At 62.7% G+C, this 55,787-nt stretch carries 57 protein-coding genes (2 of these 57 cut by a window edge); 19 read left to right on the top strand and 38 right to left on the bottom strand.

The features are described from left to right. The 3 genes from E0L29_RS00480 to E0L29_RS00490 all read right to left on the bottom strand — a co-directional run. A protein-coding gene (locus E0L29_RS00480) for an HTH domain-containing protein (protein ID WP_131353451.1) crosses the window boundary here: on the bottom strand, positions 1-265 show its 5' end (the start). 704 nt of this gene lie to the left of the window's left edge; 265 of the gene's 969 nt are visible here — the first part of the coding sequence; it begins with the start codon at positions 263-265; its stop codon lies beyond the left edge, outside the window. A gap of 101 nt (positions 266-366) precedes the next feature. Then, positions 367-690 carry a hypothetical protein gene (locus tag E0L29_RS00485; RefSeq protein WP_131353453.1) on the bottom strand — a complete coding sequence of 108 codons (324 nt, stop codon included), beginning with the start codon at positions 688-690 and terminating at the stop codon, positions 367-369. A 3-nt stretch (positions 691-693) separates the two neighbouring features. Further along, on the bottom strand, positions 694-978 hold the full coding sequence (locus tag E0L29_RS00490; protein ID WP_131353455.1) for a hypothetical protein: 285 nt from the start codon (positions 976-978) through the stop codon (positions 694-696). Between the two features lie 615 nt (positions 979-1,593). On the opposite strand from E0L29_RS00490, the gene E0L29_RS00495 reads away from it, so the two are divergent. Next, positions 1,594-2,208, top strand: a complete 615-nt coding sequence (locus E0L29_RS00495; protein ID WP_131353457.1) for an integron integrase — start codon at positions 1,594-1,596, stop codon at positions 2,206-2,208. Positions 2,209-2,297: 89 nt separating this feature from the next. On the opposite strand, the gene E0L29_RS00500 is transcribed toward E0L29_RS00495, so the two are convergent. Next, positions 2,298-2,609, bottom strand: coding sequence for a (2Fe-2S) ferredoxin domain-containing protein (locus E0L29_RS00500; RefSeq protein WP_131353459.1), 312 nt, complete (start codon positions 2,607-2,609; stop codon positions 2,298-2,300). A 134-nt stretch (positions 2,610-2,743) separates the two neighbouring features. On the opposite strand from E0L29_RS00500, the gene E0L29_RS00505 reads away from it, so the two are divergent. The 6 genes from E0L29_RS00505 to E0L29_RS00530 all read left to right on the top strand — a co-directional run bounded on the left by E0L29_RS00505 (position 2,744) and on the right by E0L29_RS00530 (position 8,762). After that, complete coding sequence (locus tag E0L29_RS00505) at positions 2,744-3,247, top strand: hypothetical protein (protein ID WP_131353461.1); 504 nt, start codon at positions 2,744-2,746, stop codon at positions 3,245-3,247. 98 nt (positions 3,248-3,345) lie between these two features. Further along, entirely contained in the window at positions 3,346-3,687 is a 342-nt protein-coding gene (locus E0L29_RS00510; protein WP_131353463.1) for a phage holin family protein, read from the top strand. Between the two features lie 41 nt (positions 3,688-3,728). Then, positions 3,729-5,087: a sodium:solute symporter family protein gene (locus E0L29_RS00515; RefSeq protein WP_131353465.1), complete on the top strand. Its 1,359-nt coding sequence runs from the start codon at positions 3,729-3,731 to the stop codon at positions 5,085-5,087. 121 nt (positions 5,088-5,208) lie between these two features. Further along, positions 5,209-6,165 (top strand): zinc-binding alcohol dehydrogenase, encoded by a 957-nt coding sequence (locus E0L29_RS00520; protein WP_131353467.1) that lies wholly within the window; start codon positions 5,209-5,211, stop codon positions 6,163-6,165. 20 nt (positions 6,166-6,185) lie between these two features. Continuing rightward, a complete protein-coding gene (locus E0L29_RS00525) occupies positions 6,186-7,727 on the top strand; it encodes an ABC transporter ATP-binding protein (protein WP_242664224.1) in 1,542 nt (513 codons plus the stop codon). Between the two features lie 9 nt (positions 7,728-7,736). After that, positions 7,737-8,762 (top strand): ABC transporter permease, encoded by a 1,026-nt coding sequence (locus E0L29_RS00530; protein ID WP_131353469.1) that lies wholly within the window; start codon positions 7,737-7,739, stop codon positions 8,760-8,762. Between the two features lie 22 nt (positions 8,763-8,784). Here E0L29_RS00530 and E0L29_RS00535 read toward each other — a convergent pair whose 3' ends face one another. Beyond that, on the bottom strand, positions 8,785-10,653 hold the full coding sequence (locus E0L29_RS00535) for a chloride channel protein (RefSeq protein ID WP_131353471.1): 1,869 nt from the start codon (positions 10,651-10,653) through the stop codon (positions 8,785-8,787). Positions 10,654-10,874: 221 nt separating this feature from the next. Here E0L29_RS00535 and E0L29_RS00540 point away from each other — a divergent pair, with 221 nt between their 5' ends. Both E0L29_RS00540 and E0L29_RS11465 read left to right on the top strand, forming a co-directional pair. Then, positions 10,875-11,201 (top strand): DUF2934 domain-containing protein, encoded by a 327-nt coding sequence (locus tag E0L29_RS00540; protein WP_131353473.1) that lies wholly within the window; start codon positions 10,875-10,877, stop codon positions 11,199-11,201. A gap of 103 nt (positions 11,202-11,304) precedes the next feature. After that, positions 11,305-11,478, top strand: coding sequence for a hypothetical protein (locus E0L29_RS11465; protein WP_165498786.1), 174 nt, complete (start codon positions 11,305-11,307; stop codon positions 11,476-11,478). A gap of 10 nt (positions 11,479-11,488) precedes the next feature. On the opposite strand, the gene E0L29_RS00545 is transcribed toward E0L29_RS11465, so the two are convergent. Both E0L29_RS00545 and E0L29_RS00550 read right to left on the bottom strand, forming a co-directional pair. After that, positions 11,489-12,223, bottom strand: a complete 735-nt coding sequence (locus E0L29_RS00545) for a PASTA domain-containing protein (RefSeq protein WP_131353476.1) — start codon at positions 12,221-12,223, stop codon at positions 11,489-11,491. Positions 12,224-12,279: 56 nt separating this feature from the next. After that, complete coding sequence (locus E0L29_RS00550) at positions 12,280-13,254, bottom strand: polyprenyl synthetase family protein (RefSeq protein WP_131353478.1); 975 nt, start codon at positions 13,252-13,254, stop codon at positions 12,280-12,282. Between the two features lie 199 nt (positions 13,255-13,453). Between E0L29_RS00550 and tatC the strand changes: the two genes are divergently transcribed. Both tatC and E0L29_RS00560 read left to right on the top strand, forming a co-directional pair. Next, on the top strand, positions 13,454-14,425 hold the full coding sequence (gene tatC, locus E0L29_RS00555; protein ID WP_242664225.1) for a twin-arginine translocase subunit TatC: 972 nt from the start codon (positions 13,454-13,456) through the stop codon (positions 14,423-14,425). Next, the gene (locus E0L29_RS00560) at positions 14,422-15,447 is read left to right on the top strand and encodes an alpha/beta hydrolase-fold protein (RefSeq protein WP_131353480.1); all 1,026 of its coding nucleotides are present in this window, start codon (positions 14,422-14,424) and stop codon (positions 15,445-15,447) included. Before tatC ends, E0L29_RS00560 begins: the two co-directional genes overlap by 4 nt. Here E0L29_RS00560 and coaE read toward each other — a convergent pair. Further along, a complete protein-coding gene (coaE, locus tag E0L29_RS00565) occupies positions 15,415-16,077 on the bottom strand; it encodes a dephospho-CoA kinase (RefSeq protein WP_131353482.1) in 663 nt (220 codons plus the stop codon). The genes E0L29_RS00560 and coaE overlap by 33 nt on opposite strands. Continuing rightward, entirely contained in the window at positions 16,074-16,427 is a 354-nt protein-coding gene (locus E0L29_RS00570; RefSeq protein WP_131353484.1) for a hypothetical protein, read from the bottom strand. Before E0L29_RS00570 ends, coaE begins: the two co-directional genes overlap by 4 nt. Positions 16,428-16,647: 220 nt before the next feature. On the opposite strand from E0L29_RS00570, the gene E0L29_RS00575 reads away from it, so the two are divergent. After that, the gene (locus tag E0L29_RS00575) at positions 16,648-17,250 is read left to right on the top strand and encodes a superoxide dismutase (RefSeq protein WP_131353486.1); all 603 of its coding nucleotides are present in this window, start codon (positions 16,648-16,650) and stop codon (positions 17,248-17,250) included. A gap of 66 nt (positions 17,251-17,316) precedes the next feature. On the opposite strand, the gene E0L29_RS00580 is transcribed toward E0L29_RS00575, so the two are convergent. Beyond that, positions 17,317-18,183, bottom strand: a complete 867-nt coding sequence (locus E0L29_RS00580; protein ID WP_131353488.1) for a DUF4292 domain-containing protein — start codon at positions 18,181-18,183, stop codon at positions 17,317-17,319. A gap of 159 nt (positions 18,184-18,342) precedes the next feature. Between E0L29_RS00580 and E0L29_RS00585 the strand changes: the two genes are divergently transcribed. Beyond that, positions 18,343-19,524, top strand: coding sequence for a class I SAM-dependent rRNA methyltransferase (locus tag E0L29_RS00585; protein WP_131353490.1), 1,182 nt, complete (start codon positions 18,343-18,345; stop codon positions 19,522-19,524). On the opposite strand, the gene E0L29_RS00590 is transcribed toward E0L29_RS00585, so the two are convergent. After that, on the bottom strand, positions 19,521-20,111 hold the full coding sequence (locus E0L29_RS00590) for a 5'-nucleotidase (RefSeq protein ID WP_131353492.1): 591 nt from the start codon (positions 20,109-20,111) through the stop codon (positions 19,521-19,523). The two genes, E0L29_RS00585 and E0L29_RS00590, sit on opposite strands and share 4 nt — an antisense overlap. Before the next feature lie 2 nt (positions 20,112-20,113). Further along, positions 20,114-20,971, bottom strand: coding sequence for a thioredoxin (gene trxA / locus E0L29_RS00595; RefSeq protein WP_347564551.1), 858 nt, complete (start codon positions 20,969-20,971; stop codon positions 20,114-20,116). Positions 20,972-21,086: 115 nt separating this feature from the next. On the opposite strand from trxA (E0L29_RS00595), the gene E0L29_RS00600 reads away from it, so the two are divergent. Next, the gene (locus tag E0L29_RS00600) at positions 21,087-23,336 is read left to right on the top strand and encodes a heavy metal translocating P-type ATPase (RefSeq protein ID WP_165498787.1); all 2,250 of its coding nucleotides are present in this window, start codon (positions 21,087-21,089) and stop codon (positions 23,334-23,336) included. Positions 23,337-23,356: 20 nt separating this feature from the next. Here E0L29_RS00600 and E0L29_RS00605 read toward each other — a convergent pair whose 3' ends face one another. The 19 genes from E0L29_RS00605 to E0L29_RS00695 form a co-directional block, all read right to left on the bottom strand. Continuing rightward, entirely contained in the window at positions 23,357-23,989 is a 633-nt protein-coding gene (locus E0L29_RS00605; protein ID WP_131353493.1) for an HAD family hydrolase, read from the bottom strand. Between the two features lie 12 nt (positions 23,990-24,001). Continuing rightward, on the bottom strand, positions 24,002-25,714 hold the full coding sequence (locus tag E0L29_RS00610) for an ATP-binding protein (protein ID WP_131353495.1): 1,713 nt from the start codon (positions 25,712-25,714) through the stop codon (positions 24,002-24,004). Between the two features lie 301 nt (positions 25,715-26,015). Beyond that, a complete protein-coding gene (locus E0L29_RS00615; RefSeq protein ID WP_131353497.1) occupies positions 26,016-28,721 on the bottom strand; it encodes a cation-translocating P-type ATPase in 2,706 nt (901 codons plus the stop codon). Positions 28,722-28,864: 143 nt separating this feature from the next. After that, the gene (locus E0L29_RS00620) at positions 28,865-32,518 is read right to left on the bottom strand and encodes a DUF3683 domain-containing protein (protein ID WP_131353499.1); all 3,654 of its coding nucleotides are present in this window, start codon (positions 32,516-32,518) and stop codon (positions 28,865-28,867) included. 60 nt (positions 32,519-32,578) lie between these two features. After that, positions 32,579-33,487: a glycosyltransferase family A protein gene (locus tag E0L29_RS00625; RefSeq protein ID WP_131353501.1), complete on the bottom strand. Its 909-nt coding sequence runs from the start codon at positions 33,485-33,487 to the stop codon at positions 32,579-32,581. Between the two features lie 78 nt (positions 33,488-33,565). Further along, on the bottom strand, positions 33,566-34,834 hold the full coding sequence (locus tag E0L29_RS00630; protein WP_131353504.1) for a pentapeptide repeat-containing protein: 1,269 nt from the start codon (positions 34,832-34,834) through the stop codon (positions 33,566-33,568). Next, positions 34,831-36,132, bottom strand: a complete 1,302-nt coding sequence (locus E0L29_RS00635) for a hypothetical protein (RefSeq protein ID WP_131354649.1) — start codon at positions 36,130-36,132, stop codon at positions 34,831-34,833. The genes E0L29_RS00630 and E0L29_RS00635 overlap by 4 nt, the downstream gene beginning before the upstream one ends. Next, a complete protein-coding gene (locus E0L29_RS00640) occupies positions 36,110-36,586 on the bottom strand; it encodes a DoxX-like family protein (RefSeq protein WP_131353506.1) in 477 nt (158 codons plus the stop codon). Before E0L29_RS00640 ends, E0L29_RS00635 begins: the two co-directional genes overlap by 23 nt. A 155-nt stretch (positions 36,587-36,741) precedes the next feature. After that, positions 36,742-37,473 (bottom strand): PhoU domain-containing protein, encoded by a 732-nt coding sequence (locus tag E0L29_RS00645; RefSeq protein ID WP_131353508.1) that lies wholly within the window; start codon positions 37,471-37,473, stop codon positions 36,742-36,744. Positions 37,474-37,628: 155 nt separating this feature from the next. Then, on the bottom strand, positions 37,629-38,315 hold the full coding sequence (phoU, locus tag E0L29_RS00650) for a phosphate signaling complex protein PhoU (RefSeq protein ID WP_131353510.1): 687 nt from the start codon (positions 38,313-38,315) through the stop codon (positions 37,629-37,631). 18 nt (positions 38,316-38,333) lie between these two features. Next, positions 38,334-39,194 (bottom strand): phosphate ABC transporter ATP-binding protein PstB, encoded by an 861-nt coding sequence (gene pstB, locus E0L29_RS00655; protein ID WP_131353512.1) that lies wholly within the window; start codon positions 39,192-39,194, stop codon positions 38,334-38,336. Between the two features lie 6 nt (positions 39,195-39,200). Then, a complete protein-coding gene (pstA, locus tag E0L29_RS00660) occupies positions 39,201-40,547 on the bottom strand; it encodes a phosphate ABC transporter permease PstA (RefSeq protein ID WP_131353514.1) in 1,347 nt (448 codons plus the stop codon). A gap of 31 nt (positions 40,548-40,578) precedes the next feature. Continuing rightward, positions 40,579-41,742, bottom strand: a complete 1,164-nt coding sequence (locus E0L29_RS00665; RefSeq protein ID WP_131353516.1) for a PstC family ABC transporter permease — start codon at positions 41,740-41,742, stop codon at positions 40,579-40,581. A 217-nt stretch (positions 41,743-41,959) separates the two neighbouring features. Continuing rightward, positions 41,960-42,769, bottom strand: a complete 810-nt coding sequence (locus tag E0L29_RS00670; RefSeq protein WP_131354652.1) for a phosphate ABC transporter substrate-binding protein — start codon at positions 42,767-42,769, stop codon at positions 41,960-41,962. A gap of 157 nt (positions 42,770-42,926) precedes the next feature. Further along, positions 42,927-43,742: a phosphate ABC transporter substrate-binding protein gene (locus E0L29_RS00675; protein WP_131353518.1), complete on the bottom strand. Its 816-nt coding sequence runs from the start codon at positions 43,740-43,742 to the stop codon at positions 42,927-42,929. A gap of 195 nt (positions 43,743-43,937) precedes the next feature. Continuing rightward, positions 43,938-45,122: a putative porin gene (locus E0L29_RS00680; protein ID WP_131353520.1), complete on the bottom strand. Its 1,185-nt coding sequence runs from the start codon at positions 45,120-45,122 to the stop codon at positions 43,938-43,940. Between the two features lie 129 nt (positions 45,123-45,251). Further along, positions 45,252-45,512, bottom strand: coding sequence for a hypothetical protein (locus E0L29_RS00685; RefSeq protein WP_131353522.1), 261 nt, complete (start codon positions 45,510-45,512; stop codon positions 45,252-45,254). 85 nt (positions 45,513-45,597) lie between these two features. Then, a complete protein-coding gene (locus tag E0L29_RS00690) occupies positions 45,598-46,290 on the bottom strand; it encodes a GNAT family N-acetyltransferase (protein WP_131353524.1) in 693 nt (230 codons plus the stop codon). A gap of 19 nt (positions 46,291-46,309) precedes the next feature. Continuing rightward, positions 46,310-47,137 (bottom strand): lysophospholipid acyltransferase family protein, encoded by an 828-nt coding sequence (locus E0L29_RS00695; RefSeq protein ID WP_131353526.1) that lies wholly within the window; start codon positions 47,135-47,137, stop codon positions 46,310-46,312. Positions 47,138-47,351: 214 nt separating this feature from the next. Between E0L29_RS00695 and E0L29_RS00700 the strand changes: the two genes are divergently transcribed. After that, positions 47,352-48,011: a class I SAM-dependent methyltransferase gene (locus E0L29_RS00700; RefSeq protein ID WP_131353528.1), complete on the top strand. Its 660-nt coding sequence runs from the start codon at positions 47,352-47,354 to the stop codon at positions 48,009-48,011. Between the two features lie 29 nt (positions 48,012-48,040). Further along, positions 48,041-48,703 (top strand): HAD family hydrolase, encoded by a 663-nt coding sequence (locus E0L29_RS00705; protein ID WP_131353531.1) that lies wholly within the window; start codon positions 48,041-48,043, stop codon positions 48,701-48,703. 36 nt (positions 48,704-48,739) lie between these two features. Here E0L29_RS00705 and E0L29_RS00710 read toward each other — a convergent pair whose 3' ends face one another. After that, positions 48,740-49,813 carry a metallophosphoesterase family protein gene (locus E0L29_RS00710; protein ID WP_131353533.1) on the bottom strand — a complete coding sequence of 358 codons (1,074 nt, stop codon included), beginning with the start codon at positions 49,811-49,813 and terminating at the stop codon, positions 48,740-48,742. 53 nt (positions 49,814-49,866) lie between these two features. Beyond that, positions 49,867-50,586: a phosphotransferase gene (locus E0L29_RS00715; RefSeq protein WP_131353535.1), complete on the bottom strand. Its 720-nt coding sequence runs from the start codon at positions 50,584-50,586 to the stop codon at positions 49,867-49,869. Positions 50,587-50,726: 140 nt separating this feature from the next. Here E0L29_RS00715 and trmH point away from each other — a divergent pair, with 140 nt between their 5' ends. Next, positions 50,727-51,386, top strand: coding sequence for a tRNA (guanosine(18)-2'-O)-methyltransferase TrmH (gene trmH / locus E0L29_RS00720; protein ID WP_131353537.1), 660 nt, complete (start codon positions 50,727-50,729; stop codon positions 51,384-51,386). Here the strand turns inward: trmH and E0L29_RS00725 are convergent. Both E0L29_RS00725 and E0L29_RS00730 read right to left on the bottom strand, forming a co-directional pair. Then, positions 51,338-51,697, bottom strand: coding sequence for a hypothetical protein (locus E0L29_RS00725; RefSeq protein WP_131353539.1), 360 nt, complete (start codon positions 51,695-51,697; stop codon positions 51,338-51,340). The genes trmH and E0L29_RS00725 overlap by 49 nt on opposite strands. Before the next feature lie 95 nt (positions 51,698-51,792). Next, on the bottom strand, positions 51,793-51,999 hold the full coding sequence (locus E0L29_RS00730) for a hypothetical protein (RefSeq protein ID WP_131353541.1): 207 nt from the start codon (positions 51,997-51,999) through the stop codon (positions 51,793-51,795). A 255-nt stretch (positions 52,000-52,254) separates the two neighbouring features. Here E0L29_RS00730 and E0L29_RS00735 point away from each other — a divergent pair, with 255 nt between their 5' ends. Further along, positions 52,255-53,685: a sigma-54 dependent transcriptional regulator gene (locus E0L29_RS00735; protein ID WP_131353543.1), complete on the top strand. Its 1,431-nt coding sequence runs from the start codon at positions 52,255-52,257 to the stop codon at positions 53,683-53,685. Positions 53,686-53,690: 5 nt separating this feature from the next. After that, complete coding sequence (locus E0L29_RS00740) at positions 53,691-54,101, top strand: NUDIX hydrolase (RefSeq protein WP_131353545.1); 411 nt, start codon at positions 53,691-53,693, stop codon at positions 54,099-54,101. Here E0L29_RS00740 and trxB read toward each other — a convergent pair. From trxB to dnaE, 3 genes are all read right to left on the bottom strand, one after another. Then, positions 54,091-55,026 carry a thioredoxin-disulfide reductase gene (trxB, locus tag E0L29_RS00745; RefSeq protein ID WP_131353547.1) on the bottom strand — a complete coding sequence of 312 codons (936 nt, stop codon included), beginning with the start codon at positions 55,024-55,026 and terminating at the stop codon, positions 54,091-54,093. The genes E0L29_RS00740 and trxB overlap by 11 nt on opposite strands. Before the next feature lie 106 nt (positions 55,027-55,132). After that, entirely contained in the window at positions 55,133-55,462 is a 330-nt protein-coding gene (gene trxA / locus E0L29_RS00750) for a thioredoxin (protein ID WP_131353549.1), read from the bottom strand. 89 nt (positions 55,463-55,551) lie between these two features. Beyond that, on the bottom strand, positions 55,552-55,787 hold the end of the coding sequence (dnaE, locus tag E0L29_RS00755) for a DNA polymerase III subunit alpha (protein ID WP_131353551.1). It continues 3,334 nt past the right edge of the window; the window shows 236 of its 3,570 coding nt (coding positions 3,335-3,570); its start codon lies beyond the right edge, outside the window — the gene reads right to left on this strand; the stop codon is at positions 55,552-55,554.

Raw genomic sequence — 55,787 nt, forward strand, 5'->3', positions numbered from 1 at the left:
CATCCGGCGGCAACTCTGCTGCACGGTCCTTGAGGAAGAAGCGGGCCGGTCGTTTGCCGACCTTCATGAACCGGGACCCGTCGTTGTCACGTACTTCGACGTAAAGCTGCGCGCCAAGGCTCTGCCATGGGGTCTTCCCTGATGTCTTGATCTTGTCGGTAAGGCCCTTCTCTCTCCCTACCTGCCAGACCTCTTGATAGGTCAGGGGTTGAGTGGCCACCTTCAATACGTCAAATGCAAGGTCTAGGAATGAGTATATGGCCATGTCTTGCTTCCCTATTTATTATCGTAATCGAACGTTCCGTTTGAGCCGCGGCTTGCCCTGGAGCGCAGCGGAAGGGTGAGCCGTCGGACTCGAAGCGGTTGTTATGCATTATTCGGCCATGTGATTTTCATGCCCACAGCGTCCTCGCTCTCTTTTCGGTACAGCACTCTTCCACCATCAAGGTGGACGACAAGCTCAAGCCGTGTAAGCGCGCCCCGCAAGTCTGCGCCTGAATGGATGAATACCTGAGCGTACCCTTCAGGCGGCAGGAGACAAGGAGGATAGGCCGTCCATTCAGATGGAGGCTCACTTTCAGCGAACGCGGTTATCTCTTTCGGAGCCTGAAACTCGATTTCCGAACGGCTCTGACAGGCTTGTCTGATTGTCGAGTAGTTGTGTTCGTCAAACTTCACTGGTTCTTCCATCCGTTACTTGGTATCAATGTCCAGTTTTGCCAGAATCGACAGCTTCTTCAGGTAGGCATCCATGTTTGCTTTTGAATGAACCGGAACACACACATCGTTGTACAAGTAAATCACATCGGTATTTTCGTTTCCTTCATACGACAACTTCTTCGCCGTTCCTGGCCCAATACCTTTTAGCCTTGAGGACACCGGATGTTCTTCATACCGGATGTGTTCTCTGGTGTTGAATCCGACAGGTTTGTACTCCCTATTCAAAACCACATACGAACCGTCCTCCTGCTTTTTCAAACAGTAGGGAAGGTAAACGGAACGAAAATCTCCTAGCGGCACAGTAGCCTCCTTTTTCTTGTTGCATAACGGCCTAGTTGTGCGGAATTTACAGAGCGCCAGACCGCAGGTCTGTAAGCGCAGGACATTTCCGCTCGAACGATTTGTTGGAGGCGCGCGCAGCGCGCTTCCAACATTATTCATTATCTGTAGTGCAGGCTCTTGACAGAATCCCGCACGCTGCACTTGAAACTTACTGCCCCATCACCTCTCATCCAAAGAGGATCCCGTCTTTTTTAGGTCGAATGGGTTACTTATGTTCTTATTGGTATTATTATGCGGCATACCAATAAGGATCAGATCTTGTCATTCCCATGGATTTCCGAGAGTTTCTGCTGAAGAAACAGCACGTTCCCGAGAATGATGTTCCCGACTATCTGCGTTGGGTGGCGCAGTATCGCACCTACTGCCGCCCCGCAAAAACCCGGATCTGGGGACTCCCTCTGAATCGGCCACCTCGTTTGTGAAGTTGCTTGTAAAACAGCATGAAGAGGAGGAGGTATTACAGGCAAGAGAAGCCGTTCGGCTGTATCTCTATTTTACCGATGGAGCACAGCACGACGTATCCTGGACGCCATGCAGGGCACAACCTGGCTCATGGCCGCCCTGATTTACGGCGGCGGACTTCGCATCGAAGAGTGCCTGACGTTGCGGGTGAAGGATATCGATTTCGAGCGGAGGTCTCTTAGGGTCAGAAGCGCCAAGGGCGGCAAGGATCGTCAGACCCTTTTGCCGAAAAACCTTGTGGAACCATTGCGACAGCACCTTTCGCGAATCAGGGACATCCACGAGGAAGATCGGAAGAACGGCATCAAAGGGGTCGCCATGCCGGGCGCCCTGGAAGACAAGTATCCGAATGCGGGAAAGGAGTGGGGCTGGTTCTGGGTGTTTCCTTCCAGGACTTTGTCGGCCGATCCGGTATCGAAAATCATTCGCCGTCACCATATGTTTCCTTCGACGCTACAAAAAGCCTTCAAACGGGCTGCCCTGAAAGCTGCTATTGCAAAACAGGCCTCCGTCCACACGTTGCGGCACAGCTTTGCGACCCATGTGCTCGAAGCCGGCTATGATATCCGCACACTCCAGGAATTACTCGGCCACGCCAATCTCCAGACCACCATGATCTACACGCACGTGGCCGGGAACAACACGCTTGGTGTGGTGAGTCCTCTCGACATGGAGACGAGATGACATCATCGTGACGACCGCAACCCTTTGCCCTGCGCCATTGCCGGTTATCAGTTACCCGCGACTCCCCGATGAGCGATCTTCGTGCCTATTCAATCCCCGCCCTCATCCCCGATGAGACGCCCGATCGCCGAAACGATGGCCTCCACGTCGTCCGGGGCAACCCCGGTGAACCATACCTTCTGCGGATAGATCATCACATTCGGCCCCTCGGCGCACACCCCGAGGCACCCGGACTCCGAGACCCGCACCCTCCCCTTCCACCCTTTTGATACCACGGCCTCCTTCAGCCTGGCTTTCAGAAGCCGGCTCTTGCCGTCCGCGCAGGATTTCCGTTCTCCGGCTCGATCATTGGTGCAGACGAACACATGGAGGAAGTATGGGCTTTGTCGTTCAACCGGCATAAGATGTATTGCGTTATGATTTTCAGGGACACCTGCCGTACTTTATGAACATACACAACAAGACGTTCACACTCATGCGTCTCTCCGGGATAAAAGGCCTGTTCCCCCTGAATAATCCACCACCCATTCCCTCCATGCTGAAACTCTCCGCTCCGCAACAGAAGACACTGAAGTCCCTGCATATCATCACTTCAGGACTCTGGCTCTCCTCGGTCCTCCTCCTGGCGCTCCTCCCACTCGTCCCGATCGACGAGGCCTCCGGTGAGGGGATCTACACCTACCGCCTCATCTTCCACTTCATCGACACCTATGTGCTGACGGCGGCGGCGGTCCTGACGCTGCTCACCGGGCTCATCTATTCGATGCTGACGAAGTGGGGGTTCTTCAGGAGCGGCTGGCTGGTCTACAAGTGGATCGTCACGCTGGGCCTCGTCCTCGTCGGGACCTTCTATCTCGGACCGCTCTCGGCCCGCCTTCTCGAGATCGCCGCCGAGGAGCGGCTCTCGGCCCTCCGCGACCCGGCCTATACGACGGGGGATGCCGTGCTGGCGGCGGCCGCACTCATCAACACCATCCTGCTCGCCCTGGCGGTGCTCTTCTCGGTCTTCAAGCCCTGGAACAGGAAAGCGGAGAAATAGCGGCAGAGGGGGAAGCGCCGGAGGCCATTGGAATCCGGCCCTGAACTGCTATACTTAAGAAAAAGACAGCACGAACCGACAACCTGATACCCGGACCCATGATGCACATCCTGCTTCTCTGGCTCGTCAACGCCTTCGCCGTCTACCTGACGGCCCAGCTTCTCGCGGGCATCCATGTCCGCAGCTTCGGCGCCGCGCTGGCCGTCGCGCTGGTGCTCGGCCTCGTCAACACCCTGGTGCGGCCGATCATGATCCTCTTCTCGATTCCCTTCATCCTGCTCTCGCTCGGACTCTTCCTCCTCATCATCAACGCCCTGCTCCTGCAGCTCTCCGCCGCGCTGGTCGACGGGTTCGCGATCGACGGGTTCTGGTGGGCGGTCGGCGGATCGATATGCATCAGCGCCATAGCCTGGTTCCTCGGCTCGCTGGCCAACCTCTGAACGCCACTACGGCGCATCACCAACCACCCTCCCCCTCCCCCATGCAGAACGTCATCGTCATCGTCTATCTCGCCGTGGTGCTCCTGGTCGGGCTTCTTGCCGGACGCGGAATCAAGAACATGAAAGACTACGCCGTCGCCGACAAGTCGTTCGGCAGCATGGTCATCTTCGCGACCCTCTCGGCCTCCTTCATCGGAGGAGGGTTCTCGATGGGCAACGCCGAGAAGGTCTTCCTCATCGGCATCGCCAACATCGTCGCGCTCTGGGGATTCAGCCTCAAGGAGATCCTCGTGGCGACCTTCATCGCACCGAGGATGGAGAGATACCCCGACGCGATCTCGGTCGGCGACATCATGGAACCGCACTACGGCAAAGGGGCCAGGGTGTTCAGCGGCATCTTCGGCGTGGCGCTCTGCGCCGGCATCCTCGGCGCACAGGTCGGGGCGATGGGCTACATCTTCAACCTCTTCCTCGGCATCGACCGCTCGACGGGGATCCTCATCGGATGCGGCATCGTCATCGCCTACGCCACCTTCGGCGGCATGCGCTCGGTCGTCTGGACCGATGTCATCCAGTTCCTGGTGCTCACCGTCGGCATCCCCCTCACCCTCTACTTCGGCATCCGCCAGGCCGGTGGATGGGAGAGCCTGACGGCCAGCATACCCGCCGCCCGCCTGCAGCTCCCGACCGAACCCGGTGCGGTGCTCTCGCTGGCCGCGCTCTTCCTCACGTTCCTGCTCGGCGAGACCCTGGTTCCCCCCTACGTGCAGCGCCTCCTGATCGGCCGCTCGGCCGGGCACGTCTCGCGCGGCACGATGATGAGCGGGCTCTTTTCGATCCCCTTCTTCGCCATCACCGGCCTCATCGGCCTCGTGGCCCTCGCACTCGACCCCTCGCTGAACCCGAACCTGGCCATGCCGTTCGTCATCAAGGCCTCGCTCCACCCGATCCTGCAGGGGATCGTGATCGCCGCGGTCATCTCCATCATCATGTCCTCTGCCGACTCGTTCCTCAACGGCGCCGCCATCGCCTTCAGCAACGACATCGTCCGCCCGCTGCGGAGCACGCCGCTCGAATCAGGAACCGAACTGATGCTCGCCCGCCTCACGACCCTCGGCGTCGGGCTCCTCGCGATACTCTTCGCGCTCTCGATCGAAAGCCTGCTCGACATCCTCATCTACGCCTACAACTTCTGGGCGCCGACCGTGCTGGTACCGCTCGCCGCGGCGATCCTCGGGTTCCGCGCGACCCGGCGGCGCTTCATCGCCGGAGCCGCCGCCGGCATCGCGGCCGCCCTCGCCTGGAACAACCTCACCGCCGTCCCGTTCCATATCGACGGGCTCGTCGTCGGCTGCCTCGCGAACCTCGCGGTCTTCTTCATGGTCCCTGCAGGAGAATAAAGGCCCCTCCTCCTCCGCACCCGATCCCCCGGTGCGGAGGTCTGTTGACCGGCTCTCGGGCATTTCGTACCTTATGCTTGCAGCAGCAAGCCGTCAACCGCAACCGAGCCGAACCACCTTTATGCAGGGAACCGCCAAAGCACTCGTCCTCCAGAAAGCCAACAAGCTCAAGCTCCAGCACGCGTCCTACGACGCATCGGGGCCACGGGACGTCGTGGTCAAGACCATCGCCAGCACCATCACGCCGGGGCTGGACCGCCTGCTCTTGACCAACAAGCCGGTCTCCAGCCGCGTTTTGAACTACCCCATCCTGCCGGGCAGCGAAGCGATCGGCCAGGTCCTCTCGGTGGGATCCGAAGTAAGCGACCTGCAGGAGGGGGAGTTCGTCTACGCCTTCAGGGGGGACTGCTGGAACGGGGTCGAGCCCTACTACGGCTGCCACGCTGAGGTCATCCCCACGAAAAGGGAGAACCTCATCGCCCTCGGCCGCGCCCCGATCCACCGCGATCTCCTCACCGGACTCCTCGCCTACGCCATGAGCGGCGTCGACAAGACCGGCGTCACCCCATCCTCGAAAGTACTGGTGCTCGGGCTCGGCTCGGTCGGGCTCATGGTGGTCGAGTACCTCCACAGCCTCGGCGTCACCTCGATCGACGCCGTCGAGACCTTCGCCGTCCGCGGCCAGCTCTCCCACGCCGAGCACATCGCGCTCGACATCGGCGACTTCACCGAGGAGTTCGACGGCAAGTACGACCTCGTCATCGAAACCACCGGCAGGATCCTGCTCGTCGAAAAAGCCGTACGGCTCATGCAACACCGGGCCAAGGTCCTGCTCATGGGCAACTATGAGGTGATGGCCTACGACTACCGCCTCCTCCAGCATCGCGAACCGGTGCTGATCTGCTCCAGCCTCACGACCACGGAACAGATGCAGCGGGCCGTCCGTGAACTCGAGGCGGGCTCGATCGACAGCGAGAAGTTCTTCACCAACATCTTCCCCGTCGCGGAGTACGAGCGGGCCTACCGGACGGCCCTCGACAGCAAGGAGTCGATCAAGACGGTGCTCGTCTGGCTCTGATGGCAAGCCCCTCCGCCCCCGTGAAGGCAGCCGTCGAGCTGCGCGACCTCACGATGCGCTTCAGAGAGGTCACCGCCGTCCGGAATGCCGACCTCACTGTCCGCGAAGGATCGATACACGCCATCGCAGGAGAGAACGGCGCCGGCAAGAGCACCCTCGTCAAAGTCATCGCCGGACTCCTCCGCCCCACGGCCGGAACCCTCTCGATCAGGGGCGAGGAACGCTCCTTCTCTTCGGCCCGCGAGGCGATCCGCGCAGGCATCGGCATGGTCCACCAGCACTTCATGCTCGTCGGCGAGCTCACCGCCGCGGAGAACATCATGCTCGGCTTCGAGCAGGCATCGCTCCTCAGCCCCTTCCCGAAAAGAAAGGTCCGCGCCATGGTCTCGGAATGCGCCCAAAGCTACGGCCTCGAGGTCGACCCCGACGCGCTCTGCCGGGAGCTCAGCGTCGGCGAGGAACAGCGCCTGGAGCTGCTCAAGCTGCTGATCCGTAACGCCTCCATCATGATCCTCGACGAACCCACCGCGGTCTTGACCCCGCAGGAGACGGAAAAGCTCTTCCAGACGCTCCGGGCGCTTGCAGCCGGGGGCCGCACCGTCATCCTCATCACCCACAAACTCGACGAGGTGCTCTCCGTAGCCGACACGGTGAGCGTGATGCAGAAAGGGCGCATCGTCGGCACCATGCCGACCGCCGGCGTAAGCCGCCGCCAGCTGGCCGAGATGATGGTCGGCAGGGGGGTCTCGCTCGAAGTCGCCAACCCGCCCCACTCCCCCGGGGAAACGGTGCTCGAAGCCAGAAACCTCGGGCTGAAGACGGCGAAGGGGGCCGAAAAGCTCAGCCGGCTCAGCTTCTGCGTGAAAGCAGGAGAGATCTACGGCATCGCCGGAGTGGAGGGCAACGGCCAGTCGGAACTCCTCGGGCTGCTCGCAGGCCACCGTCCCCCCTCGAGCCGCATCGAAGGGGAGCTGCTGCTCGAGGGCGTTCCGATCCAGGGGCTCACGGCGCAGGGCATCACCGCACGCGGCGTCTCGCACGTGCCGGAGGACCGGCTCCGCGACGCGGTGGTCCCGGAGTTCCCCGTCTCGATGAACCTCGTACTCGGACGGCACCGCGAAGCGGCTTTCCGCTTCGGCCCCGGCTTCAGCCGGGAGGCGATCGAGCGCAACACCGCGCAGCTCGTGCCGGAGTTCGACATCCGCGTCTCTGCGCCGGACCGCCAGCCGCTCTCGTCCCTCTCCGGCGGCAACCAGCAGAAGGTGGTGGTCGCCCGGGAGATGACGCGTCCCGGCATCCGCCTCCTCATCCTCGCCCAACCCACCCGGGGCGTCGACATCGGCGCCATCGAATCGATCCACCGAAAGATCATCGAAGCGCGGGACAGGGGAACGGCCATCCTGCTCGTCTCCAGCGAGCTCGAGGAGCTGACGGCCCTCTCGAGCCGCATCGGCTGCATCTACCGCGGCACCATCCGCCACGAGTTCAATGCCCCGGAGACGGAAGCGGGACGCCGCCGGGGCCACCAGTTCCACAAAGAGATCGGACAGCACATCACCTGACGCCCCCGCATGAAACCCTCGACAAAAACGATACTCATCCCCGTCGGCTCGATCGTGGCAGCGCTCATCCTCAACGCCGCCATCATCGCCCTCACCGGCCGCGACCCCGTCGCCGTCTTCAGGAAGATGCTCGGTACGACCCTCGCCTCCCCCTACGGGCAGGGCCAGGTGCTCTTCCGCATGACCACGCTCGTCTGCACGGGCCTTGCCGTCGCGCTCCCCTTCCGCCTGCGGCTCTTCAACATCGGCGCACAGGGCCAGCTCATCCTCGGAGCCTTCGCCGCGGCCCTGACCGGCGCCATGCTGCCGGAGGGGCTCTGGCCGGCGCTCACGATCACACTCCCCATTCTGGCCGCAATGACGGCCGGAGCGCTCTGGGGAGCCCTGGCTGGCGTCCTGAAGACCGCCTTCGGGGTGAGCGAAGTGATCTCAACGATCATGCTGAACTTCATCGCCGAGGGCATCGCCGGCTACCTGCTCACCCGCCACTTCGCCCTGGCCTCCACCGTCCATACCGCCCCGATAAGGGCCGCAGCCGAGATCCCCACCTTCTGGAACCTCGCCGGATGGTTCAGGAGTTCGCCGGCCAATCTCTCGCTCCTCCTGGCACTCCTCGCAGCCCTCCTCTTCTACCTGCTCATCTTCAAAAGCCGGTTCGGTTTCGAGATGCGCTCGGCCGGACTGCGGCCGGAAGCCGCCGCACGCGCCGGCATCAACCCCGCCATGCACGCCCTGACGGCCATGGCGCTCGGCGGAGCCGCCGCAGGACTCGCGGCGGCCAACCTGGTGCTCGGCTACAAGCACTTCTACGAAGCGGGAATGGTCGGCCAGGCAGGGTTCACCGGCATTGCGGCCGCGCTGCTCGCCGGAGCGCATCCGCTCTGGGTAACGGTATCGGCGGGGTTCCTCGCCCTGCTCGAATACGGCGGGCTGGCCGTCAACGCATATGTGCCGAAGGACATCTTCATGGTGATGGAGGCGGTGACGATACTGCTCGTGGTGAGTTTCTCGGCTCTCGGAGCTGGAAAGCGGTGAAGAACGGCGGGGAGCGGGCGGCTCAGCGGGCGCCCTCGGGGCGGTCCGAACCGTAGAGGTTCATCTGCTTGCGGTAGTAGGAGAACGCCTCCTCCTGGCGGACGATGCCGAGGAGCTTGCCGGAACGCTTCGAAATGACCGGCAGGACGTTGGTGTAGTCGGCGACCTCGAAGAACTTCAGGGCCTCGTCGAGCTTCGAGGAGTCGTAGAGCACCGGCACCTCCTTCTTCATGACGTCCTCGGCGATGAGCCCCGCGAACATCCCGTCGCGCAGGATGATGCTCATCTCCTCCAGCCGTATCATCCCCACGAACTGGTTCTCGTCGTTGGTGACGAGGAAGTTGGATTCCGGAGTGCTGTGGAAGACCTCCAGCACCTTCTCCACCCTCGTCACGTCGTTGAAGCGGATGAAGTCGGTGCGCATCACATCGAGCACGCTGATGCTCTCGGCCACGGAAAGCGCGATGCCGTAGCCGACCCGCACCCCCTCCTTCTCCAGCACGTAGGTCTCCATGGAGTGGCGGTAGGCCAGGCGCGCGATGAGCGCTGCCGTGACGGCCGCGAACATGATGGGCAGCACGATCTCGTACTGGCCGGTCACCTCGAAGAGGATCAGGATGACCGTCATCGGAGCGCGCATGATGCCGGCCGTGAGCGCCCCCATGCCGACCAGCGCGTAGGCGCCTGAAGCCGCCGTCATGCCGGGAACGACCATGTTGACGAGCTTGCCGAACATGCCGCCGAGCATGGCGCCCATCTTCATGGCCGGGGCGAACATGCCGCCCGAACCGCCGGAACCGACGCTGAGGCCGGCCACCACCGGCTTGAGCAGGTAGACGCTGATCATGCCGGTCCAGGGCTCCTCACCCCTCAGCGCGCTGTCGACGACGGCGTAGCTGTAGCCGTAGAGACCCGGCAGCCACATGCAGAGGAGGCCGCAGGCGAGGCCGCCGATGGCCGGCATCGCCCAGACCGGTATGCCGAAGCGCTTCTCGATACGAGCGAACCACTCCTCGATCGAGTAGTAGGTCTTGATGAACAGCACGGCGGACAACCCCGCAAGCACCCCGAGGATGAAATAGAGGGGAAGCTCGTAGTTGGAGACGAGCGTGTAGGGAGGAACCTGGAAGGTCGGCGAACTGCCGAGGAAGCTGCGCGAAAGCACGGTGCCGACGACGGCGGCGACCACGATGGGACTGAAGGTCTTGACGCTGAAGTCGCCGAGGATCACCTCGATGGCGAACATCACACCGCCTATCGGCGCATTGAAGACGGCGGCAAGGCCTGCCGCGGCACCGCAGCCGAGGAGTGTGCGCGTCCTGTCGGGAGAGAACTTCAGCGCCTGGCCGACGGCCGACCCGATGGCCGCGCCCACCTGCAGGATCGGCGCCTCGCGACCGCCGCCGCCGCCCGTACCGATGCTGATGACGGAGGTGAAGGTCTTGTGGATCCAGTGGTTGCGACCGATACGGCCGTTGTTCTGCGCAACGGCCTTGATGACGGAGGCCAGGCCGTGGCCGGGCCGGGCTTTCACCACGAAAGCGTTGTAGAGTCCGACCAGGAGCCCGCCGAACGCCGGGATGAACGCAAGGAGAAGATAGCTCCAGCTGCCGGGAAGAAGCTCTGCGGTGCCGAAGAGATACGAGCTGAGCCAGAGGATGGCGTCATGGAACATGACGGCCACGTATCCGGTGGTCAGGCCCACGAAGATGGCGATGAAGAGGAAGGGGAAATCCTGGTTGAGGTTGAGCTGGACCAGGAGCGCGTCGAGCGAGAGGCGGAAGAAGGTGCGGTGGTTGCCTTTCAGGTAACGGCTCTTGCGCAGGACGGCATAGAAAAAAACCCGGAGATTCCTTTTCCAGTTTCTTCTGCCGTTATCTGACCGCTTCATGAGCAACCGCTGTCCTTAGTGGATTCCCCTGCAGCAGACCACCGGGAAGCCGGTTTCCGCGGAGGTTACAGGGTTGAAAAAAATACTGCGCCAAAACTCCCCATACAAGATTATTTCGTATCTTTTGAAATTAATTCCACCGCTCCGCTCAAACGGAGTGAGTGGGATCATGGAGAACAAGCAAGAGATCCCAGCAATTCAAGCATTCACATACGACCACCATGGCTAAAAAAACCACGGAAAAAGAGACCGCAAAGGCTCCGGCAAAAAAAGCCGCAGTGAAAACTCCCGCCAAAACGGCGGCAAAGAAGGCCGCTCCGGCCAAGAAGACGGCGGCCGCGAAGAAAGCCCCGGCGAAGGCTCCGGCAAAAACGGCTGCGAAAGCCAAGGCGCCGGCAAAAAAGACCCGTTCGCCAAAAGGGCTCTCTGCTGAGGCCCGCGCCGAGCAGGTCCGCATCGCGGCCTACTACCGCTGGGAACAGAAGGGTTGCCAGCACGGATCGCACCTCGAAGACTGGATCGAAGCAGAAGAGTCGCTCATCGACTGAACGGCAGGCTTCGCCAAGAAACCCGCTAGGCCATTCCCCGGAATGGCCTTTTTTTTGTTATCATCACAGATAACGCCCCGACACAACCCATCAGCCCTTAGGCATGAAGAAAAACATCTTCGAGACCATCCTCACCTCCCTCCAGCTGATGCTGGCAGGCATCTGGCTCGTCATCCGCATCATCCTGGAATACTTCGGCTTCATCAGCGACGGCAACGACCGCACCACGGGGATCAGGGAGCTGAGGGACGAGTACCGGAAAGCCAACTACCGCTGAGCAGCGAAGCCTATTCGGCCGTCACGACGGTAAGATCGACCTTCTGGCCCGGCGAGACGTAGGCGCTCACCGCCGGCCGCTGGCTGATGACCGTATTCGGCACCAGGATGGCGGAATACTCCTTCGTCACCGAACCCCGCCTCAGACCCGCATCGCCGATGACCTTCTCGGCCTGCGAGAGCGACATGCCGAGCACGTCCGGCACGATCAGCTTCTCCATGCCCGCATCGGACTCCTCGAAACGCCCGACGATGAGAGAAACGGTCGAGCCCGGCTTGACCATCACGCCCTCCGGAACGGACTGCGAGAGCACCCGCCCGTCCTCCTCACGGCTGCTGACGGTGCTGGTCTGCACCTCGTCGATGATGATGTCCATGCGCGCCATGGTCTGGCGCGCATCGCTCTCGATGCGTCCGACGAGATCGGCCATGGGGTAGCTGGGCTTTTCACGACGGTTCACCACCAGGTAGACGTCGCGCCCCTTCTTGACCCGCTGGCCCGCGGCGGGCGACTGGGAGAGGACGACGGTGGAATCCACTCCCGTGACATACTTGACATGGTACCGTTTTTTGGGGTCGAAGCCCTGCCAGCTGAGTTTCGAAGCGGCCTCGTCATACTGGAGCCCCGTCACGTCGGGAACGGTGACGGCGCTGCCGGAGGAGACGTACCAGGGCATGATCACGCGGTCGAAAAGACCGGCAAGGAGGAAAACGATGAGGAAGATCAGTCCGGCTTTTTTCATCATGTCAGAAGTGTGGGCATTCTACGTTCAGGGGGAGCGTCGGCCAGAGGGCGGAACGCTCAGTGCTGGCGGTTCATCACGAAATCAACCAGGTTCAACAGCGATCGCTTCGCGCTGCTTTCGGGGAATCGGTCGAGCGCCCTGCGCGACTCCTCGGCAAACCCTTCGGCAACTCCGGCGGCATAGGTGAGGCCGTCCATCCGCTTGACGAACTCGATCACCTCGCCCCGTTTCATGGCGCGTTTGCCGGAACTCTTCAGGATGGAGCGGATGCGCTTCTGCTCAGAAGGAGCGGCTTTCGAAAGGGCGTGGATGAGCGGCAGGGTGATCTTCTTGTCGCGAATGTCGATGCCCATCTCCTTGCCGGTCTTCTTCGAGTCGCCGGTGTAGTCGAGCAGGTCGTCGCGGATCTGGAAGGCCAGGCCGAGGTACTCGCCATAGCGTTTCAGGGCGGCGACGCTCTCCTCGTCCGTTGTCGCGCTCATCGCTCCCATCGCGCAGGAGGAGGCGATGAGGGAGGCCGTCTTGTCGGAAATGACTGAAAGATAATCCTCTTCGGTGATGTCGAGGCTCCGGGTCTTCTGGATCTGGAGGATCTCGCCTTCGCTCATCCGCCTGACGGCGTCGGAGACCTGGTGGAGGAATCCGTAGTCGCCGGAATCGAGCGAATAGAGCAGTCCTCGCGATAGCAGGTAGTCGCCGATGAGGACGGAAATCTTGTTTTTCCAGACTGCGTTGATCGAGGGAAGGCCGCGGCGCATCTCGGCGCCGTCGACGACGTCGTCATGGATCAGGGTGGCGGAGTGCAGGAGCTCGACCATGATGGCGGCCCGGTAGCTCGACTCCGTCACGCCGCCCGAAACGGCGGCGGAGAGCAGCACCATGGCCGGCCGGATCTGCTTGCCCTGCTGGCGGAGGACATAACGGGTAACCTTGTCCACGAGCGTATTCTGGCGACGGAGCAGCTCGCGGTACCGCTTTCTGAAAAGTTCGAGTTCATCGGCTACAGACGCCGTTACGTCATTGATATTCAACAGCTCCCCGGTCTTAAGGGTGAAAAGTCAAGTGCGGTGCCCTATAATTTACGAATATCACGACGCCGCATGCAAAAAAAATAACGGTGCGAAAGAACCGGCCCGGGTGGAAACAATGTTTGCCTACATGCGTCATTGTTGGTATGTTCTCTTGGCCGCCCCGAGCGCGCGAGAGTCCACCTCCAGCAAGAACCGATCCATGAAAAAGGACGAAGAACCCTCGATACCGACCCCAGGAAGCGAACATGAGCCGGATGGCGCCCCACAGAAGCCTGCAGGATCTGGCGGCGCGGAAGGGCCACCTCCCGCCTCCCCTGAAACGGGAGCCGGACAGGGAGAGCTGTTCGACCTCACGCCGATAGACCCGGAAGCTGCACGGCGCAGCGCAGGGCGGAGTGCCGAAGCCGAAAACGGTGACGGAGAGGGCGACGAAAGCGGAGGCGGCGCGAACTTCATCGAACATCTCGACGAGATCCGCACCCGGCTCATCCGCTCGGCCATCGCCCTCGCAGTCGCCACGGCCCTCTCTGCCATCTACTCCGACCTGCTCGTCAACGAGGTGCTCATCGGCCCGCTCCAGCGCAGCAGCGGAACCCTCCAGCTGCAGAACCTCGTTCCGTACGGACAGATATCGATCTACCTGCAGGCGGTCTTCTTCTCCGGCTTCATCATCTCGTTCCCCTACCTCGCCCTGCAGCTCTGGCAGTTCGTCGCCCCGGGGCTGCATGAGCACGAGCGCTCGGCAGGACGCTTTTCGATCCTCTTCATCTCGATCTCGTTCTTCCTCGGCATCATGTTCGGCTATTTCGTCTTCCTGCCGGTCTCGCTGGCCTTCTTCGCCTCGTTCGGCTCGCCGCTGATCGAAAACAACATCTCGGTCCAGGACTACGCGAGTTTCTTCATCGGCACCCTCCTTACGGCAGGGCTCGTCTTCGAACTCCCCTTCATCTCCTACATCCTCTCCAAGATCGGACTGCTCACGCCGGCCTTCATGCGCTTCTACCGCCGCCACGCCATCGTCTTTCTGCTCATCGTCGCAGCCCTCGTCACCCCGTCGACCGACATCGTCACCCAGCTGGTGATCGGCGTACCGCTGATCCTCCTCTATGAGGCCAGCATCCTGATCTCGGCGCACGTCAACCGCAAGAACGAAGCCCTGAAGTGCTCATGAACGGCAAAGAACGCTGCGGAGCGAACCTGGCGCACCTCTGCGTTCCGGGGAAAACCCTGGAGGGCAACCCGCTCGGCGATCCCGCCCGGCGCATGATGCCGGTCTACCTGCCGCCCTCCTACGACGGGAAAAAGCGTTTTCCCGTCATCTACCTGCTGGCAGGGTTCGCCTCGAGCGGGCCCTCGTTCACCAACTACTCGTTCATGACCCCCTCGGTGCCCGAAATGGCCGACAGGCTCATGAGGGACGGCGAAATGAAAGAGACGATCATCGTCATGCCGGACTGCATGACGCGCTACGGCGGATCGCAGTACGTCGATTCGGCGGCCACGGGACGCTACGAGACCTATCTGGCCGAAGAGGTCGTCGAATGGGTGGACGCGAACCTGGCCACACTGCCGGAAGGCCGGCACCGCGCCGTAGCGGGAAAATCCTCCGGAGGGTTCGGCGCTCTCCGGCTCGCCATGCGCCGACCAGGAACGTTCGGCGCGGCGGCATGCCACAGCGGCGATATGGCCTTCGAGCTCTCCTACCGGCCGAACTTCGCCGTGGCCGCCCGCATCCTCGAGCGCTACGAAGGAAGCATACCGGCCTTCTACGAGCGCTATTTCAACTCGCCGAAACCCCTGTCGGGAGAGTTCCCGCTGCTCGACATCCTCGCCATGTCGGCCGCCTACTCGCCCGACCCGTCGAACGATCCTCCCGAAAACATGCGCCTGCCCTTCAACAGGAGAACGGCGGAAATCGATGAGGAGGTATGGCAGGAATGGCTGCGGTTCGATCCGGTGAGGATGGTCGAAGAGGAAGCGAACCGGGAGGCGCTCCGAGCCCTCAGCCTGCTCTTCCTCGACTGCGGGACGATGGACGAATACAACCTCCAGTTCGGGCTGCGCATCCTCTCGAGGGAACTCGGGCGGCACGGCGTTGCGCACCGCCACATGGAGTTCATGGACACGCACGGCGGAACATCCTACCGCTACAGGGTCTCGCTACCGGCGCTTGCCCTTGCGATCCACGGCTGAGCCTCCGGCCGCCTCCCTCAGCACGCCGAACAGCCGCTCAGCCTCCACCCGGAGCTCATCGCGGCTTGCGTTGTTGTAGACCACGTAATCGGCCTTCGAAACCAGCGTCTCCTGCGGCCACTGCAGCGCCATGCGCCGCCTGACTTCCTCTGGAGTGCCGAGTCCCCTTGAGACCGCCCGCCTGATGCGCGTCTCGTTCTGGGCGGCGACGACCACGACGAAATCAAGCTCCGAAGCGCGGCCCGTTTCGAAAAGGATGGCGGCCTCCATGACGAGAACCGACGTCCCCCGGGCATAAGACTCCGCGGCCCTCTGGCGGAACGCGGCATAGACTTTCGGATGGATGAGCCGGTTGAGCGCGCCGAGGGTGGCCGGATGGGAGAAGACCTCCCGGGCGATGCGCTTGCGATCGAGCAGCAGGCTGCCGTCGCTGCTTCTTGAATAGACGTCCCTGCCGAAGAGGGCGCTGATGCCCTCGATGATCTCCGGATCGGAAAGCTGCAGCTCGCGGGCGACGCGGTCGGCCTCGAAGAGTTCGCAGCCCATCTCTTCAAGAAAACGGCAGAGCGTGGACTTCCCGCTTCCGATGCCGCCGGTGACGCCGACAAGGAAGGGATGCGGCGGCATCATTTCCTGCCCGCCTCGGCCTGCTTGCGGATATTCTCCCGGACACGGATGAGCACCTGCTGCCAGCGCTCGGGATCGGCCCGGTAGAGGTCGTTCTTCTCACGGATCTTCTCCATGGAGAGGCCGTGGCGCTCAAGCATGGCGGCAAGCGTCGTCGAGTCGAGATCCGAGATGAAATGCCCGCCGTTCTCCTCGGAAATACCGCTCGCCAAGAGATAGTCGCTGTAGAACTCGCTGAAGCGCACGTCTTCGGCATCGAGCGCCGAAGAGGGGCGCTCCTGGCAGCCGCCGAGCAGCGGAAGGAGAAGAAGAGTTGCTGCAATAAGGGTGCGGAGTGTGCGGTTCGCTTTCATGCTATCGGGTGCGCTTCAGAGTTGAGGGCGGACTGGCAAGTCCGGCCGGAGGAAAGCCGGCGGAGCCTGCAACGATTTTTCAAGATTTAAGAAACTAAATCCGGAATTCAAAAGTTAATCAGATATTGTTCACACGGCAGTAACCCTGTATGACGCAATATAATCCTCGGAAGAGAACGGCGTCGGGACTCGTTTCTAAAACCATAAACCACACCTCATCATGGCTTACCAGCAACCTGCACTCCCCTGGGCGGAGAACGCGCTCGAACCGCACATATCGGCAAAGACCATCGGTTTCCACTACGGCAAGCACCATGCAGCCTATGTGACCAACTTCAACAACCTCGTCGGCGGAACCGAAATGGACTCGATGACGATCGAGGAGGTCATTGCCGCAACGGCCGCCGACGCCTCAAAAGCCGGCGTGTTCAACAACGGCGCGCAGGCCTGGAACCACAGCTTCTACTGGAACTGCCTCTCACCCGACGGCGGAGGAAAGCCCGCGGGCGAGCTGCTCCTGGCCATAGAGAAGGATTTCGGCGGGTACGACAAGTTCCGCGAAGAGCTTAAGAACGCCGCGGCGACGCAGTTCGGCAGCGGCTGGGCCTGGCTCGTCCTTGACGGAGAGACGCTCAAGGTGGTCAAGACCGCGAACGCCGAGACCCCGATGACCAAAGGACTCAAACCGATCCTGACGATCGATGTCTGGGAGCACGCCTACTACCTCGACTACCAGAACCGCAGGCCGGACTACACCGCAGCGCTCATCGACAACCTCCTGAACTGGAAGTTCGCCGAAGAGAACTACAAAGCCGCACGCTGACGGATCCGCCAGCTGACACAGTACACTGTGGGGCGCCCTCCGACGGGGCGCCTTTTTTTTTGTCGCTCAGAGCCAGGGGACCACGTCCGAATCCTCGAGGCTGACGACCCGGGCATCGCTCGGAACACGGGGCCGCATCGAACCGTTCTGGCGGTTGAAGGTCCGTTCGTCGTAGGAGATCACGAGCTGGCGCTCCCCACGGCCGGCAACGCCGTCCATGAGCACCATCTCGACCGTGCGCGGCACCATGGCGCTCCGATCCCCGACCGTACAGGCCTCGAAATCCCTGAAATGCACCTCGCTTTTGAGCCGCCCGTCCAGGTCCCTCTGGAGCAGCGCATGCACGGTTGCGTCGGCAGGGTCGACCACCACCTCCCGGATCCCCTGGCCCGAAGCGACACTGAACGAGACCAGCCCGCCGCCCTTCTGCACCGAACGGATCGCCGTCGCAGGCTCGCGAAGGTCGAGAAGGCCGAGGAGCGAACCGGAAATGAGCGCGGGTGCGGAGCCTACGCCGAGTATTTTCTCGAGGTTCGCCTCGCTGTTGCCGCCGCTGTAGTAGCGGTTGCGCAGCATGTCGTGCACGAGCAGCGAATCGCGGCCGATGAAGATGTCGGCGACCGGAAGGCCGATGAAGCCGGCCGTCACCAGCATGCGCGACTCCCCTCCCCGGTTGACGCGGATGCTGCAGTAGGCCTTCCGGCGGTGCTTCAGGGTTTTCAGCCAGACGTCGGCGTACCCGTCCACCGACGTGATGAAGGGCGCCCCGGCCCGCACCGTGCCGTAGAGCGCCGCATCTTCCGGGGAAAGGGCGACGCGGCCCGTCGGCACTGCCTGGCGCGATACCGAGCGGAACCCCCCACAGCCCGAAACCCCGAGAGAGAAAGAGAGCGCGAGCAGAAGCACGCGCAGAAAAAGAGTCGTTCTATGCATCACTACATCCGTTTAGGAGCACCCTGGGCCCCGATCGGGGAAGGTGCGTCATTATCCTCTTTGAAAACAGTGTCCGGTAAAGCACATTGCAGTACGGGCGACTGTTGAGTTTAGCCCAAAAAACACCGCCCTCAAAACCACAACCGAACGCACCCCGACATGCACCTCATCACACTCAAGCCGAAAGAGCACCGCAGAATCCAGAAAGGGCACCTCTGGGTATTCAGCAACGAGCTGAAGGAACTGCCAAAAGATATCGCCGCCGGCGAGAGCGTGCGCCTCCAGACCCATGAGGGAAAGCTTATCGGCGCGGGGTTCTACAACCCCAACTCCCTCATCTCCTTCCGCCTGCTGACCCGCGGTGAGGAGATGCCGGACAGGAAGTTCTTCGAACGCAAGCTCAGTGAAGCGCTCGCGCTGCGCAACAAGGTCTACCAGTTGGACGACACGAACGCCTGGCGTCTTGTGCACGGCGAGTCGGACGGCCTGCCGGGCCTCATCGTCGACCGCTTCGCCGACGGAATAGTCCTCCAGGCCTTCTCGGCCGGCATGGACCTCCACCTGCCGCTCATCACCGAAATCCTGCAGGACCTGCTCAAACCCGAGGTGGTGGTGGTTCGCAACGAATCGATCCTGCGCGAGCTCGAGGGCCTGCCGCTCTACCGCGACGTCGTCGCCGGAAGCAGGGAGGCTACGGTGCAGACCATCCATGACGCGGGCATCACCTTCCGGGTCGACCTCTTCGAAGGACAGAAAACGGGATTCTTCCTCGACCAGCGCGAGAACCGCCGCATCATCAGGCGCTTCAGCAAGGGAGCGAGGGTGCTCGACGTCTTCACCAACGACGGAGGGTTCGGACTCAACGCACTGAAGGGAGGCGCATCCTCGGCCATGCTCGTCGATGCCTCGGAAGAGGCGCTCAAACGCGCCGAGCGCAACGCCCTCCTCAACGGAATGGAGAACTTCGGCCTCATGGCCGGCGACGCCTTCGAGGTGCTCCAGCAGATGATCGACGCCAAGGAGCAGTTCGACCTCGTCATCCTCGACCCTCCGAGCTTCACCAAAAGCCGCAAGAACCTCCCCGTGGCGCTCAAGGCCTACCGGAAGCTCAACCAGCTCGGATTGCAGCTCGTCAGGAACGGAGGATTCCTGGCGACCGCATCCTGCAGCCACCACGTCTCGGAAGAGGATTTCCTGCAGAGCGTCCACCAGGCCGCACTCAACACCCAGAGCCAGCTGAGGATGATCCACCGCAACTCACAGCCCTTCGACCATCCGGTGCTGCTCTCCATGCCGGAGACCGGCTACCTCAAGTTCGCCTGCTTCTACGTGACGCGCTAGGAGCCTCCGGCCGCCGCGCGCTCCCTGACGAGAAGATACGCCTCCTCCCAGGAATGGGCGCGCGGCCCGGCAATATGGCGGTTGGTGCTGTTGGCGAAACAGATGGTGTAGAGCCCGCTTTCACGCAGCTGCATGATGTTGTCCGGGCTATCTTCGATGTAGATGTCCGCCCCCACCTGCGATTTCTCCTTCATAAAACACAGATCCCAGTAGGGGATACCGTGGCTGTCGAGCCACTCGACCGTCTGCTGCACGGCCGAGGCGTGGAAATAGTGGATGAAGAGGCGGTGGGTGATGATGCGGATGCGGTACCCCTCGTCGGAGAGCAGGCGGAGGTAGCGGCGGGCCCCCGGTATCATCGGCATGGTCCGGAAGAGTTCGCGCTGGGTGACGGCAAAGCGGTGGAGGCTCTCGTACTGGCCCTCGCCACTGATCCCCCACTCGTCGAGCCCGTAGGAGACCTCCTCGGGAAGCGCATCCAGCGGAAGCTCGAGCCATTCCGAGGCGATACGGCGCATGCGTCCGTAAAAGTCGGCGCACACCCCGTCGAGATCGACGCCGATCACCGTTTCGCGCACGTCTCCCATCGCTAGAACGCCCTGTCGAACGCGCGGCGGTTCCGCATGCTGACCTCATGCTCCTCGCCGAGCAGGCGGAAGATGGCGATGCAGGCCTTGCGCGAACCGTCGTCGTCATAGCCGCGGTTGCTCCTCAGCACCTCGATGAACGCCTTGAGGGCCCCGTCGAAATCCTCCCGGCGGAGCAGCTCGATCGCGGCAAGGTAGCCGTCGCGGACCCCGTCTTCGGGAAAGTCGGCCGGTTTTGCGGCAAGCAGGCGCGCAAGCGTGCGCAGCGTATCGGCAAAATCCATGTACTCGACCTCGCTGTCCAGCGTCCCTGCCATCCGGAGGACCTCCTCGGGATGGGAATGGAGCTTGAGGCGCGCAAGCAGCGAAAGGGCCCGGAGGTTCCCGGGCTCATGGCCGGCCACCCCCTCGAGCAGGGAGAGGGCCATCGAGCGCTTCCCCTCTTTCATGAACCCTTCGGCCATCAGCACATCCTTGTCGTGCGGACCGGGAACGGCCTTGCGCAGCCACTCCTCGACCTGCGGCTCGCTGAGCGCGCCGGTGAAGCTGTCGCGGACTTCGCCGCCCGAAAAGAGCATCACGGCCGGAATGCCGCGGATCTGGAAACGGCTTGCGACCTCGGGGTGCTCCTCGGTGTTGACCTTGACGAGCACCCAGCTGCCGGCATGCTTTTCTGCCAGTTTTTCGAGCACGGGAGCGAGCATGCGGCAGGGTGCGCACCACTCGGCCCAGAAATCGACAAGGACGGGAATGTCAAAGCTTCGTTCTATGACATCGCACTGAAAATCGAATGGAGCGGTATCGGCCATGGAGAGCAGGGAAAGAAGTGGTAAAAACGTCGTATCGCTGTACGATACCATTTATTTTCGAGTTATGCCACCCGTCCGCTGCGATACCCGTCCGTAAAGGCAGGGGAACCCCCCGACACGGAAGCGTGTTGGCATAGGAACGGGGAATGAACCAGCACCAGGAACGATGGCAAGGAAGGTCTACGGCATATCCGGCATGCACTGTGCGAGCTGTGCGGCCATCATCGAAAAAAGACTCACGGCCATCGAGGGCGTGCGGCATGCCGAGGTAAACTTCGCAACCGAGAAGGCAACCGTTGAGCTCGACAGCCGGGCCCCCTCGCTCGACTCGATCAACGACCGCCTCCGGCCGCTCGGCTACCTGTTGCTGGATGAAACGCACGACCAGGGAGCCGCTGAATCCGAAACGGCACATCAGGCGACGCCGAAGGAGCGTGAAGAGGCAAAAGAGCTCCGGAAGAACAGGAACACAGTCCGGCTCGCCCTGCCCTCGGCCATCCTCATGGTCGCCCTCATGCTCTACGGCATGCTGTTCCGGCCGCTCCCCCACACCCTCTACAACCCGCTGGCCATGATCCTGGCCACCATCATCCTTTTCGGACCCGGCAGGACGTTCCTCCGGGGCGTCGCATCCTTCCTCCGCTACGGAGCCGCGACCATGGACACCCTCGTCGGCCTCGGCACCGCGACAGCCTACGGCTACAGCGCCGCCATAACCCTCTTTCCGCCGGTCCGCGACTTCCTCGGCGCAGGCACCCACACCTATTTCGACACCACCATCATCGTCATCGGCTTCGTGCTTTCCGGCAAATACCTTGAATCGCGCTCGAAAACGCGAACCGGCGAGACGATCGAAAAACTCATCGGCCTGCAGACCAAATCGGCCCTTCTCGTCCGCGACGGAAAGGAAACGCTGGTGGACGTCTCAGAAGTCCGCCGCGGCAGCCTCCTGAGGGTGAAGCCCGGAGCGGTCATTCCTGTCGATGGCATCATCGCCGCAGGCGACGGCACGATCGACGAATCAGCGGTAAGCGGAGAACCGGTCCCGGTCGACAAGGGCCCCGGGGACAGTGTGACGGGCGGCACCATCAACCGCCGGGGATCCTTTACCTTCACCGCCATGCAGGTGGGCTCGAAAACCATGCTCTCCAGGATCATCGCCATGGTCGAGGAGGCCCAGGGATCGAGGGCGCCGATCCAGAACCTGGCCGACCGCGTCGCGGCCGTCTTCGTACCGGTCGTGCTGGTCCTGGCCCTCCTCGACCTCCTGCTCTGGCTCACGCTCGGCACCCGCTTCATGGGGTTTACCGAAGCGCTTCCCCTTGCCCTCAACAGCTTCATCGCCATCCTCGTCATCGCCTGCCCATGCGCGCTCGGCCTGGCCACCCCGACAGCCATCATCGTCGGAGTCGGCAGGGGCGCCGAGAACGGCATACTCATCAGAAACGCCGAAGCGCTCGAAAAACTCGCCGTAGCCGATACGGTGGTCTTCGACAAGACCGGAACCGTCACCACCGGCAGGCCAGCGGTGACCGATATCGTCGCACTCGACACCGGGACTGCAGCATCGCGGATACTGCAGCTGGCGGCGAGCGTGGAGCGCCTCTCGGAACATCCGCTTGCCGGAGCCATCGTCGAGGCGGCGGAGAGAGACGGCACGGAGCTCCTCGAGTGCTCGCAGTTCCGCTCGGAGGAAGGCCTCGGCGTCAGCGCACTCGTCGAAGGCAGGGAGGTCAGGGTCCGGAAGCCGACGGCCGGGGAATCAGCGCGGCCCGAAGCCGCCGCCCTGCTCGAGGAGGGAAAAACCGTCGCCGTGCTGGAGCGGGAGGGACGGGCGATCGCCATCCTGGCGCTTGCCGACACCATCAAGGAGAACGCCCGGAGCGCCGTCGAAGCGCTCAAGAGGCAGGGCATCCAGACCGTCATGATTACCGGAGACCGTGCGGAAACGGCGGAGCACATCGCCCGCGAAGCGGGCATCGACACCGTCATTTCCGGCGTCCTGCCGGCCGGGAAGGCGGAACGGATCGCCAACCTCCAGCAGGAAGGGCGCACGGTGGCGATGGTCGGAGACGGCATCAACGACGCACCGGCCCTTGCCGTTGCCGATGCCGGCATCGCCATGGCCACCGGGACCGACATCGCCATTGCGGCGGCCGGCGTAACCATCCTGAAGGGAGACGTCGGAAAGGTCCCCCTTGCCATCGGACTCTCACGCGCGACGCTCAGGGTGGTGAAAAGAAACCTCTTCTGGGCCTTCTTCTACAACATCCTCGCCATCCCGCTGGCCGGCGGCGCATTCTACCCGATCTTCGGGCTCCTTCTCCACCCGGCACTGGCCGGGACGGCCATGGCCGGAAGCAGCCTTTCGGTCGTGGCCAGCTCGCTCTGGCTCAAACGGATGAAGATCGGCTGACGGGAAGGAGGGCGGCGAACCTACAGATGGCCCGTGACGGCCGAGAAGTGCTCTTCGACGGCAAGGGCTCCGCTGAAGCGCTGCAGGCGGGTGATGCTGTTGGGGATGACGAGGCAGTCGATGCCGGCCGCCCGGGCCGAATGGAACCCCCTCAGGGAATCCTCGACCGCCAGCGCGGAAGCAGGATCGGCGCCGAGCAGCTCGAGTGCCCTGAGATAGGGTTCGGGATGGGGTTTCGGGCACGCCACGTCGTCGTCGGCGACGATGTGCTCGAAATGGTCGAGCAGGCCCGTTCGGCCGTGCATCATGAGAACCTGGTCGCGGGGGCTGCCGGTCACCATGGCCATGCGGACCTTTCCAGACAGGGCACGGACGGTCTCCAGCACGCCGGGCCGGACCGGAAGCTCGCCCGAAAGAAGGCGGCGGTACTCGAGGTTGCGGCGCTGAAGCATCTCGTCGGCAAGGGAGGGCGCCATGCCGAGTTCCAGGGCGATCTGGCGGCTGCGTTTCGCGTTGCCGAGATACTCCCTCGCCCAGAGGGCCTCGTTGATCGAAAGACCGGCCTCAGCGAAAAAATCCTTCGTCAGATCGAAAAAGAGGCGCTCGGTATCGAGCAGCAGTCCGTCGTTGTCAAGCAGCAGCACCTCTTTCATAGCACACGTTCCTCAGCTTCCGATCACTTCGCGTATCTTCGTCGTCAGGGCATCCCTCGAGAAGGGCTTGCCGATGAAATGCACATGGCTTTCGCCGTCGGCGAACGCATCGGGCGCATAGCCCGACATGAAGAGGGTCTTCAGCCCGCTTCGGAACTCCGAAAGCTTCTCGGAGAGCTCCCGGCCGTTCATGCCGGGCATCACCATGTCGGTGAGCAGCATGGTGATCTCGCCATCGTGATTTCGGGCGCGCGAGATGGCTTCATCCCCGTTTTCGGCATCCAGCACCCTGAAGCCGATGCTCTCGAGGAAGCGCCGGGTGATGTGGCGGACGGCGTCCTCGTCGTCGACGAGCAGGATCGTCCCCCCGAGGGCGACGGAGCCGTCGGAGGAGGCCTCGACGCCGACAGGAGAGGCTCCCCCGTCCTGGGCGAAGCAGCGGGGCAGGAAGAGCTTCACGACGGTGCCCCTGCCGGGGAAGCTGTCCAGGCTGACGAACCCGCCGCTCTGTTCGACGATCCCGTAGACCGACGAGAGGCCGAGCCCGGAGGCGCCGCTGCGGGTGGTGAAGAAGGGATCGAAAACATGCTCGAGCACCTCCGGCGCCATCCCCCGGCCGGTATCGGAGACCTCGACGAGCACCATGCCTTCGCCGCCCGATCCGGGCGCATGATCGACCATGGGGATATTGCGGGCGGCAATGTCGATCCGGCCGCCGTCCTCCATCGCCTCCACGGCATTGTCGATCAGGTTGGAGAGGATCTCGTCGAACTGGTTCGGATCCATCTTCACCGGCCAGAGCCCCTCCGAAATGGCATATTCGATGGTAACGGCCCCCGAAAGGGCAGGACGGACGGCGTGCACGAGAGAAGAGATGGCCTCTCCGCAGGCAATGACCCGCGGATCTGCGACCCGCTTGCGGGCGAAAGAGAGGAGGTTCGTCGTCAGTACCGCGCAGTGCTCGACGGCGCTTCGGATCTCTTCGAGCTCCCCGGCGTACTCGGAACCGGGATCGATCCGGGAAAGCATAAGGTCGGCGTTGCCGAGGATCGACTGGAGGTGGTTGTTGAAATCGTGGGCAATGCCTCCGGCGATGCGGCTCATCGACTCGATCTTTCCGGCTTTCAGCAGCAGCGACTGCAGCCGCTCTTTTTCGGCCTCGATCCGCCGGCGCTCGCGGATGTCGCGCGCCACGCCGATGATGCCCGTGAGGTTTCCTTCCGCGTCCTGCAGGAAGGTGGTCATCACCTCGGTGGGAACGACCGAGCCGTCCTTGCAGAGCTGGTCGAACTCGCAGACCGCCGAACGGGCCGACAGGTCACCATTCTGGAGGGCCTCGAGACGGGTCTGTATCTCCTCAGCGGCAACAAGGGCAGAGGCAGGCGTGAGAGCGTCGAAAATCGACTGGCGACAGATCTCCTCGGGAGTGAAACCCCGCATCTCCATGACGGAAGGGCTGGCGTAGACGTAGCGCTCGAGGCGGAAATCATAGACCCAGATGACGTCGCCGCTGTTCTCGGCGAGGAAGCGGAAAAAAGACTCGTGCCCGACCATGTCGATGAGGGGAAACGCCTCGCCGGGAACCGGCCCGACGCCGGAAACCCTCTGACAAGCGCCTTCGAGCGCCGTACAGCGTTTCGGTCGTTGCTGGAGAGCGCTCTCTGCACGCGGAGCCCGTTTCACTGCGTTCGGCACATCGTTCGTCAAGCCCGTTTTTTTCCTCATGACTGATGGTCCTTTTTTGCGGGGGAAGAATTCCTGATGGAATGCTCCGAAGGCACCCTTCACGGGTAAGGCTGTCTGGGGCATGAATGGAATAATGTTCCCGGCAGCCGGAAATCATCGACGGAAAGTGGGGTCCGCCGAGCCGACTGGAGATTGGTTGAATTTATCAAAACACTGCGAAACCAGCAAACACCCATATTCAGCCACACGCGGATACGGCAGAGAACGCTGGCGCCACACTGGATTCATACAGCAAATGTCGCAAAACCGGAGAGAAAATCAAATAGGATAATGAAGTGATTTAGTGTTTTTTTGTGTGAATCCCTCCTCCAGGCCCTGAGCCCCCCTCGCGCCTGCGGATGAAGAACTTGACGAGCTCGAGCACCGGAAGCACGGTGAGGGCCGGCAGGAGAGATGCCGCCCAGCCCGCGGCGTCGAGAGAAGCCAGCCCGAACATCTCCCGCAGGAGTGGAAGCTGGAGCACGAGGAGAAGCAGCAGGGACTCGGAGACGACCGACAGGTTCAGCCACCGGTTGGCAAAGGGACGGCGCAGGAGGCTCCCCGACAGGGAGCGGAAAGCGTACGCCTTCACGAACTCTATGGCGACGAGCGAGACGAAAGTCATCGTCATCGCGGCCTCCACCGGCCGGGAGGTGCTGAGAGCCCAGACGAAGAGGAGCAGGTTGCAGAGGGCCGAGCAGAGCCCGCCGGCCAGCATGAGCACGAGGAGGGGAGGCGTAAACACCCCTTTCGAAGGATCGGCCGGAGGACGGCGCATGAGCTCCTCATCGTGAGGGTCGACGCCGAGGGCCAGTGCGGGAAGGCCGTCGGTAGCGAGGTTGACGTAGAGGATCTGCACGGCGGTCAGGGGGACGGGCAGGCCGATAAGGGTGGCTGCGGCCATCAGCCCGAGCTCTCCGATGTTGGAGGAGAGGAGGTAGGCGAGGTACTTCTTGATGTTGTCGTAGATGCCCCTCCCCTCCTCGACGGCGTCGATGATCGAGGCGAAATTGTCGTCGAGGAGCGTCATGGCGGAGGCCTCCCGGGCGACGTCGGTGCCGGCGATGCCCATCGAAATGCCGATGTCTGCGCGTTTGAGGGCGGGAGCGTCGTTGACGCCGTCACCGGTCATGGCGACGATTTCGCCCTGCTCCTGCAGCGCCCCGACAAGGCGCAGCTTGTGCTCGGGAGAGACCCGGGCAAAGACCGAGACCGAGCCGGCTGCCTCCCGGAACGCCCCTTCGTCCATCTCCTCAAGCATGGCCCCGCTGACCACCCGCCCGGCTCCGGGAAATCCCAGTTCGCGGGCGATTGCCGATGCCGTTTCGGGATGGTCGCCCGTGATCATGACCGGACGCATGCCGGCCTCCATGCAGCGCCGGACCGCAGCGCCGGCTTCCGGGCGGGGAGGGTCGATCATGGCCGCAAGGCCGAGGAAGGTCATCCCGCCATCGGCTCCGTCGAGGCCGTCGGCATCACGCCAGGCCAGGGCGAGCACCCGCATCGCGCCCGCGGCGTACCGGCCGGCCGCCGCGAGCAGCTCCTGCGTTCCGTCCTCGCCGAGCGCACGCACCTCTCCGTCGACGAGGATCGAGGAGCAGCGGCCGAGCACCGCTTCCGGCGCGCCCTTCATGCACGCCCGGGCGCCCTCCCCGAAGCGGTGGAGGGTCAGCATCCGCCGCAACTGGGAAGAGAAGGGCACCTCGTCGAGCCGGGGATGGCGACGGCGCAGCTCCTCCTCCTCGATGCCCCCCTTGCGGGCGGCGACGAGGAGCGCCCCCTCGGTCGGATCCCCCCGCACCCGCCACTCGCCCTCCCCGCCCTGTTCGAGGGCGGCGTCGTTGCAGAGTACGCCGGCCGCAAGGAACTCTTCGAGGCCCGAAGGAATCGCACCGCCACCCGACGAAGAGAGGGCGCCTTCGGGGGCGTACCCCGTACCGCCGAGCTCCAGCTCGCCGCCGGGCAGGAGGATCCTCCGCACGGTCATCTCGTCGCGCGTGAGCGTTCCGGTCTTGTCGGTGCAGATCACCGTGGTGCTGCCGAGGGTCTCGACGGCCGGAAGGCTGCGCATGAGGGCGTTGCGGCGCGCCATCTGCTGCACGCCGAGGGCGAGCGAGATGGTGACGACGGCGGGCAGCGCCTCCGGCACGACGGCGACGGCCAGGGCGACGCCGAACAAGAGCATCTCGAGAAACGGCCGGCCCTGCCAGAGACCGGAGAGGACGATGAAGAGGACGATCACGACTGCCGAACGCGCAAGAGTGCCGCCCATCCGATCAAGGCTCTTCTGCAGCGGTGTCGGCTCCGCGGCAACCTCGCCGAGCATCGAAGCGATCCGGCCGAACTCGGTCTGCATGCCGACGGCCGTCACCACGGCCTCTGCCCTGCCGGCACGGACCGCCGTACCGGCAAAGACCATGTTCAGGCGGTCTGCGGGGACGGCCTCGGGCGGGAACAGCCCTTCGTCCGTTTTTTCGGCCGATTCCGACTCTCCTGTCAGTGCGGATTCGTCCGTCAGGAGGGCGCTTGAGCGGAGCAGCCGGCCGTCGGCCGCCACCCGGTCCCCCGCCCCGAGGATGAGGATGTCGCCGCGGACGATCTCCGTAGCATCCACCTCCATCTCCCTGCCGCCGCGCCGTACCCGGGCCGAGGGAGAGGCCATCCGCTGAAGTGCGGCAACGGAACGCTCCGCCCGGTACTCCTGCACGAAGCCGAGGATGACGGCGAAAAGGACGATGACGAGGATGGCCGCCGATTCGAGCAGCTCGCCGAGCCAGAGGGAAAGAAGGGCGGCAAGGAGAAGGATCAGGATGAGGACGTTGGCGAACTGCCGGAGGAAGAGTTTGATCGGAGAGATGCGCCTGGGCTCGCCGATGCGGTTGGGCCCGTCCCTATGGAAACGGCGGCGGGCCTCCTCGCTCGAGAGCCCCTCAAGGGAAGCCTCAAGCCCCCGCAGGACCTCCCCGGAGGGTTGCGCATGCCAGCGCTCCGCTGAATCCGACTCCATCCAGAGGCCCTCCCGGTTCGGGCGCCCTCCCGAGCCCCAATCGGCGAGAGGAGGGCGGACGCATGAAAAGAATCCGCCCGGGCGAAAGGAAACGCCCGGAAGCGCACTTTCCGCCCGTAGAGGGGATAACGCCGGGGATGCGGCTAAAAGTTTACGGCCGAAGCCGCCGCTGCCTGGCGGCGGAACCTCTCCATCCAGTCGGCGCCCGAGAGCTTTTCGGCGAGGGCGACCGTAAGATGCTTGGGGCGGAGCCCCATGTCGACGTTGCGGCCGAGCCCCTGCACGCAGGAGGGACAGTTGGTCAGCATGACGGCGCTCGAAGCGCCGTGCATCGCTTCGCCGATCGCCTCGCGCTTGCGCTGCAGCATCGAATCGGTGATGTCGGGCCGCGAGAGCGACAGGGTACCGGCCTCGGAACAGCAGTGCGGCACCGCCGTGACCTCGCCGAACCCGCCGATGCGCTCGATCACCTCCGCGGCTTTCGCGTGCAGCGAATCGTGGCAGGGGGCGTGGTAGAGCGCGCGCCCTCCCCCTTCGAGCCGGAGGCCGTGCTCCTCGAGCCAGGCGGCGGTATCGAGCACCCTCCCGCCGAAGAGCCGGCCGGCCTCGATGGCCTCGAGCCCCTCCATGCAGGTGCCGCAGGTCACCAGGCATGCGTCGAAGTCGAGATAGGAGAACATCTCGCGGATCTGGCTGAACATCACGCTGTTGCGGAGCACGATGCTGGAGTACTGGTCGGTCTTGGCGTTGACGTGCGCGGGGAAGCCGCAGCAGAGGAACGGCGGCGGCAGCACCACCCTTGCGCCCGCTTCGAGCAGGAGATGGATGGATGCCATCGAAATGGAGGAGTTGAGCCGCTCGGATCCGCAGCCCGGGAAGTAGAAGACGTTCGAGCTGGCCTCCCCTTCCGGCTCGAAGACCAGCACCTGGTCCGCACCGCACTCCGGCAGCACGTCGCGCAGCGTCTCCCCGGGCACCTTCGGTACCGGGGAACGGAGCATGCGCAGCGGATAGAGCGAGGGGGGCTCGTTCTCCGGCTGTATCGGCTTCGTAAGGAGGGTGCCGGCACGCTGTGCGGCACCGCCGGCCTGCAGGACGGTTTTGCGGAAGAGCCGGTTGAAGGCCGGCGAGCGGCTCTCGAGGTAGCTGAGCGTCATCTCCGTCACGGGAGTGGAGTGCTTGATGCCCCAGCCGGAGAGGATCTCGCGCTCGAGGACCGAGACGTCGCCGGTGTCGATATCCACCGGGCAGGGCTTGAGGCACTTGTGGCAGATCGTGCAGTGGTCGGCGACCTCCTCGAGCCAGCGCAGGAGGGCGAAGTCGGTCGAGCGCTCGCGCTGGGCGTCGAAAAGCAGCGCCTCGATAAGGGAGCCGATGGCAAGGTTCTTGTTGCGCGGATGGTAGAACATGCCCCGGGCCGGGTAGTAGACGCAGCAGTCGGTCTTGCACTTGCCGCAGCGGATGCAGTAGTCCACCTTCCGCGAGAGCGACTCGATCTGTGCCCGCTGGAGGATGTGGGCCTCGAGCTCGAGGAGATTGAACGACGGGGTGAAGATGTGCTTCAACAGTTCCAGGTCGTCGAGCTTGCCGGGGTTCATGAGCCCCTTCGGGTCCACCTTCCTGCGGTAGGCGGAAAGCTCCTCGAGGATCTGGGGGTCGAGGTACTTGAGCTTGGTGACGCCGATGCCGTGCTCTCCGGAAACCACGCCGCCGAGCGAGACCACCTTCTCCATGACCCGGTCGACGACCCGGTCGGCGCGCTCGAGCATGGGCCGGTCGTTGGAGAGGACGGGGACGTTGACGTGGACGTTGCCGTCGCCGGCGTGCATATGGGTGGCGATGACGATCCGGCGGTCGCGGATGTAGCCGTAGGCGGCCTCGAGCGCCTCCTGGACCTGGGGATAGCCCTGCAGCAGCTCCGAGAGCTCGTCCGAGAGCTCCTCGACGATCGAGAGCGAGCGAAGCGCCTCACCCGAGGCTTCGGAGATGCGGTTGCCGAAAAGCCGGCAGAGGTCGAGCCCGGCGGGAACCTTCGGGGCGAACTGCCCGTCATCTTCCCGGAGATCGGCATGCTGGAGCACCTCGCGGGCGCGCTCCATGAAGAGCAGCTGGGCGTGGCGCTCCTCCTCGATATTCAAGTCGTCGATGAAGCGCGCGAACTCCGCCAGCGCCTCGAGCGGAATGACGATGTCCTCGTTGAGCTTGAAGGCGTTGGTGCGCCTAGCGATGGCGCTGAGCTTCTTGCGGTCCGACCAGAACCGTTCGGCCGCCGCCTGGTCGCGGGCCACGAACATGAGCGTGTTGGGGTGGCGCCGGAGCAGCTCTTCGACGCGGCCTATCCCGCGATCGGCCTCTTCGGGCGTCTGGCCGCCGATATCGATGAGCAGGACCGCTTTGGGCGTCTGGGGACGCGTCGCCTTCACCTTGTAGTCGATGGCGCGGATGTACTCGTCGTCGAAATGCTCCAGGGCAAGCAGGGCCTCGCCCCCCTCGGTCGGCAGCGGGAAGATTTTCGAGAGCTCGACGATCACGCGGCTGGCCTCATCCATGTCGGGGCCGAAGAACTCCAGGCAGAGGGTCTTCTTGACCGGATACTTCGGATAGAGGACGAAGACGGCCGAGGTGATCACCCCGTCGGTCCCCTCCTTCTGCAGGCCCGGCACGCCGCCGAGCGCCTTGTTGGTGATGTCCTTCCACAGACCCTTCTTGCGGATGTCGGTACCGAGCAGCTCGATACGGTCGATCCGCCGTCCCGACTCGTCGCGGATCTCGAAGGCGACGGTGTCCTCGTGCAGGATCTTGCGCAGGCGGTGGTCGGTCCTCTTCACCGTGATATTCTCCCCCGTCGGCATGGCCATGCGCCACTCGAGCAGGTTGTCGATGCAGGTTCCCCAGCGCACCGCCATCTTCCCTCCCGCATTCTCGGCGATGTTGCCGCCGATGGTGCAGGACCATTCGCTGGTGGGATCGGTGGCGAACACCAGGCCATGGTGGTCGGCCTCGTGCATGGCCTTCTCGGTCACCACGCCGGCCTCGACCTCGATGACCGCGGCCTTCTCGAGCCGGCCCCCGTCGAGCTCGAACTGGCACTCGGCGATACCCCTGATGCGGTTGAGCTTCTCCATGTTGATGATGACACAGCCCGAACGCAGCGGCACGGCCCCTCCTGTCAGGCCCGTTCCTGCTCCGCGCGGAATGGCGTGCAGCCCGAGCTCCGAAATGGCGGTAAGCACAGGGGCGACCTGGCGCTCCTCGTCGGGAGTCACCACGGCGACCGGAAGGTGCAGCCTCCAGTCCGTCGCGTCGGTGGCGTGGGAAACCAGGGCGAAGGGATCGAACAGGACGTTCTTCACACCCACCACGGCCCCCAGCTCGCGGCGCATCCGGCGGCGAAGGTCCGGGGTCTCGGCGACCACTTTGCGGAACCGTTCGACCTCACGGCGCACGGCGGCAACGATCGAACCCACGCGGGTCTCGCCGTCTGCCGAGGCGGCGATGACCTCGAGGTCCGAGAGGGCGCGCTCGAAGAGCCTGCGGCGCCTTGCGGCCGAATCGACCAGCTCCTGGAAGAGGTAGGGGTTGCGGCGGTGGATGAGCATCTCGCCGATGATGCTCATGAGGAGGCGCGCCGAACGGCCCGTCACGCGCAGGTCGCGCAGCTCGTCGAGCATGCGGACCACGTCATCTCCCAGCAGGAATGCGATGGCCTGCCGGTCACCGGCCGAAGTATAGTTGAAGGGGATCTCCCTCGGGGTGCTCTGTGGGTTTTTCTGGGCTTTCTGGCCTCGTGTCAACATCAGTCAGGGGTCATATTGCAGATACATAAAAAAGAACGCCGCACATCAGTATTCCATTCCTCACGGGAAGAAGGCCCTGGCAAGGCCTTTGCCGTCGGACTGGAACATGCCGGCCAGGGTGCGTTTTTCGGAAGCCGATCCGGCAAAGAGCTTGAAACCCATGAGACTCGTCATCGACTGGATGGCGCAGTTGATCCTGCCGATGAAGAGGTCGAGGTCGGTGACCCCGTGGCCGGGGTCGGCGGCCGCCTGCTCCATGAAGGCGAGGAACTGCTGGTAGCGCATCTCCCCGATGCGCGACGACCAGGAGACGTCGGAAATGCGAAACGCGCAGAGCGGCTCGTCGATGACATAGAGATCACCCTGCTTGAGCAGCTGCAGCCAGTAGTCGACGTCGGTCGTATAGGGAACGAGGGCGCTGTAGCCCCTCGTGCGGGCGATGGCATCCGCGGGAAAGAGCCCGCAGACCGGTTCGCCGATGATGTTGGTGCCCATGCGCACCATCTTGCGCACGACATCCACCGGCTCCTTTCTCCCCTCGTCGAGGAAGTTCACCTTGCCGATGATCGTCTTGCCGCGGGAGTCGATGATGGAGCGCTGCGCGCTCACCAGGCTCACGCCGCCGTTCATGGGATCCAGGAAAGCCCCCACCTGTTTTTCGAGGCAGGTGGGAAAGAGCAGGTCGTCCCCGCAGACCAGCTTCACGTAGCGGCCGCGCACCTCGCTGACGGCGAGGTTCCAGTTCCCTTCGGGCCCGAGGTTCCGCTCGTTCCTCACGAGCCGGATGCGCGGATCGGAAAACGAGGCGGCGATCTCAAGCGAATCGTCCGTGGAGTTGTCGTCGTAGATGAGCAGCTCGAAGTCCTGGTAGGTCTGGGCGAGCACCGAGCGGATCGTCTCAGCGATGAAGCGCTCGTTGTTGTACATCGGAACGGTCACACTGACCATCGGACGGCTGGAACCGCTCATAGGGTCTTATTTCCAAAACATTTAGGGACGCCGACCTGAATCGTGCGTCCCGCTGTCGTCATTGCGCACATGCTCATGCTAGTCCTCAATATAGCGAGCTCCCTGCTTCTCTGCCCACTCGGCGGTCGCTTTTTTGCCGGAATCGAGCACGGTCGAACCTGAAACCCTCGCACCCTCGAGCCTTGCGCGGCTCATGTTGGCCCGCCAGAGCCTTGCCCCGCGGAGGTCGGCTCCGCCGAGATCGGCCTCGGTGAGGGTCGCGCCGCGCAGGTCCGCTCCACGCAGGTCTGCGCCGCGAAGATCGGCTTCGGAGAGGTCGGCAAGGCGCAGGCCGGCGCTGCGGAGGTCGGCGTTGCGCAGGTCGGCGCCGAAGAGGTTCCTGCCGGCAAGGTCGGCCTCGCGGAGATCGACCTGCACGGAGCGGTCGGTTCGCCGCATCCGGTTCCACTTCGTCACATTCTTCTTCAGCGACTCGTACTGGAAGGCGTCGTAGGGCGCCTCGACGGGACCAGTGCGCTGCCAGAGGTTCAGGATCCCTTTGCGCGGAGCCTTTTCGGGGCGCTGCTCCGCTACGGCGGCGGTGGCCTGCCGTGCTGCAGGCGCTCCCCCCGCAACCCTCACGTCCGGCGATTCGGCGGCGGGAGCGGGAGGCGGCACGTCGGCCTCGAAGATGAGTCCGTTGGCACCGGCCCAGACCGCCGTGGCGTAGCTGCCGCTGTCGAGCACCGTCGACTGCGACACCGTTGCCCCTGAAAGGTCCGTCCGGTCGAGGTTCGCACGCCAGAAGTAGGCCGCACGAAGGTCGGCTCTACCGAGATCCGCTCCCGAGAGTCCCGCTTCGCGGAAATGGGCCTCCCTGAGGTCGGTGCCGACGAAACGTGCGCCGGAGCAGTCCGCACGGCGCATGTCGGCGCGGCGCATATCGGCTCCGCTGCAGTCGGCACCCTCGAGCTGCGCCGAGTCGAGGTCGGCCGAATGCATGGAAGCCCCCCGAAGGTCGGCCCCGGAGAGGATGGTGGAGGCAATGGATGCCGAGTCGAGCCGCGCTCCGTGCAGGTCGGCCCCGCTGAGGTTCGACTGCGAGAGGTCGGCTCCCGTGAAGTCGGCGCCGCCGAGATCGAACGCCGAGAGCTTCCTGCCCTTCAGGTCGGCGCCCGAAAGATCGGGGTGTTCGGCGCCCGGAGCCTTTCGCATGGCGTTCCACGCATCCCTGCCCTCACGGAGTTTTTCGAGCATTGCGTCATCGGCGGCCGAAAGCTGCCGGGAAAAGCCGGGCGCAAGGGTTGCAGCAAGAAAAAGCAGCACGGCGATGGACGACGGCCGGAAACGGCTCTGCTGCCGGTTCATGCCGAGTGCTCCTTGTCAGGAGATTCGCGGTGGAGCTCCCCCTTGAGGTTGAAGGAAAGGAACAGGACGGCAAGCGCGAAGACCAGCCCGGAAAGGGCGAGCAGGATGTCGCTCTCGATGAAGAAGCCGAGCAGCACTCCCGTTGCGGCAAGCAGCATCACGGTGAGCTGCAGGAAGGCCCGCTCCATTGTGACCGCCTCGAGCAGCTTCGAGAGGGCCTTGCCCTCCCGCAGGAGGGAGAGCGAATCGCGGCGAACGATGGCGGGGATGACGATGTAGATCATCCCGATAAAGGAGAAGGTGATCCAGCCGAGCAGGGCGGCATGGGTGTGGGAGTGGTAGATCCACATCTGGTCGGCCCGGATCGGCGGATGGGTCCCGAAGGGGATCCCCTTGATGAAGTAGACGTTCATGATGCCGTAGGCGCTCGTGGCGAAAAGCAGCGAGAGGCCGCTGAGCAGGAAGGCCAGGGCGGGATGGTGGAAGCGTTTTTTGAAGAACCTGTTCATATAGAGACCGAACCCACCGAGCATCGCCATGACTCCGAGCAGGAGGATGTGGCTGAGCAGCATCATGCCGAAGTAGTGGCCCATGAGGATGACGACGAGGAAGACGAGCACGCCGCCGACGAAGACGTAGAACCAGAGGCTGAAAAGACGGGTGAAGAGCTCGCGCTTGTCGGACTGCTTCCAGGCGTAGGTGTAGAGGAAGCCCATGACGCTGATGCTGAGCGGGAAGGAGGAGCCGAGGAAGTAGGCCGACTGGGTGACGAAGAAGGGAATCAGCCCCTGCTCGGGAAAGGCCTCCTTCAGGCCGAGGGTGAAGAGGCCGAGGTTGGCGTTGAGGAGAAAGATCACATCGAAGATGTAGTAGCGCACCGACACGTCCTTCCAGATTTTCGGGATGGAGAGCGTGGTGAAGATCTCGCGGAGGGGACCGAGGACGACCGCCATCAGGAAAAGTCCGGTCAGCGCCTTCAGGAGCGGCCACTGCATGTAGACCGCCACCGTGATGGAGAGGAGCGAGAGGAGGACGGCGTAGATGTAGCGCCGCTGCGTTGCGGGGCTGATGCGGAGCTCCGGATAGATGGCCGAGGTCAGGTAGCGGTTGAAGATGAGGATGGCGAGGTTGCCGAACCCGATGAAGAAGAGATACGGATGGAGCTGGTTCAGGAAAGCGCTCTGCGTCAGCGCACCGAGGGCGCCGAGCAGGGCGGCGACGGATATGACGGCGACGGTGACGTAGAGGAAGAGTCTGGCGACGCTGCCGGTGGATTCATCGTGTATGCTGGTCTGCATCATGCTTGGCGTTTTGTGTGTTCTGGAGTTCAATGACGGCGATTGCCGAAAGCGCGACGAGCGCAGCATTCAGCGTAAACGGGTTGAAGGGCTCGAGGAGCATCTGCGGCTCGAACAGGGCGACGAAGAGCAGCAGGAGCAGAAGGGCGGCGATGTTCAGCCGGAACAGAAGGGGGCGGCTCGTGACAAACAGCCAGAAGCCGAAGAGGATCTCCCCCACCCCCATCCACGAAACGGCGATGCAGGCCCAGCGGTAGACGGGAATCAGGTGGCCGAGCAGCTCGAGCTCCCCGCTGCTCATGCAGACGAGCTTGGGAACCGCTCCCTGGTAGATCCAGGAAAAAGCGAGCGCCGCACGGCAGAGCATGAGCACGGCGCCCTGGCTCCGGAACCAGGCGGAGAGGGAGGATATTTTCGTCCGCGTACCGCGGAAGGTGTCGCGCGCTGTCTTCATGGTATGCATCGTTGCAAGATACGATTGCTATCGTGACGTTTCTGAAAATTCAGGACCAGGAGAACGGAGGAGGCGGGCTTTCAACAAAAAAGCGAACCGCAGTTCGCTCTTTTGTAGTAGGGTGACGATCCGCTCCTTTCGCCCGTCCTGCGCAGTCAGCAGAAATGGCTGGAAATGGAGCAGGAGATGTCGGCACAGGCCTTCGTATGGTCGAGAATGGAGAGGATGCCGGTATGGCTGATGATGTTCTGGTCGTTGACCGTCGATTTCAGCTTCGCCACGGCCTTGTCGTAGATCCCCTGGATCTCCTGCATCATGTCGAGGGTCTCGCGGGCGTGCTTCGAGTTCCCGCTGACGAACGCCTCGACCGCCTTCTTGATCATCTCGGCGGTGATGTCGCCCATCGGCTTCAGGTCGTACTCGTCCTTGTGGAGGTTCTGGACGTTCTCGAACTGGACGAACGGGGTCTTCTCGGCGATGTTGAGGGCGAACTGCGCCATCCGCTCAAGCTCCTGGAGGATCATGCGGGCGTCCCTGACAATCTTCTGCTGCGCCTCGTCGAGCTCCTGGAAGGCGCCGTAGGCGAGCGTGAGGTACTCGACCTCGAACTTGCCTTTCTGGATGTACTCTTCGTCGAACTTGAAGGCCGAGGCTGCCAGTTCGTTGTTCTGCTTGGTTGAGGCCCGGATGCTGAGCATCAGGTTGTTCTCGACGTTCGAGGAGAGCTTCGTAAGCTTCTGCTTGAGCGACTCGAACTGCACGTGTACCGTCCCCTGAGGCTTTGTTGCGAGACCGAACTTCTTGGGATCGACCTGGACGGTGAACGCTTTCGGGGTTGCGGCGGTTTTCGGGGAGTCACCGAAGATTTTTCCAAACAGACTGGCCATAAGGGTCGGGAACCATGCTTAATGATTATGGAGATGCTACGATACAATGTAGTCCGAATTTAGCAGTCGAAGGGGGTTAAATCCAAGAAAAAATGTAAAAAAGCCCGCTCTCAAGACGGGCTTTTTTACACGCTGGAACCGGCAGGTACGACCGCTCAGTCCTTGAGCGACTGGACGAGCTTTTCGTAGGAGACGTCGTTGTGGCGGACGATCTCGCCGGTCACGAGGTAGGTGACCTCGTGGGCGATGCGGGTGGCGTGGTCGGCCATACGCTCGATGTAGCGGGAGATGCTGAGCAGCGAGATCAGCTGGTCGACATCCGAATCGGGATCCTTCATCAGGTGGGCGACGCGCTTGAAGACGGAGCTGTGGATGGCGTCGATCTCCTCGTCGAGCGAGCAGACCTTGTCGGCAAGGAAGCGGTCCTTCGAGATGAAGGCCTCGATCGACTTGCGGGTCATGTCGGCGGCGAGGTGGCCCATCCTCTCGAAATCGAACATCTGGAGCATGTCGGGCTTGATCTCCGGCATACGCTCGATGATGTGGACGGCCAGGTCGCCGATGCGCTCGAGGTCGTCGTTGATCTTCATGATGGTGACGATCGTGCGCAGGTCGCGCGCCACCGGCTGCTGGAGGGCGAGGAAGGCCAGGCAGCGCTCCTCGAGCCCCACCTCGGCCAGGTCGATCTCGAGGTCGGCGTGGCGGATGCGGCGGGCGCCCTCCTCGTCCTGGTTCTTGACGGCCGCCAGTGCGTCGTCGAAGTTCTGGAGAACCTTTTCCGAAAGCTGGACGAGAACTTCCGATAGCTCCCTGATGTGTTCATGTACCGGTCTTTCTGACATGTCGGTGGTATGGTTCGGTTAGCTGAATCTGCCGGTGATGTAATCCTCGGTCATCCGGTCCTTCGGATTGGTGAAGAGCTGGGGAGTCGTGGCATGCTCGACGAGCGTGCCCTCGTAGAAGAACATCGTGTAGTCGGAGACGCGCGAGGCCTGCTGCATGTTGTGGGTCACGATCATGATCGTGTAGCTGCCGCGGAGCTCCTGGATGAGGTCCTCGATCTTGGCCGTCGCCTTCGGATCGAGCGCCGAGGTCGGCTCGTCGAGCAGCAGGATCTCAGGCTCGACGGCAAGCGTGCGGGCCACGCAGAGCCGCTGCTGCTGTCCGCCGCTGAGGCCGAGGGCGTTCTTGTCGAGCCGGTCGCTCACCTCGTCCCAGAGCGCGGCCTTGCGCAGGCTCTTCTCGACGATCTCCATCAGATGCTTCTTGTCGGTCATGCCGTGCAGCCGGGGTCCGTAGGCGATGTTGTCGAAGATGGACTTCGGGAAGGGGTTCGGCTTCTGGAACACCATGCCGATCTTCTTGCGGAGCAGCACCTCGTCGGTGAGCTTTCCGTAGATGTCCTCGCCGTCGAAGCGCAGGGTGCCGGTGGTGTGGCAGCTCGGGATGAGGTCGTTCATCCGGTTGATGGCCCGGAGGAAGGTGCTCTTTCCGCAGCCGCTGGGGCCGATGATGGCCGTCACGTATTTCGAGAGGATGTCCGCATTCACCTTCTTCACGGCCTCGAAGTCGCCGTAGAAAATCGAAAAGTCCTTGGCAACGACATGGGGGGTTCCCCCTCCTGCCACGCTCTTGCGCTCGGATGGCAGGTAGATGTCGCGCGTCGCGGTTTTAGCCGGGGTCTGCATGGAGGTCTCCTTTTCTTCCACTGTCGTTTGCATGGTTGATCAGCCTTTTAATTTCTTGGTTATGCGCGCCCTGAGGAGCACCGCCGAGAGGTTCAGGAGCAGCACGATACTGACGAGGGCGAGCACCATGCCGTACTGCACGTGGCGGATTTCAGAGGCCATCTCGTGCTCGCTGGCGAGGTTGTAGATGTTCCAGGAGAGCGCCGGGGTCGGCGAGGAGAGCACATCGGCCAGGCCGATGGCCGAACCTACGCTGACGGCCGCCGTGAAGATGATGGGAGCGGTCTCGCCGGCCGCGCGGCCGAGACTGATCACGCCGCCTGTGATGATGCCGGGAAGTGCCGCGGGAAGGATCACCGTCACGATGGTGTTCCACTTGGTCGAGCCGAGCCCGAGCGAAGCCTCCTTGTAGGTCTTCGGAACCGAAAGGATCGCCTCCTCGGCGGCCCTGATGATGGTCGGCAGGATCATGATGGCGAGCGTCAGCGCACCGGCAAGCACGCTCTTCGACTCGGACACCTTCAGCGTGTTGATGAAGAAGGCGAGGCCGAAAAGACCGAAGACGATGCTCGGCACGCCGGCCAGGGTGCTGTTGGCGCTGCGGAGCATGCTGGTGAAGAGGTTGTCCTTGGCATACTCGGTGAAATAGATGGCCGCGACCACACCGAGCGGGAAGGCGAAGAGCATGGCGCCGATGGCGAGGAAGAAGGTACCCTGGATCTCGGGCCAGATGCCGCCGAAGATGTGGGCGTCAACGGACTTGTCGAAGAGGAACCCCCAGTAGGCGGTGAAACGCGGAAGGAGCATCTTTTCTGCGTTCTGCTCGACGTAGCTGAAGAGCGGCAGAAGGCTGGTGCCCTCGAACGACTCGGCGCGGCGCACGAAGTACTCCTTGGCCATGACGTTGGGATCCGAATAGTCCCACTTGGACTCGTAGAGCAGCTCGTGGAGCTTCTCCTCCGCCTTCTCCCAGCGGGTCTGGCCGTAGCGGAACCGGGTGAGGATGCCGGGCTCCTCTCCCGGAATCGGCCCGAGCAGACCCTGCAGGGCGGTCTTCACGGGACCGAGCTGCATGCGGTACTGGCGTGCCTTCACGGGATCCATCCCCTCGAGCTCCGCTTCGAACTCGCCGAGCATCCGGTAGGCCTCCATGCGGTAGCGCCCCGACTCCTCGATCTCGCGCTCCAGCTGAGCCTTGTCGCCGCGATGGAACTCGTCCTGGAGGAGTTTGCGATGCTCGATCGTACCCTGGAAAAACACGGCGCCGAGGCCGTTGTAGACGATGGGGGTGATGACAACCAGGAGCGCGAGGGCCATGACGACGATGGAGCCGATGCCCAGGGAGGTGAACGAACGGTCCAGTACTTTCCTTGTTCCGAGATTCATGACTGCCTGTTTGGTTGGGGATTGAGCCGTTTTACTGTCCGGAGAGGATCTTGCGCTGGCGGACGACGATGCGCTCGCTGACGAGGTTGCTGATGAAGCTGATGACGAGCAGCAGCAGGCCCATGGCGAAGAGCACGTGGTAGCGCGCCGAACCGGTCACCTGGTCGGCCTCGCCCATATCGCCGGCGATGGTGGCCGTCAGCGTGCGGACCGCTTCGAGATAGTTGTACCAGGGCTCGGGGATGTGCGAGGAATTGCCCGACGCCATCCAGACCACCATGGTCTCGCCGAGCGAGCGCATGATGCCGAGGATGACGGCGGCGAGTATTCCGCTGCTGGCAGCGGGAATGACGGTCTTGACGAGGGTCTCGGCACGGGTGGCCCCGAGCGCGTAGCTGCCTTCGCGCAGCTCGCGGCCGACCGACTGCAGGGAGTCCTCGGCGACGCTGACGATGGTGGGGAGCGCCATGAAGCTCAGGATGATGGAGACGTTCAGCGCGTTGGTGCCGGTGAGGATCTCCATGGCGTTCAGGCGCGAACCGACCACGTAGAGCACGAGCAGGGCCAAGAGGCCGAAGAGCGCCTGCAGCATGGTCGCGTAGCGCTTGCGGCGGAGGGGATCCTCGATCTTCGTGGTGAGGAGGTCGGAGCCGACAATGACCGAGAGAAGCAGGAACGGGGCGGCAAGGATCCACCAGACCCACATGAGCATCGGCCCGCCGCTCGTCTGCAGGAGCGGAGCGAGGATGACGAGGGCGAAGAAACCGAAGGCAACCGAAGGGATGGCGGCGAGCATCTCGATAACCGGCTTGGCGTACTGGCGAACCGAGAAGGGCAGAATGTCGCTGAGGCATACCGCGGCGGCGATCCCCATCGGCACGGCGAGCAGGGCAGAGCCGAGGGTGACCATGCCGGTGCCGTAGATGATGGCCAGGGCGCCGAACTCACCGGGCTCCCCTGCCGGGTACCAGCTGGTCGAGGTGAAAAACTCCGTGAACCCTCTCAGCTGGAAGTAGGGAACGGCGTCGACGGCGACGAAGTAGAAGATGAAGAGGACGACGATGGCGACGAACGAGGCGATGAGGAGCAGAACGGTCTCTCCGGCCGTGCGCGCCACCTTCTGCATTTTCCGCCGGCTCTCGCTGACGACGAAGGCCTGGGAACGGCTGCTCTCTTTCTGCACTTCTCCACTCATGATGATGCGGTTGATTTCCGGTAACGGGGCGCATGGGGGCCCACTGGATTCAATGCCTCAAATCTATACTCTTTGGCGAAAGAAAAAAACGCAGGCTTGTTACAACTTTGCAACAACCCGAAAAGCGGCCGTAAACAGCACAGCCGGAAAGGATTCCTGTTCCGGCTGTATGCGAGTGGCTGCGACTGCATGGATCTGGGGGACGAGGGGGGCGCGCTTACCGGCTGATGTACCCCAGTTCGCTGATGATGCGCATGCCGTCGGGAGTGGCGGAAAGCGAGAGGAACTCTTTAAGCTGGCCCACCGGTACTCCGTTCGTGTAGAAATAGAGCTTCCGCCAGAGCGGATAGGTCCCGCTCCTGACGCTCTCGACCGTCGGAACGACGCCGTCGACGGGAATCGGCCTGACGGAGGAGTCGACGAAGCCCATGCCGATGAATCCGATCGAGGTCCGGGTTGTGGAAACGCGGTTCTTGACAGCACCGTTGCTGGCCTGTGTTTCGGCGAGGCGGGTGATCTGCGAGGCTTTGCCGGTGACGAGCGTCTTGAACGACTCCTGCGTGCCGCTGTTCGATTCGCGCTGGATCACGACAATACGGGCGTTGGGACCGCCGACCTGCTGCCAGTTGGTGTAGCGGCCGGTATAGATGCCGGCTATCTGGGCCCTCGTAAGCCCGCGCACGGGGTTGGCCGGATTGACGATGATGGCGATGGCATCGAGGGCCGCCACATGCTGCACGGGATTGACGCCCATCTTGCGGGCCGCGGCGATCTCCTGCGGCTTCATGTCGCGCGACATGGCAGCGATGTCACAGGCGCCGTTGATGAGGCTCTTGGCTCCGTTGCCGCTCCCCGACTCGCTGACGGTCACCGCAACGCCGGTCTTTTTCATATAGTACGCCGCAAACGACTTGGCTATCGGGCCGACGGTCGTCGAACCGTCAATCACGATACCCGTCCCTGCTGCGGAAACGTCCGCCCCGCCGAGCAGCAGCGCCGCAATCAGCAGCATGAGCACCCTCTTCATCATCATACCTGGTTCAATGTATTGTAATGGATTCCGTACTGGGAAAGGTAGGAAAAAGATGGCGCCCCCGCCAACACAAATAAAAAGCCCTCCCGGCACGAATGCGGGGAGGGCGTCATCAGGGCAGCGTATCATGCCGCCACCGCGAAGTGGCAGCTTACTTATTCACGAACCCGAGTTCGCTGATCATGCGCATGCCGGCAGAGGTCTGGTTGAGGTCGATGAACTGCTTCACGACACCGGTCGGCTCGCCGTTGGTGTACATGAAGAGCGGACGGGAGATCGGGTAGGAACCGTCCTTGACCGTCTCGACGCTCGGGGTGACACCGTTGACCTTCACGGCCTTCACGGAACCGTCGACGAAACCGAGGCCGACGAAGCCGATGGCGGCAGGGGTCGAAGCAACGCGGCTCTTGACGGCGCCGTTGCTGGCCTGGGTCTCGGCACGCTTGGAGATCGGGTAGGCCTTGCCCATGACGAGGTGCTTGAAGGTGTCCTGGGTACCGCTGTTGGACTCACGCTGGATCTTGACGATCGCGGCGCTCGGTCCGCCGACCTGGTTCCAGTTGGTCACCTTGCCGGAGTAGATGTCGCGGATCTGGGCGAGCGTGAGGTTCTGGACGCGGTTGCTCGGGTTGACGACGACGGCGATACCGTCGAGGGCGACGACATGCTCGACCGGGTTGACACCCTTGGCCTTGGCGGCGGCGACTTCCTTGTCCTTCATTGCGCGCGACATGTTGGCGATGTCGCAGGTGCCGTTGATGATGCTCTTGGCGCCGTTGCCGGAGCCGGACTCACTGACGGTCACTTCGGTACCGGTGGTCTTGGTGAAGTATGCAGCGAAGGACTTGGCGATCGGGCCGACGGTGGTCGAACCGTCCATGACGATCTTCTGGGCGGCGGAAGCCTCGCCGGAAGCCATCATACCGAATACAGCCGCACCCATGAGGATCTTGCTGAAGAGTTTCATGATAGAGTGATTTGTTTAGAGTTGGTTAGCGGAACGAGAGAACAGACGAAATGCTTTTGTGCGCTCTAAAGGCAGGAGCGGATGGCTTTTTTAAAAAAGGCTGCCCTGCCGGAGAAGCAGGAGCAGCCTTGCAGGCCAACCACACAACCTGACGAAGAAAGAACAGCACACACGAAAGAACAACACACAAATGGTTTAGAACTTCACGACGACGTCGGCCTGGAGGAGGTGGCCGCGGTCATCAGCCTTGGCGGTGGCAGTACCAGCGTTAATCAGCTCGTCATTGAAGTAGGTCAGACCAAGCGTCATGTTCTGGATCAGCGCGTACTTCACACCGGTCTTCCAACCCTGGATGTTGGTATGCACACCGAAGAGCTCGCCACGGTCGCTATCGGTCATGAAGTTGTTCACTGCATCCTCTTCGATGTGGTAGTACTCGGCGTAACCCTCAAGCTGGCCGGGGTTCTTGGCCTTACCAAGCTTCAGGCCAACCAGGTAAGCGTTGCGGTCGCCATCCTGGATTTCGGAGTACTCGCTATGCTTGGCCGTGTTGAAGGCGTACTGCCCATAAGCCTTCCAGGGAAGCGACGAAACCTTGCCGCCAATATTGCCGAAGAATTCGACGATATTGAAATCCAAATTAGCAAAAGGCGTAACCGGCGTATCCGGCGTATCCCCAGAAATTACTTCACCTTCATCCGAGTATTTTGCATCAAAAAGTATGGTCGTACCGATAGAGCAATAATCGTAATAAGAAGCTCCGATCTGATAGGCGAGATCAGAAACCGTCCCCTTGTACGAACCCTGAACCGCGAAAAGATAGGCATCCGTCGCATCGGAAGCCTTCAGGTAGTCGTAAACGTAATAGCCGAGATTGGCAGAGAAACCGTCCTTCTCCTTACCCTTGGCATCCTTGCCGTACTGCAGAGTCATACCTTCAAGAGTGACGTCACCATCCCAGATCAGGTCGTCCATAACCGTAAGGGTCTCCTTGCTGTAGCGCTTACCGAGAAGGATATTCACATCACCGTTGAGGAGCATCGGATGATAGTTGATGTACCCTTCGCTCAGAGAGATCGTATCACCGTCAAAGTTTCCGGTATCACCAAACGTAGAGTTTGCCGAAGTCGCGTCAGAACCGGTACGGATCTCAAAGCCCGATGAGAGCTCTTCGTTGATCCACATGTCGGCACCGAGACGAACACGGATACGATGGCGATCACGGCTGTGGTCAGTGGAATTGTTATCCACGTTATCATCAAGAAGCTGGCTCTGGTAACGATAGCGGATATCGCCCTTCCAGTTCCAGTCGATAGCCTGGGCGTTGCTCGAGAACCCGAGAACGGCGGCCAGACCGATTAAGAATGCTGTCTTTTTCATGATATGGTATTGGTTGGTTTGCGTTGTGTTAATGCGCTTGCACGAATTTTTTCATGCGGTGTAAATCTATAGACCCAGTGTTACGGAACGGTTAAGGCTTTGTAAAGAGAGTGTGAACAGAAAAGGGGCTCAAATCTTCAGGTCGGTCACCACCACCGCCCCGTGGAAGCGGCGGTCGGGGAAGATCACCCGGCCCTTCCGGTTGATCACCACGTGCGGGTAGCCGGACCTGTCGAGCAGTGAAAGAAGCCGGGCGAGGTCCTTCCTGGATCCCGGCTTGATGATGACGTCGGCCATGGCGTCGACCTTCCTGACGTTGTGTTTGGAGAGCTCCTCCCTCAGGAAGAACTCCCCTTTCACTTCGGCTCTCAGCTCTTCGAGACTCGGCATGGCATACTCCTTTCTGCGGCTTCACGAACTCCTTCCGTCAATCCACCCTTCGGCGCAGCTCCCGCTAAGGATCAAGCACCGCCTCCTACCCCCCGGCGAGCGGCCGGCGGCCAAGCACGGCGCGGAGGGCCGCCCGGCGCGCCTCCTTGCGCTCGATCACCGTCCTGATGCCCTCGAGGAGCTCCATGTGGATGCGGTTGCGGCTGTTCTTGATGCGCCCGTACAGCTTCAGGATGTCGAGCGTCAGGATGATGCGCGTCGAACTGCAGTTCAGGTCGCCGAACAGGTGCTTGCCGACCACCTCGAACCCGAGCACGCGGGTGTGGAAGTTGAAGGGCGAATTCGCCTCCCCTTCGAAGACGTCGGTGATGAAGTGCGTGTAGTCGCGCTCGACCACCTCGGTCGTCGCCGCGCGCATGAGCCGGAGCGCGATGCGCGGGTTGCGGCGATGCTCCCCGAGTATCATGAAGCGGCCGATCTCGGCGTAGCGTCCCGCGGTGCGGAGCTTCTCCGGGTCGATGCCCGGCTCGAACATCACCTGGTACTCGGCCGGGAGCTCAAGCGGCGGATCGTAGAGCAGGCGGATGATGCCGGCCGGACGCCCGCCGACCTCGGCGAGGAACCACGAGACACCCTCGCTTTTGAGGTCGGCCTCCGGCAGCTGGCCCTCGACGCCCGAGATCCAGTTCTTTTCATTGCGGAAGACCTGCTCGACGACCTCGAGCGCGAGCCGGCGATCGGCCTGGCTTTCGACTTTCCTGACGGTAAGCGTAGACATGGGGAGATCCTCCGTTTCGTTACAGACCCGCCTCTCCGACCGCAAGCGGCGGAGTCGGAACGGACCCGAATGGTTGCTGGTTGCTTAAAAACTCTTCGCCGGGAACCGGGCCGCCGTAGCGCTTGCCGGAGAGGGCCGCGAGGCGGTGCATGACGGCGTGGGTGAGGTTTGTTGCGAGCTCCCCGCGTCGTTGCGCCGATCGCGGCACAGCCTTCGTCGCAGCAAGGTAGGCCTCCGACTGAGGTGAAAGCTCGATCGGCTCCCCCACCCTCACGATGGTGCGGCCGAGCACCGGGATGCGCCCCTTCTTCATGCGGAGCGGGAAATCGATGCCGACGGGTATGATCGGAGCGCCGGTCGAGAGCGCGATGTGGCCGATACCGATCTTGCCCTTCGCCAGGGTCCCGGCGTCGCGGTTGCGCCGCCCCTCCGGAAAGATCCCGATGCTCCGGCCGGAGCGGATCTTGCGGCAGCAGCGCTCGATGGTGTCCTCGGCCGTCCTCACCGGGCGCGACGACTCGATCCATCGGAGGCTGGAACGCTTGTTGTAGACGTAGACCGGATCGATCATCTCCATCAGCCGGCCGAGCACCGGAACGCGGCCGTACATCCAGTCGATGACGAAGCTGATGGTGTGCCCCCCCATGTGGTAGATGAAGAAGATCGGCACCATCAGGGCCTCGGCGGAGTTGTTGTGGTTGAAGGCGAAGATGCAGGGCCTGCCGTCGCGCGGCAGGTTCTGGAGCCCTTCCGCCTTCAGGAGCAGGAAGTTCGGAAGCATGAGGAGGCGGAGCAGGAGCGCCCGCATCGGCGAAAGCCGGGGAAGCGGCCGGAAATAGTCCTTCATTCGTCTCGAGGCTCGTTGCTGCCGCGGGGTGGCGGCAAAGGTTGCAAGGGTACGAATGAAAGAACGCCAATGAGTGTTGACGGACGGTTACGGGGATGCAACGATTCTGCAAATCATGCGCCGAGGGGGCCACAACAGCGCGGGAAGAAACAAATAATGGCGGCGAAGGGGTTTTAGGCTTTGCGCAGAATGTCGAATTCTTATTTTTCCACCTATGACACACCAATGGCACAGTTCGGATAAGTTCAACCGCCAGGCGGAGGGATGGGATGAAAACCCCCGTCGCCTCGGCATCGCCGAATCCGTCTTCAGGGCGCTTTCAGAAACCGTCCACTTCAAGGCGTGGCACGAAGTCCTCGAGTTCGGCTGCGGGACGGGGCTCGTCACGATGCAGGTGGCCCCGCTCGTGAGGAAGCTGACGGCGATCGACACCTCGCACCGGATGCTCGGCGTGCTGGAGGGCAAGATCATGGCGACGGAAACGAAGAACATCGAATCGCGCTGCCTCGACCTCACCGACCCCGGCGAGATGCACCTCCTTCCGAAAGGACATTTCAACGTCGTCTACGCGAGCATGACGCTCCACCATATCGACGACACCGCCGCATTCCTCAAGGAGATCGCAGGACTGCTAGCCCCCGGAGGAACGCTTGCCATCGCGGACCTCGACCATGAGGACGGCTATTTCCACGACGACGCCGAAGAGAAGGTCCACCCCGGATTCGAGCGCAGGGCACTCGCCACCATGCTCGAAGCGGCAGGCCTCAAAAACCCCGCGTTCCGCACCGCCATGACGGTCGAGAAGAAGAACCGGGCGGGCCGCCAGGCCTCCTACCCCATTTTCCTCGCTACGGCGACCAAACCGGCGGCCTGAAGAGGGGCCGCCCACAGACCCTCCCCCACATGCACTGCAAAGCGGTCATCTTCGACATGGACGGAACCCTCCTCGACACGCTCGAGGACATCCAGGTTACCCTCAACACCGTACTCGAAGCCAACGGCTACCCCACCCACAGTCTCGAACAGTGCCGCTACCTGGTCGGCAGCGGCATGCGCGAGCTGGTCCGCCGGGCCGTGCCCGAAAAGGCGCGCACGAGCGAAACCCTCGAACGGATCTTCGGGGAGCTGACAGAGCATTACGCCGGGAACTGGAACGTACGCTCCAAGCCCTATCCGGGCATCCCGGAGATGCTCGACGGCCTAGAGAAGCTGGGGCTGAAGAAGGCGATCCTCTCGAACAAGGCGGACCGGTTCACCAAACTCTGCGCCGGGGAGCTCCTCGCCGGCTGGAAGTTCGACGTCGTCATGGGCCACCATGACGCCATCGGCCACAAACCGGCTCCCGAAGGGGCGCTGAAAGTCGCCGCGATGCTCAAGGAAAAACCCGAAGACATCCTCTACGTCGGCGATACCGGCATCGACATGCTGACGGCCACACGTGCCGGCATGTACCCGCTCGGAGTGCTCTGGGGGTTCCGCCCGGAGGCGGAGCTGGTGGAATCGGGAGCGAAATCCCTCACGGCGGAGCCGGCAGGGGTGCTCCGCCACCTCGAGAACTGCGGCTGAGCAAGACCATTTCGGCGCCCTGCAAAGAGCGGAAGCTCAGGCCAGGAGGTGGAGGCGTGAAAAGACGTAGTCGAGCGAATCCTCGTTGAGCACGATCCGGTAGAAGCCGCTCGAGCCCAGTTCATGCGGGCTGTTGTCGCGGTCGCTCATGAACCGGCGGCTCTGCTTGCCGTTGTACCAGTAGACGAGCCGGATGCGGTTTCCCTCGATCTCGAGGGCGGTGATGCCGCGTTTGCCGATGGCGCAGCCCGAGTTGAAGACGCTCGGGATGGTGATGTTGTTGTAAAGCCCGCTGCGAAGACCGATCCGCTTGCCCTCTGAGTAGCAGGCCTCGAGCTCCCCTTTCAGCCCCGCGATCTTCCCCTCTATCCTTTCCTTCTCCCCGTTCTCGGCCGACGAGTACGCCCGGCAGAGCTCTTCGATGCGGTAGTTGAGGTAGTCGACCTTCGAGAGCGACTCGAAGAGCGGGCGGTGGGTATGGCCGATGACGGAGACCACCTTGGCCTGGTTGGAAAACTCGTAGATGGACTTTTCGATGGCGAAACGCCGCCGGCTGTTGTAGGCGATGGAGAAGTTGCGGATGCCGACCGGCTTTGCGATGTAGCGGAGGAAGAAGACGACGGCCCGGCTGACGATCGGATAGGTCTCCCAGAGCAGGACGGAGGCCTGGTGGCCGTGGAAGACGAGGACGGTCTCGTCCCCGTAGGAGAACTTGACCGACTCGACGAGCGAATCGGCGAGCGGGTAGCCGCGGGCCAGGGCAAGCTCGGCATCGTGGTTGCCGATGGTCTTCCAGAGGAACGCCTCGCGACGGAACGATTCGAAGAGATCGTACATCCCCCGCCACTCGGCGGTGATCTCCTCGAGCGGGAACTTGAAGAGCTCCTCGATATCCCCGTTGAGCACGAGGCCGTAGCGCTCCGGCAGGTAGTAGCCGGAGAGCATCGAGGAGACGAGCTGGCTGTTGCGGCGGAACTCGTCGCGCCGTCCGCCGTTGCCCATATGGAGATCGCTGAGGATGAGGACTCGGCTGTCGGCCTCGAGGCTCACCTCGCGGGCGTTTCGGAGCAGGCGCTCCAGCTGGGGGTGTTTCTTCTGATGGATGCTCATGGTGACTGCTGTGCCGCGTCGCCCCGGGGATGCATCGCCCGCCGCCGGGGCGGTCATGGCATGCCTGGACTGGGGAAACCATCCCCCCTGAGCGGCCCTCCCCGGTACAGGAAGAGGGAAACCGCGGCGTTGGTACGGATCGCCTGCTTGACCGCTTCGGCATTGCCGTCGCATCTGAGCAGCGTCTTCCATGAACGAAGATGCTTCTCTTCATGGAAGTCCGAGTTAGCGATATAGTTAAATTTTTTCAACCCCACAACATTGAAAAGGTCGTCGCGGTTGGCGACCTCCCAGGCGTCGAACATCGAGGCGTAGCGTTCGTGGTGCTGCCAGAGGTGCTCGGAGGGCGACTCGCCCGAGTGGTTGCGCACGAAGGGGTGGCAGGCCACCGAAACGGCCCCCTGGCGCCGGATCTCGCAAAGCATCGGCTCGACTTCCAGGTCCGGGCTGATGAACTCCTTCACGTCGAGGGCGAGGATGTGGTAGCGTGAGGTGTTGTTGGTGAGCTCCATGCCGGGAAGGAGCAGCATGTGCCACCGTTCCCAGGCCAAGCGTGCGGCCTCCCAGAGCTCGTGCAGGTACTCGCCGAACCGCTCCTCCGGCACGCTCCAGTGCGGCTCCCCGGCAGCAAGGCTCCCGCTGTCGAGCACGTGGTCGGTGATGGCGATGACGTCGAAGCCGGTGCGGCCGTAGAGCTCGACGACCTCCGCAACGGAGAGCGCGCCGTCGCTCCAGGTGGTATGGATGTGGAAATCGCAGAAGAGCCAGTCCATCGTCGAACGGGATGAGGGATTGAAAAGAAACCGATGCAAGTGGAAGCGCTCTCAAGGTAGCACACCGGGTGCCGGCAATTGCCCCGATTATTGTTAACTTGAGGAAAAATCACGTCGAACCACAAGAAACACCGAGCCCCTTGATCGATCCCGAACGGTTCAGAAAGATCCGGCGCATGCTCCTCCGCCGCCAGCCGGACCTGACGGTGGTGATGGACAGCGTCAACAAGCCGCACAACCTCTCGGCCGTCATCCGCAGCTGCGACGCCGTCGGTATCCACGACCTCTACGCCGTCACGAAAAAGAAGTCGGTCCACACCCGCCAGCACGCCGCGGCCGGCTCGAGCCGCTGGACCGACCTGCACCTCCACACCGACATCCGGGAGGTCTGCAGAGAGCTCCGCACGAAGGGCATGCAGCTGCTCGCGGCAACCGGCGCCCCCGGATCCGTGGACTTCCGACGGTTCGACTTCACGCGCCCCACGGCCGTCATCCTCGGCGCGGAATGGGACGGAGTCTCGAAGGCCGCCCTCCTGGAGGCCGACCACCTCATCATGGTGCCGACGCACGGAATGGTGGAATCGCTGAACGTCTCGGTGGCGGCGGCCGTCGTCCTCTTCGAGGCCGAACGCCAGCGCACCCTGAAGGGAATGTACCTCGAGCGGCAGCTGGAGGAGGAGCGATACCGGAGGCTGCTCTTCGAACTCTCCTACCCGCGCCTCAGCGACCAGCTGAGGGAAAAGGGGCTCCCCTACCCCCCGCTCGACGAGGATGGGGGGATCGTGCGCCTGGAGACGTAGCAGCTGAACCGCCCCTCGCCCTCCTCGCCTTCGATGTGGCGGTGCAGCATCGAGAGCAGCCGGTCGATCTCCTCGAGCAGGCGGGAGTGGTTGAAGGCGAGGGCCACGAGGAACATCGGAAAGGAGATATGCTCGCGCCGGAGCTTGCGGAGCACGTTGGCCATGGCGCCGGCCATGACGGGAAACCCCGGAGAGGGCCCGCTCTGGGCGGCAGGCCGGGAGGGCGGCTGGGGCGCATAGTCGCAGCTGAACCGGAAATCCTCGCTGCCGTCCCACTCTATGACGATCCGGTATGGTTTGGGAGGGGTCATGTCCTGGCGTTTTAAACGCTATATAACCAAACAGGGCAAGCACTGCACAGCGGCTCCTGTTACGGCTCTGCAAAAAGTGCGGGGAGGAAGGGTTTTCAGGCCGAAAGACCGGCGCGGAGCTCACGGATCAGCTCCTGCAGCGCAAGAAGGTCCTCGGTGATGGCGTCGAGCAGCTCGGAAAGCTCCCTGCGTTCAGGGCCGCTCATGCGAGCTATTTTCTCCTTCTTCGAAAGCAGGTCGCTGACGGCACCATCAAGCGCCGTACACGCATCGGTAAGTTTTCTGGAGATATCACTCGTCATGATGAACTTCCCTTCGGGGAACGGTGTTTAGAATGCACTGGATGAAAAGAACTCCCGCAAGAACCGTACCATCGGCGCCCTCCCACAGACTTTGCCCCAAAGGCAGGAAGGTCCGCTCCCGAATGGAACGACATGGAGAGCCATTGCGGAACAACTGTCCCAGAACAGGCCGGGATTGCAGGTGGCGGGAAGCCGGCGTATATTGAAACACACGAGAAACACCGAAAACACACGCCCCAACACACGACCGATCCCATGGCGACAGAGAAACAACCCAAAACCGTCCTCGTAGCCGACGACAGCTCGGTCATCAGGACGCTCATGGTGCACCTGCTCAAAAAGCTCGGATACCGCCCCCTGACGGCACAAAACGGAGAGGAATGCATCACCGCCCTCAAAGAAAAAACGGTGGACGTGCTCCTGCTCGACCTGAACATGCCCCGCAAAAACGGCATGGAGGTGCTCCGCTGGATCGGCGATGAGAAGCTCGCGCTGCCGGTGATCATCATCACCGCCCTCGAAGACGTGAGCCAGGCGGTCCAGTGCATGAAGATGGGGGCCTACGAGTACCTGACCAAGCCGGTCGAGAACGACCGGCTGGAGATCATCCTGCGCAACGCGCTGGCCGAATCGGGTCTGAAGGCGAAGGTGGCGGTGCTGGAAAAGCAGCTCATCACCAAAGACCTCTTCGGCGAGATCCGTGGCGACAGCCCGGCACTCAAGCGCTCGATCGACCAGGCGATGCAGGTGATGGAGACCGACATGAACGTGCTGCTCAACGGCGAGAGCGGTACCGGAAAAGAGCTCTTCGCACGCGCCATCCACCAGGGCAGCCGGCGCAAGGACGGACCGTTCGTCACCATCAACTGCGCGGCGATCTCGAGCGAGCTGGCAGAGAGCCTGCTCTTCGGCCACAGCAAGGGGTCCTTCACCGGCGCCAGCAGCGACCACGCCGGCTACTTCGAACAGGCCGACGGGGGCACCATCTTCCTCGACGAAATCGGAGACATGAGCCTCGACATCCAGGCCAAGGTGCTGCGGGCGCTCCAGGAAAAGAAGATCCGACGCGTCGGAGAGAAGAAGGAACGCTCGGTCGACTTCCGGCTGATATCGGCGACACACCGGGACTTCTCCCGGGCCATCACCGAAAACACCTTCCGTGCCGACCTTTATTACCGGCTCGAGGAGTACCCGCTCTACATCCCGCCGCTCCGGGAGCGCCCCGAAGACATCATACCGCTGGCGGAGCACTTCCTCGCAGAGTTCTGCAAGGCCAACGGCCTCGAACCCCCCTCGATCGATCACGAAGCGCTCCGGATGCTCGAATCGCACAGCTGGCCGGGCAACATCCGCGAACTGCAGAACATCATCCGCCGCGCCGTGCTGACGGCCGAGAACGGCCGCATCACCTCCTTTGCGCTGCAGCCGGCGCAGCAGTCCGCATTAACGACCGGGCCGAAAGAAACCCCGGCGACAGGACAGCCCGAAAAACCGGCCGCCCAGAGCGACGGACAGGCGATGCTCAGGGAGATCGAGCTGCAGGCCATCGTCGACACCTACCGGAAGTGCGGCGGCAACCAGAGCCGGACGGCGGAACTGCTCGGCATCAGCCGCTCCACCCTCATCCGCAAGATGAAGCGCTACGGCCTCTCCAAAAGCGTCTCCATCGAACAGGCCGGCGAGTAGCAGCGATGAACGAGTCCGCCCCGCGGCACACGGGATCGAGCATCATCATCCATGACGGCAGGGGTTCGGTGCTGCTGTTCCTGCGCGACGACAAAAAGGAGATCCCCTACCCCGGCATGTGGGACCTGCCGGGAGGGCACGTCGAGGCGGGGGAAACCCCCTACCGGTGCATCGTGCGCGAGATGATGGAGGAGATAGAAACGGACGTGGAGGGATGCCGCCCCTTCAGGCGGTACGAGTTCCGGGACCGGACGGAGCATGTCTTCGAGATGCGCCTCGAGCTCGATCTTGAACGCACCACGCTGCACGAAGGCCAGCTTCTCCGCTGGTTCACACGAGGCGAAACGGAGCGGACGGAGCTGGCCTACGGGTTCAACCGGGTGCTCGGCGAGTGGTTCGAAGCCTTCAGCGGATAGTTTCCAGGTAGCGCTCGGCATCGACGGCCGCCATGCAGCCCGTCCCGACGGCGGTAACGGCTTGGCGGTAGGTGAAGTCCTGCACGTCGCCGCAGGCGAACACGCCCTGGACGCTCGTTTCGGTCGACGACTTCTTCGTCTGGATGTAGCCGTAGTCGTCGATGTCGAGCTGGCCGTCGAACATCTTCGCATTCGGCGCATGGCCGATGGCCATGAAGACGCCGTCGCAGGCATGCTCCAGGAGCTCGCCGGTCCTGACGTCCTTCAGCCGGATGCCGGTCACCTTCTGGCCGTCACCGAGGATCTCGTCGACCACCGCATTGAGGATGGTGTCGATCTTCGGATTCTTGCCTGCCCGAAGGCTCATGATCTTCGAAGCGCGGAACTCCTCCCGACGGTGCACGAGCACCACCCTGGAAGCGAATTTGGTGAGGTAGAGCGCCTCTTCCATCGCCGTATCCCCTCCCCCGATGACGAAGACCGTGCTGTCACGGAAGAAGAAGCCGTCGCAGGTCGCGCAGGCCGAGACGCCGCGACCGCGGTAGCGGTCCTCCGACTCGATGCCGAGCCACTTGGCGTTGGCGCCGGTGGCGATGATGAGGGAGCGGGTGAGGATCTCGCTGCCGTCCTCCATCGTCAGCGAAAACGGGCGGCGGGAAAGGTCGGCCTCGGTCACGCTGCCGTAGACGAACTCGGCATTGAACTTCGTGGCCTGGTCGCGCATCCGCTGCATGAGCTCAGGACCCTGGATCCCTTCGGGGAACCCGGGAAAATTCTCGATTTCCGAGGTGATCATCAGCTGGCCGCCGGGCTGGTAGCCGTCGATGACGAGCGGCTTGAGGTTCGCCCGACCGGTATAGATGGCTGCGGTGTATCCGGCCGGACCGGTACCGATGATGACGATGTCACGCACGTCTGCTTCCATGGCGCATTAAATCTGGTATGTAGGTTCGAGGAAATGGTGGGTAAGGGAGGAAAAGGGAGCGTCCCGGCAGCTGGTGCCGGGACACGTCCGGTACGATCGGTATCGATCAGCCGATGTGCTCGTCGATCTTCTTGGCGATCATGTTCTTCGGCATGGCGCCCACCATCTGGTCGACGACCTGGCCGTTCTTGAAGACCAGCATGGTCGGGATGCTGCGGATGCCGTACTGGGCAGCCGTGTTGGGGTTTTCATCGACATTGACCTTGGCGATGACGGCCTTGCCTTCGTAGTCGCCCGCAAGCTCTTCGATGACCGGTCCGAGCATCATGCAGGGTCCGCACCATGCGGCCCAGAAGTCAACGAGTGCAACCTTGTCCGACTCGAGCACTTCAGCCTTGAAGTTCTGGTCGGTAGCCACGAGATATTTTCCGCTCATGTAAGTATCCGATTAAAAGGGTTTCTCAAATAAAACTAAAACGCCATATAAATACATCTCGACGAAGGAGGAAAGTAACAAAAAAACCGCTACCCCGCAATTCTGACATTGTCCGGCCCGAGAATTTCCTCGAGCTGCAGAAGGGCCTCCTCGTCGGGATCGATGGGTGAACTGCGGGCGAAAACCTTGAGGTTTTCGATCGACTGGCCCGCCTGAACCCTGATTTCGAAATCGACCGGAGTGTCGCCCTTATGGCTGCGGAACACCTCCCCCACCTTTTTGAGCCGCTCGAGCTGCGTTTCCTCGTCGGCGTCGACCTTGAGGA

Source organism: Chlorobium sp. N1 (assembly GCF_004332115.1).
Lineage (GTDB): Bacteria > Bacteroidota > Chlorobiia > Chlorobiales > Chlorobiaceae > Chlorobium.

Coding starts and splice junctions, on each gene's coding strand:
- E0L29_RS00485 (WP_131353453.1), bottom strand. CDS start 690: ATGGAAGAACCAGTGAAGTTTGACGAACACAACTACTCGACAATCAGA.
- E0L29_RS00495 (WP_131353457.1), top strand. CDS start 1,594: ATGCAGGGCACAACCTGGCTCATGGCCGCCCTGATTTACGGCGGCGGA.
- E0L29_RS00500 (WP_131353459.1), bottom strand. CDS start 2,609: ATGCCGGTTGAACGACAAAGCCCATACTTCCTCCATGTGTTCGTCTGC.
- E0L29_RS00505 (WP_131353461.1), top strand. CDS start 2,744: ATGCTGAAACTCTCCGCTCCGCAACAGAAGACACTGAAGTCCCTGCAT.
- E0L29_RS00510 (WP_131353463.1), top strand. CDS start 3,346: ATGATGCACATCCTGCTTCTCTGGCTCGTCAACGCCTTCGCCGTCTAC.
- E0L29_RS00515 (WP_131353465.1), top strand. CDS start 3,729: ATGCAGAACGTCATCGTCATCGTCTATCTCGCCGTGGTGCTCCTGGTC.
- E0L29_RS00520 (WP_131353467.1), top strand. CDS start 5,209: ATGCAGGGAACCGCCAAAGCACTCGTCCTCCAGAAAGCCAACAAGCTC.
- E0L29_RS00530 (WP_131353469.1), top strand. CDS start 7,737: ATGAAACCCTCGACAAAAACGATACTCATCCCCGTCGGCTCGATCGTG.
- E0L29_RS00535 (WP_131353471.1), bottom strand. CDS start 10,653: ATGAAGCGGTCAGATAACGGCAGAAGAAACTGGAAAAGGAATCTCCGG.
- E0L29_RS00540 (WP_131353473.1), top strand. CDS start 10,875: ATGGCTAAAAAAACCACGGAAAAAGAGACCGCAAAGGCTCCGGCAAAA.
- E0L29_RS11465 (WP_165498786.1), top strand. CDS start 11,305: ATGAAGAAAAACATCTTCGAGACCATCCTCACCTCCCTCCAGCTGATG.
- E0L29_RS00545 (WP_131353476.1), bottom strand. CDS start 12,223: ATGATGAAAAAAGCCGGACTGATCTTCCTCATCGTTTTCCTCCTTGCC.
- tatC (WP_242664225.1), top strand. CDS start 13,454: ATGAAAAAGGACGAAGAACCCTCGATACCGACCCCAGGAAGCGAACAT.
- E0L29_RS00560 (WP_131353480.1), top strand. CDS start 14,422: ATGAACGGCAAAGAACGCTGCGGAGCGAACCTGGCGCACCTCTGCGTT.
- coaE (WP_131353482.1), bottom strand. CDS start 16,077: ATGATGCCGCCGCATCCCTTCCTTGTCGGCGTCACCGGCGGCATCGGA.
- E0L29_RS00570 (WP_131353484.1), bottom strand. CDS start 16,427: ATGAAAGCGAACCGCACACTCCGCACCCTTATTGCAGCAACTCTTCTT.
- E0L29_RS00575 (WP_131353486.1), top strand. CDS start 16,648: ATGGCTTACCAGCAACCTGCACTCCCCTGGGCGGAGAACGCGCTCGAA.
- E0L29_RS00580 (WP_131353488.1), bottom strand. CDS start 18,183: ATGCATAGAACGACTCTTTTTCTGCGCGTGCTTCTGCTCGCGCTCTCT.
- E0L29_RS00585 (WP_131353490.1), top strand. CDS start 18,343: ATGCACCTCATCACACTCAAGCCGAAAGAGCACCGCAGAATCCAGAAA.
- E0L29_RS00590 (WP_131353492.1), bottom strand. CDS start 20,111: ATGGGAGACGTGCGCGAAACGGTGATCGGCGTCGATCTCGACGGGGTG.
- trxA (WP_347564551.1), bottom strand. CDS start 20,971: ATGGTATCGTACAGCGATACGACGTTTTTACCACTTCTTTCCCTGCTC.
- E0L29_RS00600 (WP_165498787.1), top strand. CDS start 21,087: ATGGCAAGGAAGGTCTACGGCATATCCGGCATGCACTGTGCGAGCTGT.
- E0L29_RS00605 (WP_131353493.1), bottom strand. CDS start 23,989: ATGAAAGAGGTGCTGCTGCTTGACAACGACGGACTGCTGCTCGATACC.
- E0L29_RS00610 (WP_131353495.1), bottom strand. CDS start 25,714: ATGAGGAAAAAAACGGGCTTGACGAACGATGTGCCGAACGCAGTGAAA.
- E0L29_RS00615 (WP_131353497.1), bottom strand. CDS start 28,721: ATGGAGTCGGATTCAGCGGAGCGCTGGCATGCGCAACCCTCCGGGGAG.
- E0L29_RS00620 (WP_131353499.1), bottom strand. CDS start 32,518: ATGTTGACACGAGGCCAGAAAGCCCAGAAAAACCCACAGAGCACCCCG.
- E0L29_RS00625 (WP_131353501.1), bottom strand. CDS start 33,487: ATGAGCGGTTCCAGCCGTCCGATGGTCAGTGTGACCGTTCCGATGTAC.
- E0L29_RS00630 (WP_131353504.1), bottom strand. CDS start 34,834: ATGAACCGGCAGCAGAGCCGTTTCCGGCCGTCGTCCATCGCCGTGCTG.
- E0L29_RS00635 (WP_131354649.1), bottom strand. CDS start 36,132: ATGCAGACCAGCATACACGATGAATCCACCGGCAGCGTCGCCAGACTC.
- E0L29_RS00640 (WP_131353506.1), bottom strand. CDS start 36,586: ATGAAGACAGCGCGCGACACCTTCCGCGGTACGCGGACGAAAATATCC.
- E0L29_RS00645 (WP_131353508.1), bottom strand. CDS start 37,473: ATGGCCAGTCTGTTTGGAAAAATCTTCGGTGACTCCCCGAAAACCGCC.
- phoU (WP_131353510.1), bottom strand. CDS start 38,315: ATGTCAGAAAGACCGGTACATGAACACATCAGGGAGCTATCGGAAGTT.
- pstB (WP_131353512.1), bottom strand. CDS start 39,194: ATGCAAACGACAGTGGAAGAAAAGGAGACCTCCATGCAGACCCCGGCT.
- pstA (WP_131353514.1), bottom strand. CDS start 40,547: ATGAATCTCGGAACAAGGAAAGTACTGGACCGTTCGTTCACCTCCCTG.
- E0L29_RS00665 (WP_131353516.1), bottom strand. CDS start 41,742: ATGAGTGGAGAAGTGCAGAAAGAGAGCAGCCGTTCCCAGGCCTTCGTC.
- E0L29_RS00670 (WP_131354652.1), bottom strand. CDS start 42,769: ATGAAGAGGGTGCTCATGCTGCTGATTGCGGCGCTGCTGCTCGGCGGG.
- E0L29_RS00675 (WP_131353518.1), bottom strand. CDS start 43,742: ATGAAACTCTTCAGCAAGATCCTCATGGGTGCGGCTGTATTCGGTATG.
- E0L29_RS00680 (WP_131353520.1), bottom strand. CDS start 45,122: ATGAAAAAGACAGCATTCTTAATCGGTCTGGCCGCCGTTCTCGGGTTC.
- E0L29_RS00685 (WP_131353522.1), bottom strand. CDS start 45,512: ATGCCGAGTCTCGAAGAGCTGAGAGCCGAAGTGAAAGGGGAGTTCTTC.
- E0L29_RS00690 (WP_131353524.1), bottom strand. CDS start 46,290: ATGTCTACGCTTACCGTCAGGAAAGTCGAAAGCCAGGCCGATCGCCGG.
- E0L29_RS00695 (WP_131353526.1), bottom strand. CDS start 47,137: ATGAAGGACTATTTCCGGCCGCTTCCCCGGCTTTCGCCGATGCGGGCG.
- E0L29_RS00700 (WP_131353528.1), top strand. CDS start 47,352: ATGACACACCAATGGCACAGTTCGGATAAGTTCAACCGCCAGGCGGAG.
- E0L29_RS00705 (WP_131353531.1), top strand. CDS start 48,041: ATGCACTGCAAAGCGGTCATCTTCGACATGGACGGAACCCTCCTCGAC.
- E0L29_RS00710 (WP_131353533.1), bottom strand. CDS start 49,813: ATGAGCATCCATCAGAAGAAACACCCCCAGCTGGAGCGCCTGCTCCGA.
- E0L29_RS00715 (WP_131353535.1), bottom strand. CDS start 50,586: ATGGACTGGCTCTTCTGCGATTTCCACATCCATACCACCTGGAGCGAC.
- E0L29_RS00725 (WP_131353539.1), bottom strand. CDS start 51,697: ATGACCCCTCCCAAACCATACCGGATCGTCATAGAGTGGGACGGCAGC.
- E0L29_RS00730 (WP_131353541.1), bottom strand. CDS start 51,999: ATGACGAGTGATATCTCCAGAAAACTTACCGATGCGTGTACGGCGCTT.
- E0L29_RS00735 (WP_131353543.1), top strand. CDS start 52,255: ATGGCGACAGAGAAACAACCCAAAACCGTCCTCGTAGCCGACGACAGC.
- E0L29_RS00740 (WP_131353545.1), top strand. CDS start 53,691: ATGAACGAGTCCGCCCCGCGGCACACGGGATCGAGCATCATCATCCAT.
- trxB (WP_131353547.1), bottom strand. CDS start 55,026: ATGGAAGCAGACGTGCGTGACATCGTCATCATCGGTACCGGTCCGGCC.
- trxA (WP_131353549.1), bottom strand. CDS start 55,462: ATGAGCGGAAAATATCTCGTGGCTACCGACCAGAACTTCAAGGCTGAA.